The organism is Paraburkholderia sp. BR10923 (assembly GCF_040948765.1).
Classification (GTDB): Bacteria; Pseudomonadota; Gammaproteobacteria; order Burkholderiales; family Burkholderiaceae; genus Paraburkholderia; species Paraburkholderia youngii.
The window spans coordinates 56644-113948 of sequence record NZ_JBFPKO010000006.1; the positions used below are offsets into that span (position 1 = coordinate 56644).

Below are 57305 nucleotides of genomic sequence, written 5' to 3' on the forward strand. Positions count from 1 at the left end.
GGCGGGAGGCTGAAATGAACCTGAAAGAGAGTCCCGCCGACAAGGAATTTCGCGCCACGGTGCGCGAATTCGTAGCGACGCATTTGCCCGACGACATTCGTGAACGGGTGCTGAACTTCCGCCATGTGCCGCGCGAAGACTATGTGCGCTGGCAACGCATTCTGGCCGGGAACGGATGGGGCGCACCTGCATGGCCCGCGCAATTCGGCGGCGCCGCCTGGAATGCCGCGCAGCGCAACATTTTCGACGAGGAATGCTTTACCGCCGGCGCGCCGCGCCAGATGCCGTTTGGCCTTTCGATGGTCGGACCTGTGATCCAGAAGTTCGGCACCGACGCGCAGCGCGAAAGGTTTCTGCCGCGCATCGTTTCGATGGAGGACTGGTGGTGTCAGGGTTACTCCGAGCCGGGGGCGGGTTCCGATCTGGCGTCACTCAAGACGCGTGCGGACCGCGTCGAGCGCGACGGTCAGTCGTTCTACGTGGTCAACGGCCAAAAGATCTGGACTTCGTTTGCCCAGTGGGCGAACTGGATTTTCTGCCTGGTTCGCACGGATGGCAGCGGCCGTCCGCAGGAAGGCATCTCGTTCCTGCTGATCGATATGTCGACGCCCGGCATCACGGTCAGACCGATCCGCACGCTCGACGGCGGCCACGACGTCAACGAAGTGTTTTTCGATAACGTGGAAGTGCCGGTGAGCAATCTCGTCGGTGAAGAGCATCGCGGCTGGTCGATCGCGAAGTACCTGCTCGGCCACGAGCGGACCAACATCGCGGGGCTTGGCAACTGCAAGCGTTTCATGCGACGTCTGAAGGAGATCGCCAGCACCGAGCGTAAGCACGGCAAGCCGCTCATCGAGGACGTCCGCTTTCGCGATCGCATCGCCAGGGTGGAAATCGATCTGATCGCGCACGAATGGTCGCTGCTGCGCGTCGTCTCGGCCGAAACAGCGGGACGTCCGATCGGACCGGAGGCTTCGGTGCTGAAAATCCGCGGTTCGGAGATTCAGCAGGAGCTTACGGAGCTGATCATGGAGTGCGCAGGTCCCTATGCGGTGCCTTTTGTAAGCGAGGCGCTGGAGGCGGACTGGCAGGGCGAGACCGCGAACGGCGAGTTGCTCAACGCGCTGGCCGCGCACTACCTGGACTGGCGCAAGATTTCGATCTACGGCGGTTCGACTGAAGTGCAGAGAAACATCATCGCCAAGCAGGCGCTCGGCATCTGAGGACACGCCATGGACTTCACGCTGGTTGAAGAGGAACAGATGCTGGCCGACGTGGTCGGCCGTTTCGTCGAAAAGGAATACGACTTCGAGGCGCGACGCCGTCTCGCCGCTACGCCCGAGGGCTGGTCGGCTGCGCACTGGACTACGCTGGCCGAAATGGGCGTGCTGGCACTGAACGTGCCCCAGGATCACGGCGGCCTTGGCACGGGGCCGGTCGAGACCATGCTCGTGATGGAAGCCTTCGGCCGTGGACTCGTATTGGAGCCGTTTGTTTCGACCGCGGTGCTCGGCGCGAAGCTGATCGGGCGCGCAGGACACGAGGCGCGCAAGGCCGAGTTGCTGACCGGCATCGCCGACGGCAGCCTGAAGACCGCGCTGGCGACGCTCGAACCCGGTGCGCGTTTCGATTTGTGGAATGTTGCGACGAGGGCCGAGACCACGCGTGACGGGTTCGTCCTGAACGGACGGAAGGGCGTCGTATTGCACGGCGACAGTGCGGACATTCTGCTGGTTTCGGCGCGTACCGCGGGCGAGCAGACCGATCAGCACGGCATCACACTCTTCGCCGTCGATGCGCGAACCCAAGGCGTCCGCGTCAGAGGATTTCCCGCACTCGATGGCCAGCGAGTCGCCGAGGTGGTGCTGGAGGACGTGCGCGTCGATGCAAAGGCTGTCATCGGCGCGGTCGATCAGGGCTACCCACTGCTCGAGTGGGCGGTCGATCAAGGCATTTTTGCGCTGTGCGCGGAAGCGGTCGGCGCGATGTCGCGGTTGAGCGAACTGACCTTTGAATACCTGCGCACGCGAAAGCAGTTCGGTTCGCCGATTGGTAAATTCCAGGCGCTGCAGCATCGCGCCGCCGATATTTTGACCGCGGTAGAGCAGGCGAAATCGATCGTCTACTTTGCCGCCGCCAAGCTCGGCGAGGACGACGACCGCGAAGCCCATCGTGCAGTCACAGCCGCCAAGGCGCTGATCGGCCGTAGTGCGCGCTTCGTGGCACAGCAAGCGGTGCAACTGCACGGCGGGATGGGCATGACCGACGAACTGGCGGTGGGGTGGTACGTGAAACGGCTCACCTGCATCGATATGACCTGGGGAAACACCGAACACCATCTCGAACTGTACGGAGCGTTCCTGTAATCGCAGTTTGCCCGACGACCCAGAATGGTCCCGACCGCCGATACCGGTCGATTCGAAAAAGGAGACAACAGATGTCAGTAGCTGCTCATGGCGCGGCTCCGGAGCTCGCGCCAATTCCCGCGCACGTATTGCCCGAACGTGTGTTCGACATCGATATCTACAATCCGCCGGGTGCCGAGGACGACTATCATCTGTCGCTCAAGCAGTTGCACGCCGAAGGCATTCCCGACATTCTGTGGACACCGCGAAACGGCGGACACTGGATCGCGACGCGCGGCGATGACATCTATCACATCCTCAAGGACTACGAGAATTTCTCGTCGAAACAGCTGACGGTGCCGCTGGTCGAGCATCAACCGTTGCCGCCGATCTTCTTCGATCCTCCGCAGCACACCGCCTATCGCGCGCTGATCGCGCCTGCGTTCATGCCGCAGGCAATCGGCAAGCTCGAGGAGAAGGCGCGCGAAATGGCGATCGAACTGATCGAGGGTTTTTATCCCAAGGGCGAAGTGGAATTCGTATCGGGGTTTGCGCAGCATCTGCCAATCGGCATCTTCATGAACATGGTGGCGCTGCCCGCCGAAGATCGCGAGTACTTGCTCGGCCTCGCCGACAAGATGGTCCGCCCGGTCGATGCCAACGAGAAGCTCAAGGCGCTCGGCGCGATTTTTCAGTACCTGGGGGTGAAGATCGCGGAGCGCCGCGCGAATCCGGGTGACGACCTCATCAGCAAGATCGTCCATTCGAAGATCGACGGGCGTGCGCTCACCGACGATGAAGTGCGCGGGCTTTGCGGCCTCGTGCTGATTGGCGGCCTCGACACGGTTGCCTCGGCAATGGGTTTTATCGCGCGATTCCTCGCCGGCAGCCCGGCCCACCGCAAGCAGCTGATCGACAACCCCGAACTGACGCAGAAGGCCGTGGACGAGCTTCTGCGGCGCTTCCCGGTGGTGAATCAAGGGCGGCGGATCACACACGACTTCGAATACAAAGGCGTGCAGATGAAGGCGGGCGACATGATCGTCATGCCGACCACGCTGCACGGTCTGGACGAGCGAAAGTTCGACGATCCGCTGACGGTGGATTTCACGCGGCCCACGCCGATTCATTCGACGTTCGGCAATGGCGCGCATCGTTGTCCCGGCTCGTTCCTTGCGCGCGTGGAGTTGAAAGTTTTCCTTCAGGAATGGCTGAAGCGGATTCCCGATTTCCAGATCAAGCCTGGCGAGAAGGCGGGTGTCCACGGAGGTGTGAACGGCACGCTGTACCACTTGCCTCTTGTCTGGGACGTGGCCCGTTGAAGATCGGTCGCGATGGCCTGAGCAGGCCATGGTGACCATGTGGGTCTGTGGAAGACTATCTATGGCTCGGTACGCCCGCCATATGGCGCGCCCCTCGTTCTATGGAGATGCCTTGCTCAACGCGCGCCAGACAACCTTCATGGCGTGACGGAACGAGTCGACATCGAGTGTGTTCGTGTCGGCCCGGCGAAGATAGACGACGAGGCCCTGTAGATGTGAAAGGAGCAGGGCACCGCGCAGCGTACATTCTCCCGCCGCCACGGCGGGGTTTGTCTGTGCGATCAGTTCCGCCAGCAGAGCCTGGAAATCCGCAGTGGTTTTCGCCATCAAGGCATGCAAGGCGGGCTCGTGCTCCGCCAGACTCCAGGACTCCAGAACAAAGGCGCTAACGCGCTTGCCGTCGGGCGCCGTCAGTACGGAGAACGCCTCGTCGACGATGACTTCCAGCCGGGCCTCCGGTGGCCGACGTTTGTCTTCTGCGATCGTCCGATAGTGCTCGAAATAGCGACTTGTAAAAGCCTCGATCGTGGCCCGCAGTAGTTCTTCGCGAGTGCTGAAATAGTGCTGCAAAGTTCTCAGTCGGATTCCCGCGTCGCTGGCAATGCGGCGTTGAGTGAACCCAGCGTTACCTTCCGATGCAAAGACCTTGATCGCCGCTTCGATGATGGCGGGCACACGGGTGGTTCTATTTCCTCGCCGTTTGGGTCCGTCTTCCGCCGTGTTGTCGAGGTCTGCCGATGAGATGGTCAGGTCTTTCATCTGTTGTGCTCTCCTTGGCGTCTGCTGCCTGTCGCGCGCGCGTTGTCAGTCCCGGATGCGCAAATCTGCAGACCATTCCCCACCCTGATACGTGCATCGTTCGATCCTGATCGGCCAGCCGCGACTCTTGATCTGATGATAGTCAGCTGACGAATAAATATTCGTCCATCGACTAATTACTTCCAGATGGCGTCTCATCCATTTAATTGCTACGTCACACATCGTACTCCACTGAAGCGTGGTTTTGTCCATACCAGCATTTCCCCTGGTGCCATCTGGGCTTGATAATGGGTCGGCTGACTACTAGTATTTAGTCAAACGACACATTACGGTAGAACCAGATTTTTCTCGCAGTGCCGGAGCCGGAGCGGAGATGTGCAGGTGTCGGGCCGAGCCGGTCAAGGTCGCCAATCTTTGCGTTCGTGGCAGTGATTGCCAGCGGCGCACACGGGGCGGTTGAAGGAGCAGGACATGAAGCTTGGAGAAAGTTCTTTGCGTTCGCTCATCGAAAAGTGGCTCGCGCCAACTGCGACCACACCGGTGCATGTAACCCGATGTACTTTCGCAAATTCGAGTCAGACGAGGTGTGTGCTCGCGCGGTCGTCTGCCTCGGAGAGGTCCCTCGCGATATTCTTCTTTCGGCACGACGACGGAGCTTGGCGAGTGTTCCCACCGCCTCCCCGAAAACCAGAAATGCACTCCTGCCCAGGAGCGGGATAAGGGATTTGTCTTGTCGATTCATGGTCAGGATAAATACATGCACTGCCAAGGAAACTGACCCAATCGCACAAGCGTTTTCGGCTGCTTCCGCGATTCGTCCTCCTTTCGCGTTCGAAGTGAGAGACGAAAGACTACCTCGTCCCTGATCTGTACCGCGTACGGCCTGCAGATCGATTCATGATCCGCTCTCGCGGATTGCCAGGAAGCCACCCATGGTTTGCATCGCCATTCCTCGCAGGCGAGGCGGATGCCTTGTCAATGCAAGTGTCGCCGGCATCTCGATTGCGCGACGCGCTCGGCCACGCATCTGGCACCGATGCGTGCTCCGGTCATGCGCGCATCGCTTCGAATTCGTCACCAATCGCAAACCCACGTTTACCCCGAATTTCGAACGGCGTTCGAAAAAATGCATCACGTAGGGGTGGGCGAGCGTTGACAGTCGAGTTTCGAGCGTTTATCTTTGCGAACAGCATTCGTATTCTGGTGACGTGGTGGGAGGTATCTGAAACGCGATGCTGATGAGGTGGGGGAGGCCGGTTTCGCTTCATTGCTAAGTCTGCGGGAATCCAACGGCCTTGGCCTTTTCTGCGGCAGTTCGACAAAGACAAGAGGAGACGCATGAAACAGAAGAGTCTTAAGCCAAGGGCGATCAGCCTTGGCGTACACGCCGCCTGTATCGCCGCGGCATGCGGGTTGTGGAGCGCGAACGCCAATGCATTTCACTTCGATGTGCCGAACCCGGACATCGACATGCAATGGGACAACACGGTGCGAGCGGACTACGGCATCCGGCTGCAGAACCCGGACCAGTTCTACACCAGCAGTCCGACGTTCGATGAAGGCAATCTGTCGACGCCGAAGTTCAGCACGATCCAGGCGATGCTGAACCTCTACAGCGAGTTCGATTTCAAGTACAAGGAAACGTCCGGCTTCCGCATCAGCATGGACGCGTGGTACGACCCGACGTTCAAGAATCACAATACGAGCAATCCGGCGTTTCTGCCGAACTATCCGAACAACGAGTACACGAGCTACATCAAGAAGTACTATCAGGGGCCGAGCGCCGAACTGCGTGATGCGTTCGTGTTCAACACCTTCGACCTCGGTGGTCACTCTGTAAACGTCAAGCTCGGCCGGACGGCGATTACCTGGGGGCAGTCGGCGTTCGCTACGCTGGGTGGTGCGAACTCGGTGGCGATCGGTCAACAGCCGCTCGACCTGATGAAGCTGACGCAGAGCCCGAGCGCTTCGCTCAAGGAAATCGTGTTGCCGACGGCTCAGGCCGCCGTGACGGCGAACATTACCGACACGATTTCCCTCGGGGCACAGTACACGTTCGAATGGAATCACGACCGGCTGCCTGAAGGCGGCACCTATTTCGGCGGTGCGGATCCGATCCTCTACGGCCCTCCGATCGCGAGCTACGAAACCATTCCGGGGCTGGGCACGTTCGGGATTCCGCGCATCGCGCCGACCAAAGGTCAGATAGGCGACATCGGCCTGAACGGCAAGTGGCGAGTCGATTCGCTCGCAACGACCTATGAATTCACGTATCGCCACTTCGCCATGAAGATGCCATGGGCGGCGGTGCTGCTCCCGGGTGCCGGACCGGAACTCTTCCCTGGCTTCAACCTGCCCGGTGTTACGGCGAAGTACGGCAACAACGTGAACCTGATCGGCGCTGGCTTCAACAGCGCGATCGGCAACGCGGCAGTGGCGGGCGAACTGTCGTATCGTTGGAACATGCCGCTCACAGCCGTCAATACCACGACGGTCAACGACGCGCCGACGGGTCGCACGCTGCACGGTCTGCTGAACGTCACGCAGTCGTTCGGCAAGACGCCCTTGTGGGACAACATGTTCCTTCAGGCTGAATTCGCGTTCAACCAGCTGCTGAGCGTGACACACAACGCGGGCAACTTTGCGAATTCCAGCTATGACACGACCGGCCAATGCTCAGCATCGGGGAACAACCCCTTCAACAACTGCTCGACGCGCTTCTGGGCTGGAATCGGCATTGGTGCGAGCCCGCAGTGGTATCAGGTGTTCCCGGGGGTCGATCTGACGATGCCGCTGTTCGTCAATCTGAATCTGAAGGGCTACTCTTCGGTCATTACGCCAGCGGCCGAAGCACAAGGGCAGAACACGTTCGTGGTCGGGCTTGATTTCACGATTTACAACAAGCACCAGGTGAACGTGACCTACACCTATTACATGAACAAGAAGGGGTACTCTACGACGGGAGCCGCGACTGCACTCGGCGCACCGTATAGCGACAAGTCGTGGATCGGCATCACCTATCAGACAACGTTTTGATGATGGAGGCACCTGTGAAAAGACTCCCAAAGCTTCTTAAGGCGCTGGCGATACTCGCCGCCGTTTGGGCTTCACCCTATACGCTGGCAATCGAGAGCGGGATTACCCCGTTCGGAGCGGAAATTTCCGGCAACAAGGACGGCACGATTCCCGCCTACACGGGCGGCATCAAGGAATTCCCGGCCGGCTTCAAGCCCGACTCCGGGAAATGGGCGGACCCTTTTGCCGGTGAAAAGCCTGTTCTGCAAATCACGGCCCAGAACTATCAGCAATACGCCGACAAGCTGAGCGCCGCTTCGATCGAACTGTTCAAGCGCTATCCGACTTACCGGATGGACATCTACCCGACGCACCGCTCCGTTTCGTATCCGGATTGGTACCTCGAGAACTCGGAGAAGAACGCGCAAAGCGCCAAGCTCGAAAAGAATGGCCTTTATATTTCGGGCGCGTTCGGCGGTAAGCCGTTCCCGGTCCCGAAGAACGGTCAGGAAGCGTTGTGGGACTGGGAATTGCGTTATGTGGGCACGGCCCAGAAAAACAACGTGAAGACGTGGCTCGTCGATTCGAGAGGCACTCCGATTCTTGCTGCACAGTTCAAGAGTTCGCTGCTCTATCCGTATTTCGAGCCTAAGTATGAAGCGGAGTTTCGCAAGAAGGGTCCCCTTGCGATCTGGTATCAGGTCTATAACGACTACGCTGCACCGTCCCGTCTGATCGGCGAGACGTCGCTCTTCTGGTACTTCACGGATTCGGCCGATCACGATCAGCAATCGTGGGCATACAACCCGGGCCAACGCCGCGTGCGCGTGGCGCCCGATCTCGCCTATGACACCCCGAACCCCGGCTATTCCGGCGCGATCACGATGGATGACATCCAGCTGTTCTACGGGAAGATCGACCGCTGGGACGCAAAACTGGTCGGAAAGAAGGAAATGTACATCCCGTACAACGACTACAAGCAGCAGTACGATACGCCTGCAAGCAAGATCCTCACGTCGAATTTCGTGAATCCGGATCATGTGCGCTGGGAACTGCACCGCGTGTGGGTCGTGGACCTGACGCTCAAGCAGGGCGCGCGTCATATCTACAGCAAGAAGACGCTGTATTTCGACGAGGACGGCGGTGGCGGAATGATGGACGCGTATGACCAGTCGGGCAAGCTGTATCGCGGTGGCTTCGAAACCACGGTGCCCGCCTACGACTACAAGGTTCCGTATTCGCTCGGTAACTGGTTCTACGACTTCAACAGCGGCATCTATATTTTTGGCAGCCATCCGGCGGAGTCGCCGGGGATCATGTTCAACGTGAGCTTCCCGAACGACTACTTCACGCCGGAGCGTATGCAATCTGCGGGTGTGCGCTAATTGCGCGCTGAGTCGAGGATAAGGTATTGAGTGAGACGTCCCGCCCGGCTTGCCTGGCGGGACGTCTCACCAGCAGTGGCTGGATCGAGTCGCACGCATCGAAAGTAGTGTGGTTGCTTTTGGTATTGGATCAATCTGGAAAGTGATGGAGACAGTTTTGAAGAAGCACCGGCTGTTGATTAACGCGTTCGCGCTTGCTGCAGCAATTTGCGCCGCGCCGATGTCGAATGCGATCGAAAACGGGATCACGCCTTTCGGGGCCGAAGTCGCCGGGAACAAGGACGGGACGATTCCCGCCTACACAGGCGGTATCACACAGTTTCCGACCGGATTCAAGGCAGATTCTGGCAAGTGGGCAGACCCGTTCCCGGATGAGAAGGCAGTGCTGCAAATCACTAACCAGAACTCTCAGCAGTACGCGGACAAGCTGAGCGCGAGTTCGATCGAGCTGTTCAAGCGTTATCCGACCTATCGGATGGACGTCTATCCGACCCATCGCTCGGTGTCGTATCCGGACTGGTATCTCGAGAATTCGGAAAAGAACGCGCAGAACGCGAAGCTCGAAAAGAATGGCCTGTTCGTTTCCGATGCGTTCGGCGGCAAGCCGTTCCCGGTGCCGAAGAACGGTCAGGAAGCATTGTGGAACTGGGAACTGCGCTACGTGGGTACGGCCCAGCGCAACAACGTGAAGACGTGGCTGGTTGATTCGAGAGGCACGCCGATCCTCGCCGCGCAATTCAAGAGCTCACTGTACTACCCATATTTCGATCTGAAACAGGAAGGCGAATTCAGGAAGAAGGGCGGTCTCGCCATCTGGCAATACATCAACAACGATTTCGTTGCACCGGCGCGAATGATCGGCGACACCACGCTCTACTGGTTCTTCACCGATACGGCCGATCACAACCAGCAATCGTGGGAATACAACCCCGGTCAGCGCCGCGTGCGCGTGGCGCCTGACCTTGCCTACGACACGCCGAACCCTGGCTATTCGGGCGCGATCACGATGGACGACATCCAGTTGTTCTACGGACGCATCGATCGCTGGGACGCGAAGCTCGTCGGCAAGAAGGAGATGTACATCCCGTACAACGACTACCAGCAACAGTATGAAACGCCGGCGAGCAAGATCCTCACGCCGCATTTCGTCAGCCCGGATCATGTGCGCTGGGAATTGCACCGTGTGTGGGTCGTCGACCTGGCGCTCAAGCAGGGCTCGCGTCACGTGTATGGCAAGAAGACGCTCTATTTCGACGAAGACGGTGGCGGCGGAATGATGGATGCCTATGACCAGTCCGGCAAGCTGTATCGAGGTGGCTTCGAGACCACGGCGCCTGCATACGACTACAAGGTGCCGTATTCGCTGGGCAACTGGTTCTACGACTTCAACAGCGGCATCTATATTTTCGGCAGCCATCCGGCGGAGTCGCCTGGGATCATGTTCAACGCGAGCTTCACGAAGGACTTCTTTACACCTGAGCATATGCAGTCGACCGGCGTGCGATAGCCGATACAGGTGCAAGGAAAGGCGCAGTACGTGCGCCATGCCGGGTATCGCATGGCGCACAGAGAAGTTTTAAAAAAATCCAGGACTGTTCGCGTGACCGATCGCCAGTTACTGTGAAGGAGACACAATGCGCAATACCCTGTTTCGTTGGCTGGCACTCGTCGCGGCGGCATGCGCCGCCAGCGGGTCGGTCCATGCCGAATTCGCCGATCCGATGCGTTCGCCTGCCGTGATCAACCTGCAGGCCGCGCATGAACCGCTGATCGCGTTGGCCCAGGCCGGACAGCGTCTGGTCGCGGTAGGCCCGCGCGGGGCGATTCTGGTTTCGGACGACATGGCCATGCACTGGCGCCAGGTCCAGGTGCCGGTGAGTTCGGATCTGGTCGCTGTCACGTTCAAGTCGGCCGCGCTCGGCTGGGCGGTCGGACACGACGGCGAGGTGCTGCACACCACCGACGGCGGCAATACCTGGACGCGGCAGCTCGACGGCCAGCAGGCGGCGAAGCTGATGAGCGCCTACTACGCGAAGCAGCAGGGCGATTCCCCCGATCTGAAGGCGTCGCGCGAAGAGGCAGAGCGCTTCGAAGCAGACCAGGGGGGACGTCCTTTCCTCGACGTCTGGTTTGATGATGAGCGTTCGGGCTGGGTCATCGGCTCGTTCAACATCATTTTTCACACCGACGACGGCGGCAAGAACTGGGTGCCCTGGTTCGATCGCGTCGACAATCCCAACGCGTTGAACCTGCATGCAATGCGCCGTATCAACGGAACGCTTTATATCGTGGGCGAACAGGGGCTGCTGCTCAAGCTCGACCCCGGCAAGCAGCGTTTCGTCGCGGTTCCTACGCCCTCGAAGGGCAGCCTCTTCGGTCTCGCTTCCACGGGCAACGCGTTGATCGTCTACGGTCTGCTCGGCAACGCATATCGCTCCATCGACAGCGGCGCGACCTGGGACAAGATCACGCTGCCGACCGGCGCGAGCATCCTGGCGTCGGCTGAACTGCCGAACGGTAACCTTCTTCTCGCGACCCAGGCGGGTGAGCTGCTGGAGAGCGCCGATCAGGGGGCAACGTTTCAAAAACTTCGCGCGAGCCAGCCGGGCGGCATCTTCGCGATGGCGTTGCGCGGCGACACCGCGGTGCTGGCGGGCGCGGCCGGCCTGTCGCGGATCACATTGTCGAAGTCGAACTAAAAGGGAGCAGACATGGCTGGCGGCAACAATGCCCAATTCGACAAGATGCCCGTTGTGGCGGATCTTGCCCAGTTCGATTCACGTTCAGGCAACGCGCTTGAACGGTTGATCTTCAACCGCCGTCCCTGGCTCATCGTCATCTGCGCGATCATCACGGCGGTGCTAGGGTTTCAGGCGCTGCGTCTCGATGTGAATGCGAGCTTCGAGAAGATGATTCCGCTGTCGCATCCGTACATCAAGAACTATCTCGCCAACAAGGCGGACCTTAAAGGGCTCGGCAATTCGCTGCGGATCGTCGTCGAGAATCCCTCGGGCGACATCTACGATCCGAAGTATCTTGCCGCGCTGCGACGCGTCAATGATGCGTTGTTTCTGATTCCGGGCGTCGACCGTCCTGGCGTGAAGTCGATCTGGATGCCGATCGTGCGCTGGAACGTGGTCACGGAGAATGGCTTCGCGGGCGGCCCGGTGATGCCGGACGGCTTCGACGCGTCCGCACAGGCCATCGCACAGCTGCGCACGAACGTAGCGCGCGCAAACATCGTGGGCAGCATCGTGTCGAATGATCTGCATTCGAGCATGATCCAGTTGCCCCTGCTCGATCACTATGCCGATACCGGCAAGGCGCTCGACTACGCGAAGCTCTCGCACCAGATCGACGAGGTCATCAAGAAGGAGGGTCACGGCGAGGTGCACGTGCACGTGGTGGGCTTCGCGAAGCTGATCGGCGACCTGATCGACGGCCTCAAGCTGGTGGCGATGTACTTCGGCGTGGCCGCGGCGATTGCGCTCGGCGTGATCTTTCTGTACACGCGCTGCTATCGCAGCACGCTGCTGGTGGTGGCATGTTCGCTGATTGCCGTCGTCTGGCAGCTCGGCATCATTCGCTCGCTCGGCTATGTGCTCGATCCCTATTCGGTACTGGTCCCGTTCCTCGTTTTCGCCATCGGCGTATCGCATGGCGCACAGAAGATGAACGGGATCACGCAGGACATCGGGCGCGGCACCCATCGCTACGTGGCGGCACGCTACACGTTCCGGCGGCTTTTCCTCGCCGGTCTCACGGCGTTGCTCGCGGACGTGGTTGGCTTCGCGGTGCTGATGGTCATCGACATTCCGGTGATCAAGGATCTGGCGTTCACGGCGAGCGTTGGCGTGGGCGTGCTCGTGTTCACGAATCTGCTGCTGCTGCCGGTACTGCTTTCATACATTGGCGTCAGTCCGTCAGCGGCACGACGCAGCGTGCGCGGCGAGCAGAACGAGGCGCGCGGAACCTCGTCGGCAGGCGCGCTGTGGAACCTGCTCGACCGCTTCACCGAACGCCGCTGGGCCGTGGGTGCGATCGTTTGCGCGGCGGCACTCACGGCGTTCGGCTGGTCGATCAGTCAGCATCTGCAGATCGGCGACCTCGATTCGGGCGCGCCTGAGCTTCGTCCAGACTCGCGCTACAACCTCGACAACGCCTACGTCAATGCGCATTTCGGCCTGTCGAGCGATCTTTTCGTCGTGGTTGGCAAGTCGTCGCACGGCACTTGCGACGCCAACAATTTCCCGCTCGTTCTCGAGGCTGACCGACTCGAAGCCACACTGCGCAACGTGCCGGGCGTGCAGACGACGACTTCGGTCGGTGGCCTCGCGCGCTGGGTGACGGCGGGCTTCTACGAGGGCTACCCGAAGTGGTACACGGTCGACCGCGTGCCTTCGATCGTCAACAAGACGGTGTGGCAGATCCTGCTCGATCATCCGGACCTACTGAGCCAAACTTGCGGCACGGCGCCCGTGATCGCCTATCTGACCGATCACAAAGCCGCGACGCTCTCGCGTGTCATGGAGGCGGCGGAGGCATTCGCGAAAGAACATAGCGACGCCGACCACCAGTTCCTGATGGTTGCCGGCTCGGCTGGCATCGATGCAGTGACGAACGTGGTCGTCGCAAAAGCGAACCGCACCATGCTGTTCATGGTGTATGCGGCGGTGATCCTGCTGTGCTTCATCACGTTCCGCAGCTGGCGCGCGGTCGTGGTGGCCGTCGTGCCGCTCGGAATCACCTCGGTGCTGTGCGAGGCGCTGATGGTCAAGCTCGGCATCGGCGTGAAGGTGGCGACGCTGCCGGTGATCGCGCTGGGCGTGGGGATTGGCGTCGACTATGCGCTCTATCTGCTGAGCGTGCAGCTCGCGTATCAGCGTGCGGGGCAGCCGCTGCGCGTAGCTTATCGTCATGCGGTGCAGTTCACGGGCAAGGTCGTGGCGCTGGTCGGCGTGACGCTGGCTGCCGGCGTTGTGACATGGGCCTTTTCACCGATCAAGTTTCAGGCCGACATGGGCATCCTGCTAACGTTCATGTTCCTGTGGAACATGATCGGTGCGCTGATCTTGATCCCGGCGCTGTCGCATTTTCTTCTGCAGGGAATTTCGCGCAAGGCGGTGGCGAGGGGGGGAGCGGCTGGTTCGGCGAACGTCGAAGCTTGTAGCGGCGAGGTCACGCTGCGGTAGCGAGTATGTGGCGGTGCCGCGCGTTGCGCGCGGCACCGCCTCGCAGCACAAATAAGTTGGCCCGCTGGCCGCTCGGCCCTACACCACGGACATCGAAAAGCTCAGGATCTCCGAGACTCCGCCGTCGACCATCAGCATTTGGCCATTCATGTAAGAGCTGGCCTGCGACGCGAGAAACACGGCGACGCCGCCTAGTTCCTCGGGATTGCCCCAACGGCCAACCGAAATGTGCGAGCGCACGATCTCCTTCATTTGCGGATTCGATGTGACGGGCTCAGCCATATCCGTGAGGAAGTAGCCGGGGCAGATGCCGTTGCAACGAATGCCGTGTCGCCCCAGCTCCGCACCGAGCGATTTCGTGAGTCCGGCAACCGCGTGCTTACTGGCCACGTACGCTTGAAGCTTCTCGCGGCCGAGCACCGACACATAAGACCCGACGTTGATGATGCGTCCGTGTCCGCGTTCGATCATCGGGCGCGCCACTTCCTGCGCGAGCAGGTATGCGGCCGTGACGTTGGTATCCATCGTTCTTTGCCACATATCGACGCTCGACTGGAGAAAATCGCTCCACTCGCAAATGCCCGCGTTGTTGAGCAGTACGTCGATGCGGCCGTGACGAGCGAGAACGTTGCGCACGCCGTTTCTGATCGCATTGTGATCGGTGAGATCGAACGGTTCGATATCGACGGTGCCGCCCGTTTTGCGAATCGACTCCGCCGCGGTCTCGAGGCTCGCGCGCGATCGCGCACAAAGAATCACGCGCGCGCCCGCAGACGCCAAGGCGCTCGCCATCGCAAAGCCGAGACCGCGCGATGCGCCCGTGACGAGCGCGATTTGTCCTTCCAGTGAAAAGAGTTTCATTGTCTGACTCCCGTGAATGATGGGAAGGCTGATTACTGGTGGCGAATGACGATCTTGCCGAAATGTTTCTGGCTTTTGAGGTGCCGAAGCGCATCCGGTACATGCGCGAAGTCATAGACCGAGTCGATCACCGGCCGCAGTTTGTGCAATGCGATTGCGCGGTTCATCGATTCGAAGTCCTGGCGGGAGCCGACGCGGATCGGTGCGATCGTCAGTCCGCGCGCGAAGAATCCCTCGCTGGGGGAGGGGGCACCGGTCAGCAGCCCGACGACGCTGATCCGGCCGCCGTCCCGTGTGCAAGCAACCGACTTGCCGAACGTTTGAGCCCCGCCCACCTCGACGACGAGATCGACCCCAAGGCCATTGGTCAGGCGCAGCACGGCGTCTTCCCAATTGGGCGTGTCGCGGTAGTTGATGGTCGCGTCTGCGCCCAGTTCGGCCAGGCGTTTCAGTTTCGATTCGCTGGACGAAGTGGCGATCACCCGGGCGCCGAAAAGACGTGCTAGCTGCAGAGCGAAGATCGATACGCCGCCGGAACCTTGCACGAGGACGGTCTGGCCCGGCAGCTGGGGCGCATGCTGACACAGTGCGTTCCATGCGGTGACGGCGGCGCACGGCAGTGTCGCGGCTTCCTCGTCGGAAAGGTGCTCGGGAACACCAATCAGCTCTTCCTCACTCAGTACGACTTTGTCGCGGAGCATCCCTTCGACGATGGCGCCGCGGCCCAAAGTATCTGCGTGTTGCGGGCGCGCTCCGCCGTGCCAATTCTCCGCGAAATTGGCCATCACCCGGTCGCCCGGTTTGAAGCGCCGTACACTTGCGCCGACCGCGAGCACGACCCCCGCGCCGTCCGAGGCCGGAATGAAGTTCGGTGCCATCCAGTCGCGAAACGCTCCATTCATCAGCAGCAACTCGCGGAAATTTAGCGAACTCGCGTTGACCTGCACCGATACCTGATGAGCGCCAGGTGGCGCCGGATCGGGTTCCTCGCATAACGCCAGTCCCGCAATGCCTTCGAAACGCTCACATCGATAGAGCTTCATTTGTCGTCTCCTTGGTGTTGAACAAGGGCGTCGAATTGATCGCCGAGTGACGCTTTCCTCATTCTTCTCGTTGACAGCTACAAAAAAAACGGTTCAGAATATAGAACATTGTTCAACAAAGCGTTCGGAGCGTCAAATTGAAGATACTGGTCGCGGTGAAGCGCGTGATCGACTACAACGTGAAACCTCGGGTCAAGTCCGACGGCTCGGGCGTCGATCTGGCCAACGTAAAAATGGCCATGAACCCGTTCGACGAGATCGCGGTGGAGGAGGCGGTGCGCCTCAAGGAAGCAGGCGTTGCGACTGAAGTCGTCGTGGTATCGGCGGGCACCGCGCAATCGCAGGAGGTACTGCGTACGGCACTCGCCATGGGGGCGGATCGTGCGGTGCTAGTGGAGAGCGATGCGGATCTGCAGCCGCTCGCGGTCGCAAAGCTGCTGGCCGCCGTAGCCGCGCGGGAAAACCCGCAACTGTTCTTGCTCGGCAAGCAGGCCATCGACAACGACGCTGGTCAAACCGGGCAGAAGCTCGCCGCATTGCTCGGCTGGCCGCAAGCGACGTTTGCGTTCAAGACGGAAGTGGATGGTCAGCAACTGCTCGTCACGCGTGAAATCGATGGCGGTCTCGAACGCGTCGCTCTCGATCTGCCCGCGGTGATCACGACCGATCTGCGCCTGAACAGTCCACGCTATGTGACGCTGCCCAACATCATGAAAGCGAAGAAGAAGCCTCTCGATACGCTGAATCCTGAAGCGCTGGGCGTTGACGTCGCGCCTCGCCTGAAGGTTCTCGAAGTGACCGAGCCACCGGCGCGCAAGGGCGGTGTGATGGTTCCGGATGTTGCAGCGCTGATTGAAAAGCTTCGAAACGAAGCGAAGGTGATCTAATCATGACTATTCTCGTTATCGCCGAACACGACAATGCGACCCTGAAGCGCGCCACGCTCAACGCCATCACGGCGGCGGGCGCAGTGGGTGGCGACATTCATGTGCTGGTGGCGGGCCACGGCGCGTCGGCCGTCGTCGAGCAAGCCGCGAACGTAGCCGGTGTCGCCGAAGTGCTCGTCGCGGAAGCACCCGAATACGCGCACGGGTTACCGGAAAACCTCGCCGCACTCGTGGTCTCGTTGGCCCGCGCTTATACACACGTGATCGCAGCGTCCACGGCGGTGGGCAAAAACTTCATGCCCCGTGCGGCCGCGCTGCTCGATAGCGCGCAGATTTCCGATGTCGTTGCCTTCAAGGCTGCCGATGTTTTCGTGCGTCCGATCTATGCCGGCAATGCACTAGCAACAGTGCAATCGTCCGACCCGATCAAAGTCATCACCATTCGCCCGACCGCGTTTGATGCTGCAGCGACCGGTTCGACCGCCGCGCCGTCACGCGCTGTTGCATCGGCGCCGGCTTTCGATAAGGCCCGTTTTGTCGGGCAGGAACTCACGAAATCGAGCCGGCCAGAGCTTGCGGCGGCAAACATCGTGGTGTCGGGCGGCCGTGGCATGCAGAACGGTGACAACTTCAAGCTCCTCGACGCGCTTGCGGACAAGCTTGGTGCGGCCGTGGGCGCGTCGCGTGCGGCGGTCGACGCCGGCTTCGTGCCGAACGATTATCAGGTCGGTCAGACGGGCAAGATCGTCGCGCCTCAGTTGTATATCGCGGTGGGCATCTCGGGAGCGATTCAGCACCTCGCCGGCATGAAGGATTCGAAGGTCATCGTCGCGATTAATAAAGACGCAGAGGCACCGATCTTTCAGGTGGCCGACTACGGTCTCAGTGCGGACCTGTTCGAAGCTGTTCCGGCGCTGACCGCAGCGCTCGATTGACGTTCGCCCGGATTGACAGCAATCCGGGCGTCAGCCTAGCATCTGAACGCCGTTCACAACAATTGAACCGGTCGTTGCATATCGATTGCGAACCACCCGGCCACAACATAAAGAGTCGGAACCGGCGCCTACGCCGGCCACATCACGAAGGAGATAGCAATGGGTAACAGAGGTCCCGATTCGGGTGAACACACGGTCCGTCTCGATTTTGTGCCGAAGGACAGTTACCTGTCGAAGCAATTTCTCGAGCGGGAGAACGAGCGCCTGTGGCCGCACGTGTGGCAGGTTGCATGTCGGCTGGAAGAAATTCCCAACGTCGGCGACTACGTCACCTTCGACGTGGCCGGCGAATCGATCATCGTGGTGCGAACGGCGGCCGATCAGATCAAGGCCTTTTTCAACGTCTGTCAGCATCGTGGCCGTCGCTTGACCAACGGCAGCAGCAAGGCCTCGAAATTTCACTGTGCCTATCACGGATGGCAGTGGAATCTGGATGGCGGCGTCGCGCGCGTGCTCGATCGTGACGACTGGGCCGGCTGCGAGGAAATGACTGACGGTGATCTGCGTCTCACCGATGTTCTGGTGGACACGTGGGGCGGCTTCGTGTTCATCAACATGGACCCGAACGCGGAGCCGCTCGCTAAATTCCTCGATCCGGTACCGGAGATCACGAACTGCTTCGAGTTCGAGAAGATGCGCTACCGCTGGTACAAGTCGATTCGTCTTCCGTGCAACTGGAAGGTTGCACTCGAAGCGTTCACCGAGGGTTATCACGTCGCGGCAACACATCCTCAGTTGCTGGATGTCGCGGGAGATGACGTAACGCGAAGCTTTGCCTACGGCCGCCACGGCATGTTCGGCTACTCGACGGCCACGCGCATGATCGGCGCGCCGTCACCGCGAACCGGCAAGCCGATGCCGGAGGACGTGCGTCAGGGTCTCGTCAACTTCTTCCGTGTGATGGAAGAGACCCTGAAAGCAATCAATACCGCGCGCGACTACGAAGCGGCGAAGCGGCTGATGACGGAAATGTCGCCCTCGGGTAACCAGTTCGAAGTCCTCGCAAAGGCAATGGATTTCCAGCGCGAAGCGGCGATCGCCGAGGGCGCCGGCTGGCCGGAGATCACTTTCGAGCAACTCGGTCGCGCGGGAGCGGACTGGCATGTCTTCCCGAACCTCGTGTTTCTTCCGTACCCCGACGGCGCGCTCTTTTACCGCGCACGCCCGGACGGCGATAACCCCGATTCGTGCATCTACGACATCTGGTCGCTGCAGCGCTTCGCGCCGGGCGCGGAGCCGCCGCTCAAGCGCGAGTTCTACTACGGTGTTGATGACTGGAAAGAGAACGCTCAGGAAAACTTCGGCCTGATCCTGTGGCAGGACTTCCAGAACATGACCAACGTGCAGCAGGGGATGAAGTCGCGCGGCTTCAAGGGTTCGCGCACGAATCCGCTGCAGGAAACGTCGGTTTCGAACTTCCATCGCGCGCTGCGCGAATTCATCGCGCGGGAGGAGTGATGTCGACGAGCTGGGACGCAACGTACGACTTCGTGGTGGTCGGCAGCGGCGGTGGTTCGATGTGTGCGGCGCTTGCCTGCAAGTCGGTGGGCAAGGAAGCGCTGATCATCGAGAAGCAGGCGAAGGTCGGTGGCTCGACCGGCTATTCGGGCGGTGTCTGGTGGCTGCCGAACAATCACGTGATGAAGCGCCACGGCGTAAGCGATTCGTATGAGCGCGCACGGCAGTACTTCGACGCCGCGGTGACGTATCATGGTCCGGGCACCTCGCATGCGCGACGCGAGGCTTACCTGCGCACCGGGCCGAAGATGGCCGAGTTTCTCGAGCAGCAGGGGATGCAGTTCGTGTACGCGGACGGCTGGTCCGATTACTACGACACGCTGCCCGGCGGGGAGCCCCGTGGCCGCTCGCTATTGGCGAAGTTGTTCGACGTGAAGGAACTGGGCGAATGGGCGCCGCGCTTGTCGCGCTATAAAGGCCCGTCGATGCCAGCCAACTCGGACGAGTACCCGACACTGTTTCTGATGAAGCGGACGTGGGGCGGCAAGCGCAAGGCGATGCAGCTCGGCGGCCGCATGCTTTACCAGAAGATCACCGGCAAGGAGCTCGTGGCGAACGGTGCGGCGATTCAGGGGCGCATGCTTCAGATGGCGCTGCGCGCGAACGTGCCGATCTGGACGGACACGCCAGTGCGCGAGTTCATCGTCGAGGACGGACGTGTGGTCGGCATTGTCGCAGTGCGCAGCGGCCGCGAGTTGCGCGTGCGCGCTCGTCAGGGCGTGCTGCTCAATACGGGTGGCTTTTCACACAACGCTGAAATGCGCCGCAAGTACCAGCCGCAGCCGTCGTCCGCGGATTGGACCAATGCGAATCCAGGCGATACCGGTGAAATCCTGCAAGCTGCGATCGCGCTCGGCGGCGCGGTGGATTGCATGGAAGAAGCGTGGTGGGTCGTGACGTCGCTCGGCCCCAACGAGGAACTGCCGGAAGGTGCGCGCGCTCCGGATGGTTCGCCGTTGCCGTTCATGCATCACCTCGACCTCTCGCTGCCGTTTTCGATCATGGTCGATCAGGATGGCGAGCGCTTTTGCGACGAAGCGGGAGCGTACATGGAGATCGGTCAACGCATGTACGAGCGCCACAAGCAGACGGGAAAGGCGGTGCCCGCGTGGGTCGTGATGGACAGCCGCCAGCGCAAATATTACCCGTGGGGCACCGCGATGCCGGGCCAGATTCCGCAGAAGTGGCTCGACAGTGGATACATGATCAAGGCCGACACGCTCGAAGAGCTAGCCGCGAAATGCGGCATCGATCGCGCTGGCCTGCTCAAGACCGTCCAGCGCTTCAACGGCTTCTGCAAAACGGGCGTCGACGAAGATTACGGCCGCGGCTCGCGTGCATTCGATCGCTGCCATGGTGACCCGACCATCAAACCGAACCCGAATCTCGGGCCGATCGAGCAGGGCCCGTTCTACGCGGTGCGCATGTATCCAGGCGATGTCGGCACTGCAGGCGGTCTCGTGACTGACGAGTTCGGACGTGTGCTGAAGGACGACGGTTCGCAAATCCCTGGGCTGTACGCCACCGGCAACTGCACGGCATCCGTGGTTGGCCGGTGTTATCCGGGCGCCGGCAGCAGCATCGGCGCATCGTTCGTGTTCGGTTACATCGCGGCGCTGCATTCGAGCGGCGCGCAAAAGATCTGGTGACACAGGAGAGTGACGAATGAATGCCTATCAGCCGCCCAGCAGCGAAGTCCTGGTCGACATCTACAGGCGCATGACACTCATCAAGCAGAACGATGAGCGCTTTCGCGCCGTGATCAAGGCCGGCAAGCTGGTCATGCCGTACTACTCGCCGCGCGGGCAGGAAGTGATTCCGTCGGCGATGTCGGTGTGTCTCACCGATGACGACTACATCTGCACGATCTACCGCGGTGTTCACGACATGATCGCCAAAGGTGTGCCGCTCAAGGAACTCTGGGCCGAACTCGGTGGACGAGTGACCGGGACCTGCAAGGGCAAGGGCGGTCCGATGCACGTTACCCATCCCGCTTCCGGCGTGATGGTCACGACCGGCATCGTCGGCAGTTCGATGCCAATTGCGAATGGCCTGGCGCTTGCCGCGCAGATTCGCGGTGAACGGCGCGTGGCAGTCGCTTACTTCGGCGATGGCGCATCCAACATCGGCGCGTTCCACGAGTCACTGAACATGGCGTCCGTCTGGAAGCTGCCGGTGATTTTCGTCTGCCAGAACAACGGCTACGCCGAGCACACCAAATACGCTTACGGCACCTCCGTGTCCAATATCGCGCAACGCGCCGTCGCGTACCAGATGCCCGGCGTGACGGTGAACGGCAACGATCCGATCGCGATGCACAAGGCGGCGCGCGAGGCGGTCGAGCGTGCGCGCGACGGTGGCGGCCCGACGCTCATCGAAGCGAACACGTTCCGCTTTCAGGGCCATGTATTTGGCGATCCGGACGCGTACATGGACAAGCACGAAAAGGCGGCCTGGGTCGCCAAGGATCCCGTGCCGCTCTTCCGCCAGTGGCTCATCGATGCAAAGCATGCGACCGAACAGCAACTGGCTGCGATGGAAGCCGGGCACGAGGCGCAGATCGACGCTGCGGTCGAATTCACGTTGTCGAGCGAATATCCCGATGTCGCTGAGCTTCGTCGCGACATCTTCAAGGACGAGGTGCTTGCATGAGCCAGATGCCAACCAACATCAACACTATCCAGGCCGTCAACTTCGCGCTCGACGATGCAATGGCCGCCGACGTCAACGTGATCGTGCTGGGTGAAGACGTTGCCGACGGTCAGGAAGGCGGCATTGTCGGCGTAACGAAGGGACTGTCGTCGAAATACGGCACCTCGCGCGTGCGTTCGACGCCGATCTCGGAGCAGGCCATCATCGGTGCGGCAATCGGCGCTTCGATGGTCGGCATGCGCCCGGTGGCGGAAATCATGCTGATGAACTTCACGACCGTCGCGATGGACATGATCGTGAATCACGCGGCGAAACTGCGCTTCATGTCGGGCGGACAGACCAATGTGCCGATCGTGATCCGCACGATGACCGGTGCCGGCTTCGGCACGGGTGGTCAGCACGCGGACTACCTTGAAGCGTGGTTCGCGCACGTCGCCGGCATCAAGGTGGTCGCACCTTCGAATCCTGCCGATGCGTATGGCCTGATGCTGTCCTGCATCCGCGACGACGACCCTTGTCTGTTCATCGAGAACATGCCGACCTACTGGAACCCGGGCAATGCGCCGGAGCGCGGCGTGGCGATTCCACTTGGAAAGGCCAACGTCGTGCGCGCAGGCACGGACGTCACGTTGATCAGTTACAGCCGCCGCGTGCAAGAGGTCATGGTCGCCGCGGAGGCGCTCGCCAAGGATGGGATCGCCTGCGAAGTGATCGATTTGCGCACGGTCTCGCCTCTGGATACCGAAACCATCCTGACTTCGGTTGCCAAGACAGGGCGCGCCGTCGTGGTGCACGAGGCCGTCAAGCCGTTCGGCGTGGGTGCTGAAATCGCATCTCGCATCTACGAGGCCCTCTTTCGCGAACTCAAGGCGCCGGTGCAGCGCGTGGGCGCGCAATTCTGCCCCGTGCCGTTCTCCAAGCCGCTCGAAGACGCGTTCGCGCCGGGCGTGGCAGACATCGAAGCGGCGGTTCGCGCGACGCTGAAATGACAAGCACGCGCTCCCGGAATTTCCATCATCAATAGAGCAAGCTCATGACCACACAAGTTCTGCTGCCCAAACTGGGCTTTTCCATGAATGAAGGCACGCTGGCCGAATGGCTGGCGGAAGACGGCGCGACCGTGAGCGAAGGGCAGATTCTCTACGCGCTCGAGAGCGACAAATCGGTTCAGGAGGTCGAGTCGCCGGCGTCGGGCACGCTGCGCATCGTCGCCCAGGTTGGCGAAGTGTATCCCGTCGGCACGGTGCTGGCGGAAATCGTCTGATTGGCCGCAGGCCGGTCACCTTATTCAAGAGTCGTTTGAAGAGGCATCCGCGATGAGTGTCGAATCCGTAGCTGCCCGAGCGCAGTCCAACGTGAATACTGGTTCGGGCGAGGCCGCAGTCCCAGCATTTGGTGCGCATTTGCCGCCATGGCCGCAGGTCGATTTCGCCGAATTCGGCGAGGTAGAGGTCAAGCCGGTGTCGCGCATCCAGAAGCTCACAGGAGCCTTCCTGTCGCGCAACTGGCTGACGATTCCGCATGTGACCCATCATGACGATGCCGATATTACGTCGCTCGAAAGCTATCGCAAGGCGCGTAACGACGCGAATCCGGCGGTCAAGCTGACGCCGCTCGTCTTCCTGATCAAAGCCGTGGTGCGGGCTTTGCAAGAGTTCCCGCAATTCAACGCGTCGCTCGACGGTGACGGCAAAAACATCGTTCTGAAGAAGTACTTCCACATCGGGGTCGCCGTGGACACGCGCTTTGGATTGCTCGTGCCGGTGCTGCGCGATTGCGACAGGAAGAGTGTCGAAGAACTCTCGGTGGAACTTGCAGCAATTTCGCAGAAGGCCCGCGAAAAGGGACTATCGATGGCAGAGATGTCGGGGGGCTGCTTCTCGATCAGCTCGCTGGGCGGCTTCGGCGGGACTGGGTTTACGCCTATCGTCAATGCGCCTGAAGTGGCGATTCTCGGTGTGACTAAAACCCGGCTGGCGGCCGCGCCGGCGGATGACGGCGGCGTCAGCTGGCGCAAGATGCTGCCCTTGTCGCTCAGCTACGACCATCGCGTGATCAACGGAGCCGACGCGGCGCGCTTCGCTGCATTCATCGGCACCGTGCTGGCCGATCCACAGACGCTCGCAGGTTAACAGACGATCTGACACAACAACGACGGGATTGAGATGAGAACCCTTGGCGAGATGATCGAGCGAAACGCTCGCTTGCATGCCGACCACACGGCGCTCGTATATGCGGAACGGCGTCTGACGCACGCTCAGTTGGCGGAGCGTGCAAGACGCTTTTCGGGCGCGCTATATCAGCGCGGCCTGCGGCGTCAGGATCGGGTTGCAATCCTCGCAATGAACTGCGCGGAGTACTACGAGACCTACCGTGCATGCGAGTGGGCCGGCTTTATTCTCGCGACCGTCAATTTTCGGCTGGCGCCCGCGGAGATTCTCTACATTCTGAAGGATGCGGCGCCCAAAGCGCTCGTCTTCGAGGCTCAGTATGCCGATGTCGTGGACGGACTGCGTTCGCAACTGCCCGGAATCGAGCAGTACATCTGCATCGGCGACGCGCCTGATTGGGCCGTTTCATTCGAGGCGGTGATGGAAGCCGGCCCAGTGGAAGGGCCGCCGATCCGCTCGAATCCCGAGGATTACGCGTATCTGATGTACACGAGCGGCACCACAGGGCGTCCCAAGGGTGTCGTGCGCACGCACCATGCGATGTGCGTCACCGCGGAAAGCTGCGCGCTCGTGACGGAGTTTGCTGGCAAGACGCGTGTGCTGCAGACGACGCCGGCGTTTCATGTCGGCGGGATCGGCTTCGTCAATGCAGTCGCGTGGATGGGCGGCACGACGGTCATCCATCGCGCCTTCGATCCGAAGCAAATGCTCGAGACGATCGCGCAAGAACGCATCACCTTCACGTTCATGGTTGCCGCCATGCTTCAGGCGGTCCTCGACGTGCCGGAGCTGGCGAGCTATGACGTGTCGAGCATCGAAAACATCGTCACCGCGGCTGCACCGGTGCCGCCGCCACTGCTTGCGCGTGGCATTCAGGTGCTCGGCCCCGTGTTTTCGGTTCAGTACGGTATGACCGAGAGCAATGCCTGCTGGCTGCCTGCGCACGAGGTGAAGCCTCAAGGGTCGCCGGAACAGGTACGGCGCCTCGCATCGGTGGGACGTCCGTGTCCCGGCATCGACCTGCGCATCGTCGACGATCACGGCAACGATCTGCCGCAAGGTCAGACCGGCGAGGTCTGGCTGCGCTCGCAGACGCAGTTGAGCGGCTACTGGAACAACAGCGTGGCGACGGTGGAAGCACTGCGCGACGGCTGGTACCGCTCGGGCGACATGGGCTACCAGGACAAGGACGGCTACATCTTCCTCGTCGACCGCAAGAAGGACATGATCATTTCCGGCGGCGAAAACATTTATAGCCGTGAAGTCGAAGATGCACTGGGGCAGCATCCGGCGGTCATCGACGTGGCGGTGATCGGCGTGCCGCACGAGAAGTGGGGAGAAAGCGTGAAAGCGATCGTCGTGTTGCGGCGGGGCGAGCAAGCGGGCGAAGCCGAGCTGATCGAGTTCTGCCGCGGCCTGATCGCGAGCTACAAATGTCCGAAGGCCATCGCCTTCGTCGAGGAGCTGCCGAGACTGCCGACCGGCAAGATCAGCAAGGTGAGCTTGCGCCAGCAGTTTGCCCAGTGAACGGCAATCGCCTCATTTGGAGAGAATCGACCATGGCCAAATGGCTAAAGAGTTCGGAATGCGTGAAGTTCGAAGTAGCGGAACGGGTTGCGCGTATCACGCTGAATCGTCCGGACAAGCGCAACGCCATCAACAATCCGCTACTGCAGGAACTCAAAGCGGCGTTGCTCGAAGCCGACGACCGCAAATCGGTGAACGTGATCGTGCTGTCGGGAGCCGGCCGCGATTTCTGCGCGGGCTACGATCTCGTGACGACGTATTCGGACCGTGCCGCGGACGCCGTTGATCCGGGTGACTATCGCGGCACGATTCGCAGTTTCGACGACGACTGCTGGTCGATGGAGCGGCAGTCGGAGACGGTCAATCTGATGGCCGAAATCCACAAGCCGATCATCGCGCAGGTGCATGGCAACTGTCTTGCGGGCGGCACGGACCTGGCGCTCGCGTGCGACATGGTGATCGCCGCCGACGATGCGAGGATCGGTTTTCCCGCCACGCGAGCGAACGGCTCGCCGCCTGCGCATATGTGGTTCTATCACGTGGGCCCGCAGTGGGCGAAACGTCTGCTGCTATCTGGCGACTCGCTGACGGGCCGCGACGCCGCGAAGATTGGGCTGGTCATGGACGCGGTGCCGGCAGAACAGCTCGACGCGGAGGTGAACGAGCTGGCGCGCCGTCTGTCGTTCGTCGATGCCGATCTGTTGGCTGCGAATAAGCGCATCGTCAACCTCGGCCTGGAGTTGGCCGGCTCGCGCACGCTTCAACGCATTGCGGTCGAGAACGACGCCCGCGCTCACCAGAGCCAGGGGCCGCGGCGCGCGCAATTCAAGGCAGACATGGAAACGGTTGGCCTCAAGGAGGCGCTCAAGCGCCGCGACGAGCCATTCGGCGACGGGATGATCCGGCTGCACGCTCGCGGCAGTTGACCCGTCGTTCGAAGCGACCACTGCAACCCAAACGAAGATCCGAACATCATGGATGTTGAACTCACATTGAACGGCGCGGTTGCGACGCTGTGTCTGAACCGCCCCGAGAAGCTCAACGCGCTCACGCCGGAGATGCTCCACCTGATTCTCGGCCATCTCGATCGCATCGAACAGGACCCGGAGATTCGCGCGGTGATCCTCACCGGCGCAGGCCGCGCTTTTTGCGCCGGCGCCGACATCAAGGGCAGCGGCGCCGCGCCGCCGCAGATGAGCGTGGCGCACGCACGTGCATCGATGGCGGTGTACCAGAAGATCGCGCTGCGGTTGTACAACCTCAACAAGCCGATGGTCGCGGCGGTACGGGGTGTGGCGGTGGGAATTGCATGGAGCTTTGCGCTGTGCGCGGACCAGCTCGTCGTTTCCGACACCGCGCAGTTCATTCCCGCATTCCTGATGCGCGCCACCTTGCCTGAAGGTGGCATGGTGCATCTGCTCGCCCGTCATTGCGGCGAGTTTCGCGCGAAGGAAATCATGTATCTGAATCGCCGGCTGAGCGGCAAGGAAGCGCTCGATATGGGTCTGGCGAGTCATCTCGTCGAAGACGGCGACCTCGATGCGGCTGCCGAAAAGCTGGCTGGCGAGCTTGCGGCCGGCCCGACTTTTTCGCTCGGGCTGACCAAGCAGTTGTTCAGGTTGAACACGGGCAGCATGGAAGAGTTTCTTGCTCAGGAACTCAACGCGGTGGCGCTCGCGGTGAACTCGGAGGATGCGGCGGAGGGCCGGCTCGCGGCGAGAGAAAAGCGCGCACCCGCGTTCAGGGGCCGCTAGGCACAGATGCCGCACGAGCGCGGCACAGCGGCACAGCGGCGCGGCAGAGCAGACAAACGAAGGCGAAAGAGATTCAGGAGTCAGGCATGCATTTCGGCTACAGCGAGGAAGACGAATCATTTCGTCAGGAAGTCAGGAAGTTTTTCAACGAGCATGCACCGGCCGACATCTCGCGCCGCTGGCGTGATGGCGTGCATCCGCCCACGCGCGATGACATCCGCAGATGGCAGCGCATTTTGTACGAGCGCGGCTGGGGCGCGCCCCATTGGCCGGCCGAGCATGGCGGCACTGACTGGAGCGCGTTGCGCAAGCACATCTTCATGGAAGAGCTGTACAACGCCGATGCGATGGACTACGGTTGGCAGTCCACTCAGATGGTTGCGCCCGTCATCATCGCGTTTGGCTCGGACTGGCAGAAGGAGCGGTTTCTCGGGCCTATCCTGCGTGGCGACGAGTTCTGGTGTCAAGGCTTCTCGGAACCGAACGCGGGCTCGGATCTGGCCGGACTGAAGACCACGGCCGTGCTCGACGGTGACGAGTACGTCATCAACGGCCAGAAGATCTGGACCAGCGACGCGACGATTGCCGATTGGGGATTCTTCCTCGTCAAGACCGATACGACCGTGAAGCCGCAACGCGGTATCTCCTTCCTGCTGGTCAGAATGGACACACCGGGCATCACGGTGCGTCCGATCGTCTCGATCGAGGGCGGCAAGGGGCTGAATGAAGTGTTCCTCGAGAACGTGCGCGTGCCGAAGGCGCATCTCGTGGGCGAGGCTGGCATGGGCTGGACCTATGCGAAGTACCTGCTCGAAAAGGAGCGCACGGCGAGCGCGTTCCTGTACTTCAACAAACGTGAGCTGCAACGCGCGAAAGACATCGCCGGACAGGAGACGGTGGACGGCGTGCGCCTGATCGATACGCCCGGGTTCGCGCGCAAGGTCGCGGAGGTCGAAGCGGACCTGATGGCACTCGAATGGTCCGTGCTGCGCATCCTCGCTGAAGAGAAGAGCGAGCGCAATCTCGACGCTGTCGTCTCTGCGCTGAAGATCAGCGGCTCGGAGATGCAGCAGCGTGTGACGCAGCTGCAAATGGACGCACTTGGTCCTCGCGCGATACGTTTCGACGACCACAGCGAGCCAGATGGTGATCCGGTAGTCGACGAAAACTGGCCGGACTACATGGGTGGCCGCACGTCGGGCTATCTGATCGCTCGCGCATCCACCATCTATGGCGGCGCGCGCGAAGTGCAGAAGAACATCATTGCCAAGCTGGCATTTGGACTGTAGCCATGGACTTCAACTTCTCCGAAGAACAATTGATGCTGAAGGATGGCGCTGAGCGCTATGTCCAGCAGGAGTATGGATTCGAGGCGCGCACGCGCATCGCGGCGGGACAAGAAGGCTTCAGCCGCGATCATTGGCGCTCCTATGCGGAGCTTGGCTGGCTCGGCCTGACCATGCCGGAAGACGTCGGCGGTCTCGGTTGCTCGTTCGTCGAGACGGCGATCCTGATGGAGGCGCTGGGCCGCGGCATGGCGCTCGAGCCGGTCGTACAGACGGCGCTGCTTTGCGCGACGATCATCGAACGAGGCGATGCGCCGGGTCAGCGCGAGACGCTGCTTCCCGCCGTCATCGAGGGCAGGCTGCTGCTTTCGCTCGCGGATAGCGAAGCGGGCAGCCGGTACAAAGTGGGATGCCACGCACGAACGCACGCGCTCAAGACAGCCTCGGGTTATCTGATCAGCGGGGCGAAGATGCTGGTGATCGCAGGCGCGTCGGCAGATCAGTTGCTCGTGACCGCGCGAGTCGAAGGTGCATCGCAGCGCGTGGGCGTTTTTCTCGTCGATCGACGCGCTGCGGGCGTGACGTGCCGTTCGTACCGCTTGCTCGATGGATCGCGTGCCGCGGATATCGACCTGCACAACGTGGAGCTCGGTGAGGATGCGCTGATCGTCGGCCCGGAACGCGCGCTGGAGGTGCTCACGCAAGCAACGGAACTCGCGGTTCTCGCGAGCGTGGCCGAGAGCCTCGGCATGATGGAAGCGGTGATGGCGATCACCTCGGAGTACATCAAGGGACGCTCGCAGTTCGGCCAGCCTATCGGCAAGTTCCAGGCGTTGCAGCACCGCATGGCGGAGATGTTCGTCGCCACCCAGGAGGCGCGCTCGATGCTGTACTGCGGGATCGCACACCTGAACAGCCCGGCGGCCGAACGCAGCCGCGTGATCTCGGCGGCCAAGGCCGTCGCCGCGCGCGCCAATCGCTTCGTTTGCGCGCAGGGCATCCAGTTGCACGGTGGCATGGGGCTCACCGAGGAATATCCGGTGGGGCACTACTTCCGCAAGATGACGATGATGGAGAAGATGTTTGGCGATATCGACTTTCATCTCGACCGCGTTGCGGCCGGCTGATCGAGTCGCCGCTATGTCGCAGCTATCGTTCGATGGACAAGTCGCCATAGTGACGGGTGCGTTCGGTCGCGTGGACGGCTTTTCCTGGCCTCCGAGGCATGCAATTTTGTCAATGGCGCCGTGATCTACGGTGATGGTGGTCAGCACACAGCGGGCCCGGTCCTCAATCCCGGCAAGCTTTCACTGACCACTCAATAACGATCGCTTACCGAGGAGGATGAGGATGCAGCGTGTCAAGGACAAGATAGCTATTGTGACCGGGGCCGCGTCGGGCATCGGCGCGGCCTGTGCTGCGAGACTCGCGGATGAGGGCGCGCTGCTCGTCGTGGCGGACCTCAATCTCGAAGGCGCACAGGAGCAGGTTCGTCGCATCGAGGAGTCCGGCGGCCGGGCGGTTGCGACGCGTGTCGATATTGGCGACGAAGGTTCGATCGATGCGATGTTCGAGTTGACGCTCAAGACCTGGGGCGGCCTCGATATTCTGCACAACAACGCCGCGGCCACGTCGCTTTCCAGTACCGTCGATGCGGCAGTCGAGACAGTCGACGTGGCTGTCTGGGACGACACGATGCGCATCAATCTTCGCGGCACCATGCTGGCTTCCCGGCGTGCGCTGCCGCTGATGCGGGCACGTGGTGGCGGTTCGATCATCAATACCTCGTCGGGTTCCGCTCAAGCGGGTGCTCTGGGGTACAGCGCATATGGTGTCTGCAAGGCCGGTATCGAGAACCTGACGCGCTACATCGCCGCGCAGCACGGTAAGGAGGGAATACGCTGCAACGCGATTGCTCCCGGCCTGATCGTCACGCCGGTGACCCAGGCATACTACGCGGGCGTGCTCGGGGAGATGATGTTGAGCCACCATCTGACGCCGCGGCTCGGGCAGCCCGAAGACATTGCGCACGCGGTGGTATATCTCGCTTCGGATGAAGCAGCGTTCGTCACCGGCCAGGTGTTTAACGTCGATGGCGGGCTTCTTTCGCACCAGCCTTACTATGCGGACGAAATCCGTGCGCGCTCGGCGGCGACGACCAACGTTGCGAAGGGGGCGGCATGACGACGGATTCCAGTCTTCCTGCGCGTATCGAGCGCATCGAGGCGCAGCTTGCTATACAACAGTTGCCGGTGCGATACGCGCTTGCGGTCGATTCGCGCGATCTGGACAGTCTGGTGCAGCTGTTCGCCGAAGACGTCAACTGTGGCCGATGGGGCGTGGGGCGCGCGGCGCTGAAGACCTTCTATGGGTCCGAGCATATTTTGCGCGGCTTTTACCGCAGCATTCACCAGATCTGCGGCCACACAGTCGATTTCATCGACGCCGACCATGCAACGGGAAGCGTCTATTGTCGCGCGGAGCATGAGGACAACGGTGCGTGGGTGGTGATGGCCATCTGCTACTTCGACCACTACGTGGGGCGCGATGGGCAATGGTACTTCGAGCGTCGCGACGAACAGCACTGGTATTCGACGGATTGGCTCGAGCGCCCCGGTGCGCCGCGCTTCCAGAACTGGCCCGGCAAGTATGAAGGCGACCGGTATCAGCCGCGCCTTCCGCAGAGTTTTCCTACGTGGGCAACCTTCTGGAGCGCGAGCGAACAGCACGCCATCGACGCTTTGACGAAGGCGCCGTAAGCACGGCAGCGTCCGCGGCTCTTGCGCGTTACAGCGCGGCTTCTCCACGCAAGAGCACGTCGGCACCGCCGTCGGCGAAGGGGACTTGGCCCACCATGTAGCCATTGGCTGGACTCGCAAGGAATGCGAGGAGCGGCACGATCTGCTCGGCGGTGGCGTAATTGGGTACGACGGTGGGCACGCCGGCGGCAAGCGCCTCGCGACCTTCGGCGGTTTCCAGCAGCGGCGCGACCATCGGCGTCTTCACGATGCCCGGCGCGACACCATTGAGCAACACGCCCTTGTCGGCCCAACCGGGCAGCACTGCCGTGCGCCGTATCCACTGCGTCAGCGCGCGCTTGGATGACGCATAGCCTTGTGCGCCGATCTTTGCAGCTTGCTCGCGTGCCGCGGCTTCGTTGCCGTCGAGGCATAACTCGACGAGGCGTGCATCGACCGGATGAAGCGATGCGAGCGATGAGATCACCACGGCGCGTGGCTCCCTTGCGCGATGCAGCAGCGGCAACAGGCGTGGCAACAGATCAGTAACGCCGAAGTAATTCACCGACACCAGCGTGTCGCCGGGCACCGGCGGCGACACGCCGGCGCAGGCGACCACCGCATCGATCGACGGTGTGATCTGCTGTACGCGCGCGACCAGCGCTGCGCGCTGCGCCGGGACAGTGAGGTCCGCGCAAACTTCCGCATCGCGGAGATCGACGCCGATCACCCGTTCGCCGAGCGCGGTCAAATGCCGGGCCAGCGCCGCGCCCATGCCCGATGCGGCGCCGGTGATCAGCGTCGTGCGCGGAACCTTCATGTCCGTCACGCTTACGCAGCCACGCCGGGCAGATGGACGACCAATCCGTCCAGCTCCGGCGTCACGAAGATCTGGCATGTCAGACGGCTGTTTTCGCGCACGTCCATCGCACAGGTGAGCATGTCGACTTCATAGGATTCGGCCGCTGGCATGTGGCTGCTCCAGGCCTCGTCGACGTACGCATGGCAGGTTGCGCAGCTGCAGCTGCCGCCACAGTCGCCGAGAATGCCGGGGATCTGGTTGTTGACTGCCGTTTGCATCACGGAATCGCCAACGGTGGCGCTCACGGCGGCTTCGCTGCCGTCCGGCTGAATGAATCGAATGAGCGGCATGGCTTCTGAACCTCTGAAAAATTAGTTGGACTGGGGAAGCAGACTCTTCAACGGGATCGATTCGTCGGCGAGATCGGCCGCGCGGACTGGAATCTTCTCGGCAACGAATCGCTTGGCCAGCACGAATTCGGGCACGCGACTGACCGTATCGGCTGCGAGTATGACGCCGTCTTTCAGATAAAACGCTGAGAACGAGCGGGTATCGGGATTGCCGCGCAAAACGAACTCGTCGTAGCCGTGGGACAAGCCGACCATCTTGAGCTTCAGATCGTATTGATCGGACCAGAACCACGGCACGCTGTTGTAGACGCGCTCCTTGCCACACAACGAGGCAGCCGCGGTGCGGGCCTGCTCCAGCGCGTTGGGCACCGACTCGAGCCGCAGGCGCCGGCCGAGCGAAGGGTTGGGGTGGTTGGTGCAATCCCCGACCGCGAAAATATCCGGATCGGACGTGCGGGTGTATTCGTCGACCACGATGCCGTTGTCGACGGCCAGCCCGGCTGCTTCTGCAAGTTCGGTGGCGGGCTCCAGTCCCACGCCGACGATGACGAGATCCGCGGCGACGCGCGTGCCGTCCGCGCAGCACACGGCCGCGACCGCGTCGCCCGACGCGTCGAGTTCGAACTCACTGACGATCGCGTTGGTGCGGATGTCGACGCCGGCCTCGCGGTGCACTTTCTCGTAGAACGCAGAAAGCTCGGGCGCCGTGACGCGCGCGAGGACGCGTGGCAATGCTTCGAGCACGGTGACGTGCAAGCCGCGCTTCACGGCTACGGCAGCCACCTCCAGTCCGACATATCCGCCGCCGATGATCACGAGGCGCGAGCCGGCATGAAACTGGTTTCGAATGCGCGCGACGTGATCGAGCGTGCGAAGGTAGTGAAAGTTCTGCAGCTTCTCGATCGTTTCGATACCGGGCAACGCCAGGCGCCGCGCGCGCCCGCCGGTAGCCAGAACGAGTTTCGTATAGCCGATTTCGCTGCCGTTGGAGAGCGTGACCCGTTTCGCGTCACGGTCGATGCGTTGCGCGCGCACATTCGGAATGAATTCGACACGCGCTTTGTCGTACGTCGACAGCGGTTTCAGGTAGAGCTGCTCGGCGGTCGATTCGCCCGACAGAAATGCCTTGGAGAGCGGTGGCCGTTGATACGGCAAGTGGGATTCTTCCCCAACCATCACGATGCGCCCCGTCCATCCCTGTTCGCGGATCGCGGTCGCGCATTCCCCCGCTGCGTGACCCGCCCCGACGATCAGTGCGGTGTTCTCTGCGTCTCCAGCTGTCATGAAGCCAACTCCATCTCATACGGCCACAAGTTCGCTGCGGCCAGATTCTGCGAATAGTGTTCTAAATTGTGAACGACCGTCGTTGCTGCTGTCAATGCTCATGAACCCCGCTGAGCCGCCGTGGAGCTGACCATCCCCTCGATGCCGCCAACCGCGAAACGGATCAGGTAGGTGCGCATGCGCTCGATATGCGCCGTCGCGAGTGCCCGTGTTCTGGATCGCGCTTCCTGCGCGTAAAGCTCGTTGAGCACGAGATGAAACACGGACTCGACGAAATGCTGCACCAGTTCGACGGTCTCCCGCGTGGCATGAGGAAGCGCGTTGGCGAAGGCGTCACGATAGCGCGCGGCCGCGGGCGCGTATTGGTCATAAAACGGCGCCGTGAGGTCGGGGCGCTCCAGAAGGCAGCCAATCTGGGTCAGCAGGCGCAGGTAGTTTCGCCACCCCGGATCGCCGCTCGTCAGATGCGCGAAAGCCGGTGCGGAAAGTGCGGTCACGATCGTCTCGACATCGGGACGCTTGCCTCGCAGCGGCACGAGTCCGGCCTCGAGCGATTCGATGACCTGCCGGCTGATCACGGCCGCCCGACGGCCGATCGCCTGTTGAAACAGGGCGTCTTTGCTGCCGAAGTGGTAGCGCGCGAGGCTCAGCTCCATGCCACAGCTCTGCATGATGTCGCGAATCGATGTGCCGAAGTAGCCGTGCATCGCGAACAGCCGCTCGGCCGTATCGAGAATGCGCTCTGGCGTCGTGCTGCGCGCCGTGGCGCGCGGCTCATTGATGGCAGTCGCCGGGCTGCTAGCGGCGCGAGTGGTTCTGGACGGCATGGTTTCCCTTTCGTGGCGGGTGCGGATCGAACAGTGCGCGATCCCTTTCAGCGAATGATAAAACGATCTTGCACATTCGTGCAAAATCGAACATAGTTCAGCTATCGGCACGTCGCTACCAGGCAGAGGTGCCTTTAAATGAACGATTAATGGAGACAGGAACCATGGCGGGCGCGCTGCAACTCGAGGACTTCGACGATCCCAAGTTCAACCCCTTTTTCGAGGATTCGCTCGCTTTCGGCGCCGATCCTAACCCGTATCCGCGGATTGCCGAACTCCGCGAGAAAGGCTCGGTTCAGAAGGGCGACTACCGTGTGCTGATGGGCGCGGCAGCGGATCTGACGATGTCCGATGTCGCGCATTACTGCGTATTCGGATACGACGAGGTAGCGCAGGTGCTCGGAGATCCGGTCACCTTCTCGAACAAGTCTTACGAGCGCAATATCGGCATCAGCTTCGGACGCAGCATCTCGACGATGGACGCGCCCGAGCACCCGCGCTACCGCCGCATCTTCCAGAAGGCCTTTTTGCCGCACACGGTGGCAGCATGGGGCGATACGCTGGTCGATCCGGTCGTGAACGAACTGATGTCGAAGTTCATGGAGCGCGGACATGCGGATCTCGTCAACGAGTTCACGCTTCACTATCCGTTCAATATCATCTACCGCCAACTGGCATTGCCGCCGGAAGACGTCAAGATCTTCCACAAGCTGGCGATCGCGCAGACGCTGGTTTCGATCGATGTGGCGCACGGTGTGGAGGCGTCGACGAAGCTGGGTGCTTATTTCGCTCGACTCGTCGAGGAGCGCCGCAGCAATCCGGGCGATGATCTCGTCAGTTCGCTGGCCATCGCGGAAGTCGATGGCGAGTTGCTGCCGGACGAGGTCGTCATTTCGTTTCTGCGTCAATTGGTGAATGCGGGCGGTGACACCACGTATCGCGCAACCAGCGTGCTGCTGCTCGCGCTGTTGCGCGATCCCGCGCAGCTTGAAGCGGTGCGCGAGGATCGCACGCTGGTCGCGCAGGCGATCGAGGAGGCTCTGCGCTGGGATGGCCCCGTGTTGATGCAATCGCGTATGGCCTCGCGTGACGTCACGCTCGGCGGTGTGGAGATTCCGGCGGGCGCATTTCTCGACGTGTTGGCGGGAAGCGCCAATCGCGACCCCAATCGCTTCCCCGATCCGGACAGGTTCGACATCTATCGAAAGCCTGCGCACCGGCACTTCGCATTCGCGTATGGCCCGCACGTATGCATCGGCCAGCACCTTGCGCGCGTGGAAATGACGCGCGCGCTCAACGCGATTCTCGATCGCCTGCCCAATCTTCGCCTCGATCCGGCCGCGGCAGCTCCACAGATCAATGGAATCATGATGCGCGTTCCGCATTCGATTCCCGTCGTCTTCGGCTAACCAGAACAGCGCCAGCCTCGCGTGTCGTGGACGAGGCTGGCCGACAAGGCACGTGTGGCGGCCCAGCTCACGAGGTAGCGCTGGTCCGCACGCACGGACGGTGGAGAACGCATAGATGATCGAGTTTGACTTTATCGTGATTGGCGCCGGTGCCGCAGGTTGCGTGCTGGCCAATCGTCTTTCGGAAAGCGGGCGCCATTCAGTGCTGCTGATCGAGGCAGGTCCGGAAGATCGCAATCCGTTGATCCGAATGCCTAAAGGCTTCGGAAAGCTGCTGGGCGATCCAGCTCATGCCTGGTTCATTCCGGTGCAGCCCGATGACGGGAACGGGCATCGCAACGAAATCTGGCTGCGCGGCAAGATGCTCGGTGGTTCCAGCAGCATCAACGGCATGGTCTATATGCGGGGTCATCCAGAAGACTACGACGGATGGGCCGAGCTGGGCGTCGAGGGATGGAGCTGGCAGAATCTGGCGCCGTGCTTCCGGCGCATTGAGGATCACGCGCTCGGCGCCGATGAGCTACGAGGCGAGGGTGGACCGCTGAAAGTGTCGCAGTACGCGCAGCGCAATCGTATCGGCGACGCCGTGCTCGAAGCGTGCCGGTCGCTCGGCGTGAGGCGCGTTGAAGATATCAACAGGCTCGATCATGAGGGCGTGGCCTATCTGATCTATACGATACGCAACGGTCGCCGGCAAAGCTCGGCCGAAGCCTTTCTGAAACCTGCGAGGACGCGCAAGAATCTGACCGTCGTTACCGGCACGCAAGCCGCGCGAATCGTGTTCGACGGCACGCGCGCCGTCGGCGTCCAGTGCGAAAGCGCGGGGCAGCAGATCGCTTACCGGGCGCGCCGCGAGGTCGTGCTGTCGGCGGGCGCGCTCGAGTCGCCGCGGCTTTTGCAGCTTTCGGGCATTGGCGATCCAGTCCATTTGCAGTCGCTCGGCATTCCTGTCGTGGCGGCGAATCCGGGTGTCGGACGGAACATGCGCGAGCACTATCTGTATATGGTGCAGGCGCGTCTACAGCATTGGCGCGATTCGCAGAACCGGCAGTTCAGCGGCATGCGGCTATGGCGTAACGCGATCCAGTATTTTCTGTTCCGCCGTGGCGTGATGTCGCTCGGCTCGTATCAGGTGGGTGGTTTCGTCAAGACCGCGCCCGATGCGAAGCGTCCGGACGTTCAATTGATGATGGCGCCGTACTCGATGGATTTCGGCGCGGTGGGTTACGCGTTCGAGTCGTTCCCGGGCATGCAGCTCTTCAGCTATCCACTGCGTCCACGCAGCGAGGGACACGTCAGGCTCCAGTCGTCGGACCCGCGCGTGCCGCCTGAAGTCGTCGCGAACTACCTTGCCGATCCGTACGACCAGCAGATGGCCGTCAATGCGTTCCGGCTCATGCGCAACGTGCTGGCCGCCGAGCCGCTCAGGAGTCTGCTGGTGGGGGAGACACGCCCCGGCCTCGCTGTCCAGACCGATGACGAAATTCTTGACCTCTACCGGCGCGACGGCCAATCCGGTTTTCACGCATGCGGCACTTGCAGGATGGGCTCGGACCCGCTTGCCGTGCTCGATTCGCGGCTGCGCGTGCGCGGTGTCGAAGGCCTGCGCGTGATGGATCTGTCCGTCACACCCACGATGATCTCCGGCAACACGAACGGCCCGATGATGGCGATGGCATGGCGCGCCGCCGGGCTGATCCTGGAGGACGCGCGATGAGTTGCCTTGAGGACTATAAGGGGCACTTTTCGAATATCGAATTCGAGCGACGCGACGGTGTTTTGCAAGTGCGCCTGCATACGGATGGCGGCCCGCTGAAGTGGGGCGCACTCGATCGCAGCATTCACAGCCAGCTAGGCGAGGCGTTCTATCAGATCGCACGCGACCTCGACAATCGCGTGGTCATCCTGACCGGAACCGGCGATTCTTTCTGCGACGCGATGAATTACGCCGAGTTGCCGGCGGAGCCGCTTTCGCAAGTCTGGCCGCGCTTGCAACGCGAGGGGCAAGACTTGCTGATGCAACTGCTGGACATTCCGGTTCCGGTTATCGGCGCGATCAACGGGCCTGCGAATATCCATGCCGAGCTGCTGGCGCTGTCCGACATCGTGCTCGCCTCCAACCACGCAGAAATCTCGGATCAGGCGCACTTCATTCACGGCGTCGTGCCCGCGGACGGCGTGCAGATCGTCTGGCCGATGCTGATCGGCCACAACCGCGCCCGCCACTTTCTGCTCACCGGCGAGCGCATCAGTGCGCAACGTGCGTGGGAGCTTGGTGTAGTCGGCGAAGTCGTCGCGCCCGACACGTTGCTCGAACGCGCCTGGCAAATCGCGCGCGAACTCGCGGCGAAGCCGGTCGAGACGTTGCGATACACGCGCGCGGTCTTTACGCAGCCGTTCAAGCGTCGCATGGTCGTCGAACTGGGCTATGGGCTCGCGCTCGAAGGGCTTGCCGGTATCGCCGCGCAGTCCGGCAGAACGTAGCCCGTCAACGCGACATGTTCACAAATGGGAGACCCGATATGACATTGGCAGTGCAAGCATCAACGCAGCGCAGCGCGATCGTTCAGCAGGCGCTCGACCGCGCGACGCGCGAAGGCGGTGAGATCGGCGTGCAGGTGGCGGCTTATCTGAACGGCAAACTCGTGATCGACGCATGGAGCGGCGTGGCCGATCCGTCCACCGGCCGTCCTGTCGATGGCGACACGCTCTTCAATGTCTATTCGGTAACGAAGGCCGTTGCGGCAACCGCGTTGCACATCCTGGCCGACCGCGGCCTGATCGAGTACGACGCGCCAGTGACGCGCTACTGGCCGGAGTACGGCGCGCACGGCAAGGAGAAAACCACGGTGCGCGATGTGCTGACTCATCGCGCGTGCGTGCCGCAAATGCCTGAAGACGTCACGCCGGAGCTGATGTGCGACTGGCACTGGATGACCCGCGCGATCGCAAACCTGGAGCCGCTTGCCGAGCCGGGGACGAAGACGCTTTACCTTTCGATGACGTTCGGTTGGATCGTTGGCGAGCTGGTGCGACGTGCCGATCCGAAGAAGCGCTCGCTGGGCCGTTTCGTCCGCGAAGAGATCGCGATGCCGCTAGGCATCGAAGATCTATGGATTGGCATCCCTGACGAAGTCGAACCGCGCATCGCACGTCTCACCGATGCGATGGTGCCGGTTCCCGCGGAGTACCTGCCGCCGCTATTCCTGCGCTCGATGCCCGAACAGGTTGCATTGACGCCGCAAGTGTTCGAGCGTCCGGACGTGCGGCGCGCGGAAGTGGCGGGTGTTGGCGGGATCTTCAATGCGCGCAGCGAGGCGCGCTTCTGGGCGATGCTCGCATGTGGCGGTGAGTTGGACGGCGTGAGGATACTGTCGAAGGAACTCGTCGCCACGCTGAATACGCCACGTGCCAATAGCGAAGAGCCCGACCCGGTGATGTTCGGCTTTCCGATTCCGATCACGATCGGTGGCTTCTGGTTCGGCGGCAACCATCCGCCGGTGACGGCGGCGCGTTCGCCGCGCGCGTTGTGCCATCCGGGCCAGGGCAATTCGATCGGCTGGGCGGACCCGGACACCGGGCTCGCCGTCGCGATTTGCCATAACAAGCTGTTCAACCCGACCACGCCGGAAGAAGATCCACTGCTTCCGATCGCTGCGGCGATTCGCAACGCGCTGGACCTGGAGTGAGCGGCACCATGGTCATGGATATCGCGTATTTGCAGCAATGGACCGGGCGCACGGAGGAAGTGAAGGACCAGCTCACCCTCACGCCGATGACAGCGCTCGGCGCCGTGCTAGACCGGGACGACCTGCCCGCGGCAGCTGGCGATGAGTTGCCGCCGTTGTGGCACTGGCTCTATTTTCTGCCGGTTCATCGTCAGTCGGTGGTCGGGCTCGACGGGCATCCGAAGCGTGGCGGTTTCCTGCCGCCGGTCGACTTACCTCGCCGCATGTGGGCGGGCAGTCAACTCGAGTTTCTACGGCCGCTGAGAGCGGGCAGCGCGATCACCCGACTTTCTTCGATCGAGAGCGTAGCTCACAAGCAGGGGCGCACCGGCGATCTGGTGTTCGTCAAGGTCAAGCACGAAGTCAGTGATGCGAATGGCGTTGCGCTCGTAGAACGCCAGGATATCGTGTATCGCGATCATCCGGTTGCTGGCGAGAAGCCGGCGGCGTCACAGGCCGCGCCCGCAGGCGCCCATTGGGCCCGCGAGATCAATCCCGATTCCGTGCTGCTGTTCCGCTATTCGGCACTGACGTTGAATGGTCATCGCATTCACTACGATCGGCCTTACGCAACCGGAGAAGAGGGCTACGAGGGTCTCGTCGTGCACGGCCCGCTGCTCGCCACGCTACTCATGGACTCGCTGAGATCGGAACTGCCGGGCGCGCGCGTCGGAGCGTTTTCGTTCCGCGCAATCAAACCGGTGGTGGACACTTCGCCTTTCTATGTTTGCGGAAAGCGAGACGAATCCGACCCTGGCAAAGTGAGCTTGTGGATCGCTGGTAGTGACGGGTCATTGCGGATGGATGCCACGGCTGTTCTCAGCTGATCGTTGAGTCCGGTCCGCCGGCGGGTACGCCGTAGCCGGACCGGGCGCTGAATTGGAGACTTATGCGTTCGTTTCTTTTTGTGCCGGGAAGCAAGCCCGAAAGATTCGCCAAGGCGCTCGCGGCAGGCGCCGATGCGGTGATCGTTGACCTGGAGGACGCCGTTGCAGACGCGGACAAAGCGTCGGCGCGAGCCCATGTTGCCGATGCGGTACGAACATTTTCGGCATCGCCAGTTTGCGTGCTGTTGCGCATCAATGGCGCTGGAACGCAGTGGTTCGACGAGGACCTGTCACTTGCCGCGTTCGATGAGATCGATGGCGTCGTGTTGCCCAAGGCGGAGACGCCGGCCGCGTTGACCGCCGTAGCTGCGGCAACGACGAAGCCAATCTGGCCGATCATCGAATCCGCCGCGGGCGTCTGGAATGCGTTGGAGGTGGCACGCATGCCGGGCGTCGAGCGGCTGGTCTTCGGCTCGGTCGACTTCGAGCTCGATCTGGATTGCGACGGTTCATGGGACGCGTTGCTGCACGCGCGTTCGCGTATCGTGCTGGCTTCGCGCGTCGCTGGAATTGAAAGTCCGGTCGATGGCGTCACCGTGGCGATCGACGACGAGCGGCAACTCGCCGAGGACTCGTCGAAGGCGCGATCGCTGGGTTTTGGCGGCAAGCTGTGCATTCATCCGCGCCAGGTCAAGGCGGTCAACGCCGCTTTCAGCCCGAGCGCGGATCAGATTGCCAAGGCGCGGCGGATCGTCGAAGCGTATGAGCGGGCGGAAGGCGGGGCAGTGTCCGTCGATGGACGGATGGTGGACTTGCCCGTGTTGCTCAAGGCAAGACGTATCGTCAGCGCGTCCGAAAAGGTGCGCGATTCGGCAGAGGGGTGAGAGATGCGGCGGAGTGAGCGCTGCATCGCCCGCGCCGCCACTTCAAGGGGTGACGCGGGAGTGTTGCGATTTGGCTTACACCGGGTCCCACGGCGTGAGCGCCATGGAAGGCACGTTCGGGAAGAAACTCGCTTCGAACGCCGGCATGACCTGCTCGGCAATCGCTTCGGGCGTCCAGCCGCCGTCGCGATGCAGCGAGCGGATCATCCGGATCTGGTTGAAGAAGTAGATCTCGTTGGCGCGCACGCCGAAGATCTGTCCCGACACCTTCGCGGCCTGGTCGGAAGCGAGGTAGACCGCGAGCGGCGCGATCTTGCGCGATTCCATGCGCTTGAGAACTTCGACGCGTGCCTTTTGCTCAGGCGTCTCCGAGGGGATCGAGGCCGTCATCGCGGTCCATGCCCACGGTGCGATGCAGTTCGAGCGCACGTTGAATTTGGCCATGTCGAGGGCAATCGACTTCGACAGACCGACGACACCCATCTTGGCGGCCGAGTAGTTGGCCTGTCCGATGTTGCCGATCAGACCCGACGTGGAGGTCATATGAACGAAGCTGCCGCCGTTTTGCGCCTTGAAATGCGGAGCCGCGGCGCGTGCCACGAAAAACGACCCGTTCAGATGAACGTCGACGACGGCTTTCCACTCATCGAGGCTCATGTTGAAAAACATACGGTCGCGCACGATGCCGGCGTTGTTGACCACACAGTCGATGCGGCCGAACGTGTCCAGCGCGGCCTGCACGATCTTCTGCGCGGAGTCCCATTCGGCCACGCTGTCCGTGGAAGCAACCGCTTGGCCGCCGGCCTCCTTGATTTCCGCGACGACGCGCTGTGCGGCGAATTCGCCGGTTTCGGCGTTGCGACCGAGGTCGTTGACGACGACCTTGGCGCCGTTCGCCGCGAATTGCAGCGCGAAATCGCGCCCGATGCCGGCACCCGCACCCGTTACCACTACCACCTTGTCCTTGACGAAATCGCTCACTCTTGTCTCCGTTCGATACAGGCGTTGATGTTGAAAAGCTCGCCCACGTATAATAACAAAAACTGAACGCCGTTGCAGAATATGAACGATACTGCTTTGACAACGCGTGTGTAGCGATTCATCCATTCGAAGACGACAAAATGAAAGGAGACGCGCAATGAACGACATGAAAGGCAGGACCGTGCCGGACCATGTTCCGCGAGAACTCGTGGTCGATTTCGACTATATGAATCCACCCGGTGCCGAAGACGACGTCCATCGGGCGTGGAAGACGCTGCATACGGGTCCCGATATCGTCTGGTCTCCGTACTATGGCGGCCACTGGATCGCCACCCGCGGCGAAGACATCGAGGCGATGCAGAAGGACCATACCCGTTTTTCGCATCGCAGCGTCAACATCCCGCCGCTCAATGAAACGCAGCTCGTGCCGTTGGAACTCGACCCGCCCGAACATACCCAGTATCGCAACCTGATCACGCCCGCTTTTCTGCCCCAAGCTATCGCGTCGCTGGAAAGCGACGTGCGCAGCCTCGCAATCGAGCTGATCGAAAAAATCGCTCCACGAGGCGAATGCGAGTTCGTGTCGGAGTTCTCGAAGATCCTGCCGATCGTGATTTTCCTGCGTCTGGCCGATCTCCCGTTGAGCGATCGCGGACAATTGCTCGAATGGGCGGAATGGGCCGTGCGCGGCAATGTCGAGCAGCGCAACGAATCCCAGCACCGGCTGATTGGCTATATTTCCACCTGGGTGGAAAAGCGCAAGGCAGAGGCGGGCGGCGATCTCGTCAGCCTGATCGCGAACGCGCAGATCGACGGCAAACCGATCAGCCCTGAGCGGATGTTCGGCATGTTCATCGTCGTGCTGTTCGGCGGCCTCGATACCGTCGCATCGATGATGGGTTTCATCGCGCGTTTCCTCGCGGAGAACCCCGCTCATCGGCGCCAGCTAATCGAAAATCCAGAACTGATGGTTTCGTCAGTCGATGAGATGATTCGTCGCTTTGGCGTGGCGAACACCGCGCGGCTCATCACGCAGGACATGGAATACAAGGGCATCCAGTTCAGGAAGGGTGACCAGATTCAATTGCCGAATTCGCTCTTTGGCCTCGACGACCGCAAGTTCAGCGATCCGCTCGCCGTCGACCTGACGCGCAAGCCAGTGCTTCACGCGGCGTTCGGCAACGGCCCGCATCGCTGCCCGGGGTCGTTCCTTGCGCGTACGGAGATCAAGGTTTTCCTGCAGGAGTGGCTCAAACGCATTCCCGATTTTCGTATTCGCGAGGGCGACAAGCCGCGATGCGGTTCGGGCTCCGTCAACGGCATGCTTTATCTGCCGCTCGTCTGGGACGTAGCACCCTGAAGTATCCCCACCCTCAACGACTCATCGACGATCATGAAAAAGTGGCAATGCATCTTTTGCGGTTTCTACTACGACGAAGCAGCGGGACTTCCGGCGGAGGGCATCGCGCCAGGCACTCGTTGGGAAGACATTCCGGATGACTGGGCATGTCCTGAATGCGGGGCGACCAAGGCTGACTTCGTGATGATCGAGGTCGAGGCCTAAGCGTTCGGACATGCGCACGGCGTCGAGCCGTGCGCTTCATAGCCCCGGGTCAGGCGCGCTCGAATACGGCGGCAATACCCTGGCCGCCGCCGATGCACATGGTCTCGAGCGCATAGCGCCCCTTTCGGCGCGTCAACTCGTGCAACAGGGTGGTCATGATCCGCACGCCCGTTGCGCCGATCGGGTGACCGAGCGATATGCCCGAGCCATTTACGTTGAGCCGGTCTATGTCGTGCCAGTTCCAGCCTTTGAGGACAGCCAGTACCTGGCATGCGAACGCTTCATTCACCTCGACGAGATCCATCTGATCGAGCGTAAGACCGGTGCGCATCATCAGCTTCTGCACTGCGGGCACGGGACCGATGCCCATCCGTGACGGCTCGCAGCCCGCCGCGGCCCATCCCGTCAGCCATGCCATAGGCTCGAGTCCGAGCTCTTCGAGGCGGTCTTCCGCAACAACGAGGCAGGCTGCGGCCGCATCGTTCTGCTGGCTGGAGTTACCTGCGGTGACCGTTCCGCCGGGCATCAACGCGCGAAGCTTGCCGAGGCTTTCCATACTGGCGTCCGCACGGAATCCTTCATCTTTGGAAAACAGCAGCGGCTCGCCTTTTTTTTGCGGAACGCTGACCGCAACGACCTCTTCGGCCATATGGCCCGACTCCCACGCTGCCGCGGCGCGCTGATGGCTGCGCAGCGCGAACTCGTCGGCGGCCTCGCGACTGATGCCATAGTCGATGGCGAGATTTTCTGCGGTCTCGATCATGCCGGAGATATAGCCGAAACGTGATTCCGGCTGCGAGCGCTCGCGGCCGCGCGCGAGCCGGTCGTGAAACTGCACGGAGCCGGAGCGGGCGCCCCAGCGCATGTCCGTGCTGTAGTACTCGATGTTGCTCATGCTCTCCACGCCGCCAGCCAGCACGACGTCCGCAGCACCGGTCTGCACCATCATCGCGGCGGTGGCGAGCGCCTGCAGGCCGCCGCCGCAGCGGCGGTCCAGTTGCATGCCGGGCACGTCGACGGGCAGGCCGGCCTGCAGCGCGATCCAGCGGCCTACGCACGGCGTTTCGCTGTTTGCATACGATTGTGCGAAGACGACATCGTCGATGCGAGCGGGGTCGAGCCCTGCACGCCGGATCGTTTCGTTCGAGACGAGTGCACCGAGCTCTTCGACGCTAACGCCGCGCAGGCTACCACCAAAGGTGCCCACGGGCGTTCGTACAGGGGAGACAATTGCCGCGCGTTTCATGGGACGTTTCCTTGCAAAGTTCGAGGTTGCGGATGCGGGTGTGCTTGCGATCAGGCAACGAGCATCGCGCTTCCGGTGCGATGAGGGGGCAGGGCGCTCGCCATCTGATCGAGAGCGCCGCGATGATCCGGATGAGCGATCGCCAGCATGCGTTCGCGCCGTTGCCGCAGCGTCAGGCCGCGCAGATCGGCTACGCCGTATTCGGTCACCACGATGGCGGCGTCGCTGCGTGGCGTGCTGACCGGTCCATTCAACGACGCGACGATGCGGCTGGCGCCCTTGCTTGCGGTAGACGGCAATGCGATGACTGGAACGCCGCCACGCGAGCGCCGCGCGCCGCGCAGAAAATCCAGTGCGCCGCCCACCGCGCCCACATACACGCCACCGGCAACCTCGGCGTTGATCTGGCCGCTCAGATCGACTTCCACAGCCGAGTTGATGGCGACGAAGCGCTCGATGCTTGCGAGCACGTTCGCGTCGTGCGTGTAGCGGGTCGAACGGAACTCGACGGCGTCGTTGCGATGCGCGAACTCGTGAATGCGACGGCCGCCCATCATCACGCCTGCAATGGTCTTGCCCGCGTCGATGGTCTTGCGCGCATTGTTGATCACGCCGATTTCCATCAGATCGGCGACTTTGTCCCCGATCGTGCCGGAATGAATGCCGAGGTCGCGCCGATCGCCGAGGCAAGCGAGGATCGCTTCGGGAATCGCGCCGAGGCCGAGTTGAATCGTGGCGCCGTCTTCGATCAAAGCGGCCGTGTGTTGTGCAATCGCCTGATCCGTCGCGCTTGCCGCGCTTGGCGAACTCTCGGGCAGAGCGCGTGATGTCGGGAGAATGAAGTCGATCTCGTCGTCGCGAAGATATCGTTCGCCGTAAGTCCAGGGTGCCTGTTCATTGACCTCCGCAACGATGACGCGCGCGCGCTCGAGCGCAGGGATCAGATACTCATGCGCGACCGACAGGCTATAGCGGCCTTGCGAATCGGGGGGCGCCAACTGCAGCAGCAGCACGTCGATCGCAAGCTGACCCGAGTCCATCATCTCCGGGAACTGCGAATAGTGGCACGGAAGAATGTCGAGCGCGCCAGCCTTGGCCAGTGCGCGGTTGGAGCCGCTGCCGCAGTACGAAACGAAATCGATGCAGTCGGCGTGCTCGGGGCGGCACGTGTCGTAGTTGCTGGCACCGAGAAAAACCCGGAACGCGCCGACAGCATGCCGTTGCTCGAGCAGCTTGCGGGTGAGCGCAAGAGGCTCCGCGTTCGATTGGCCCCATGTGACAGTGTCGCCGCGACGGATGATGGACGCAAAGTCGATGGCGTCCGCCTCTAGCAGAATGGGCATGATGTTGTTCGCGTCAATTGGCGGCTTGCGCAAAGTCATGCGCTTCGTTGTGCTGCCCCCGCACGGCGCCCGAGGCAACGAGTTCCGCGATCCGCTCTTCGCTGTAGCCGATGCTGTGCAGGACGAGCTCCGCGTGCTCGCCCAGTCCCGGAACCGCGAGCGGTGGCGACGCGGGCTCCATGCGGAAATGAATCGGGCTCGCTATGTGGGCGCGTCCGGACGGATCGGTCTGGACCATTCTTCGCTCATGAGCATGTGGATGGTTTAGCGCCTCCGCGGTCGAGAGCACCGGCGCGACGCTGACGTTCCGGCCTTTGAACCAATCGAGCCATTCATCGAGCGTGCGCGTGATGAATGTTTGCGTCAGGAATGCTCGAACGCGTATCTGGCCTTCACCGGCCGGCCCGGTCGCGTCGGCGACAAGATCGGGGCGGCCGAGCGGCGTAAGAAGGTTGCTGGCAAAACTGTATTCCCGGCCGCCGAGGCAGAGCCATTTCGAATCGGCGGTCTCGTAGGTGCTGAGCATCGCGAGTCCGCTATCGCCCTCGGTCGCTTCCGAGGATTGCCCGGCCGGCATGTTGAGCAAACGGCCGCTCAGGTACGGCTGTGCCGTGAGCGCCGCATCGAACAGCGACACGTCGATGTAGTCGCCGCGTCCCGTTTCCCGGGCGCGCAGCAGCGCCATCAACACAGCGGACAATGCCGTCAGCGAACCGGCCAGCGCGGCGAGCGACGGTCCGGTGGCAATCGGCATTCCCCGCTCATCGCGCGGCAGCGTACCTGCAAGCGATTGAACTACCGGATCGTGTGCGGGCAATTGACAGAGCGGGCCGGTCTGGCCGAATGCGGTAATCGCGCAATAAACGACCTTCGGGTTCGCGCGGCTCACCGTGTCGTAGTCGATACCAAGGCGAGCAGCGACGCCCGGCCTCGACGATTCAATGACGACGTCGGCCTCGTTCAGCAGCTTTAGCGCGACCTCGCGTCCGTCTGGATGCTTCAGGTCGAGGCCGATGCTGAGCTTGCCGCGGTTGATAGCCGCGAAGAAAGCGCCGTCCGTGCCGGGTGCGCCGCGCGTCGGGTCGCCGGTGACCGGTTCGACCTTGATGACTTGCGCCCCGTGATCGGCGAGATTGGCAGCGAGGAACGGACCCGGCATGAACTGCGACAGGTCCACGACGCGAAGGCCGGTCAGTTTCATGCCAGAGCAGCGCTGAAGCCTAGCTGGCGTTGGGCAATAGCGGCGGCTTCCTTGACGATGCGGCCGATCAATTCCGCGCAGGTCGGCAAATCGTGAATGAGGCCTGTGACGATACCGGCGGGGAAAGCGCCGCCTTCGACTTCTCCCGTAGCGAACGCATCCATCCAGCGCTGTGCTCCGGTCAGTGCGGACAGGTCCGAGTGCGTCACGTTTTTGCTGCGCTCAAGTTCGAGCGCGGCGAGGCTCACGCTATTCTTGACCACGCGGCTCGGGTCCCCGATCGAGCGGCCCAACAGGACGGTATCGCGCTCGGTCGCTTCCAGCAGACGTTGCTTGATCGCTGGGTGGACCGGCGATTCTTGCGTGAGCATGAAACGCGTACCCATGTTGATGCCATCCGCGCCGAGCGCGAGAGCCGCCATCAGGCCGCGCCCATCGGCGAAGCCCCCGGACGCGAGAATCGGCACCTTGAGCTTTTCGGCTGCGGCGGGAATCAGGATTAGTCCGGGGATATCGTCTTCGCCAGGGTGCCCCGCGCATTCGAACCCGTTGATGCTGACGACGTCTGCGCCGAGCGATTCGGCCTTCACCGCGTGGCGAACCGTGACGCACTTATGCACGACCTTAACGCCATGTGCCTTGAACTCGGCGATGTATTTCGCGGGGTTGCTGCCAGCCGTTTCAACGACCTGGACGCCCTGGGACACGATCGTGCGAACATACGCGTCATAGTCGAGACCGGCATTCGCGCCGAGAACGGTCAGGTTGACGCCAAAGGGCTTATCCGTGAGCGAACGCACCTTGTCGATTTCGCGCGCGAGTGCATCGGCGCTTGCATGGGTGTGCGCGGAGATGAACCCGAGCCCTCCCGCGTTCCCCACGGCCGCCGCCAGTTCGGCTCGCGCCACCCAGCGCATACCGCCCTGAATGATGGGATATTGAATGCCGAGTAATTCAGTAATGCGGTTGACATACGGTTTCATCGCGCGCCTGTAATCTTGGATAGGGAGTGTGGGTGCCAGAGAAATGCGCCTGACGCGCGTGACCTGGCGTGCTCGGTTTGCCACGATGCGCGTGGCGTTCTTGGCGATTCAACAATCGCGAAACTGGGGTTTGCGCTTTTCGGCGAAGGCTGCCATGCCTTCCTTTCGATCTGCGGTGGCGAAGGTCGAATAGGCCATGCGCCGCTCGAACAGGATGCCTTCCGCGAGGCTGGATTCGTAGGCGCGGTTCACACACTCTTTCGCCATCGCCACGACGGGTTGCGAATATCGCGCTATTTCATCGGCCGTTTTCAGTGCTTCTTCGACGAGCGTGCCGACCGGCAGGATGCGGCTTACGAGGCCGCATCGTTCGGCCTCGACAGCGTCCATCTTGCGGCCGGTGAGGATCATCTCCATCGCCTTCGATTTGCCGAGCACGCGCGTGAGGCGTTGGGTGCCGCCAGCGCCGGGAATGGTCGCCAGCGTGATTTCGGGCAGGGCGAAGCGGGCGTTGTCGGCGGCGAGAATGAAGTCGCACATCATGGCAAGTTCGCAGCCTCCGCCCAACGCAAGACCCGCGACCGCCGCGATGACCGGCTTGCGGCAACGCGAGGTGCGTTCCCAGTTCGATGTGATGAACTGATTCTTGTAGACGTCCATGTACGTCCATTCGTTCATCATCTTGATGTCGGCTCCAGCGGCGAACGCCTTTTCGCTGCCGGTCAGCACGATCGAGCCGATGGCGGGATCGGCTTCAAAGTCGTCGAGTGCTGCCGTCAGCTCGTCCATCAGCTGGTTGTTCAGCGCGTTGTAGGCTTGCGGACGGTTCAGCCTGAGCAAGCCGGCTTTTCCGTGCGTTTCGACGATGATCGTCTCGTAGGCCATGCTTCTTCCTTGAGGGAATGAGGGGCAACGCTGCTCGCGCGTGGTTCGTGGGCCGCGGCGCGCCGTTCGGGTTACGTCAAAGCGTACCGCACGTTGCCAATTATTTGAACGACGTTTATGATTCTGAATGTGAGGCCCGGCTTTGTCAATTGAGCGCGAGGGCAGATTCACTAACGGGAAACACCGCGAGGAGACACTGCATGACTACTCGTCACGAGGACGGACAGATTCGCGTTGAGCAGCGCGGGAACCTGCTTTTGATGGGCATCGACCGGCCGGAAAAGCGCAACGGATTTACCCCGAAGATGTTCCGCGAACTGGCCATGGCTTACACGCAGCTCGAACAGAGCAGCGATATTTTTTGCGGGCTGGTCTACGCCGAAGGGGATCACTTTACGGCAGGGCTCGACATGCCGAAGATCGCGCCATTGCGCCGGGAAGGGAAATCCCTGCTTCCTGAAGGCGAGGTAGATCCGTTCAACTTGCGCGCGCCGCTGCGCACCAAGCCGGTCGTCATTGCGCTCAAGGGAATCTGTTTCACGGTTGCGGTCGAATTGATGCTCGCTTCGGAAGTGGCTGTGGCGGCCGATAACTGCCGTTTCTCCCAGCTTGAAGTCAAGCGGGGGATCATGGCAGGTTGTGGTGCGACGTTCCGCATGGTCCAGCGTGCCGGCTGGGGCAACGCGATGAAGGTACTACTTACTGGCGACGAATTCACCGCGGAAGAGGCGCGGCACATGAACTTCGTGCAGGATGTCGTGCCCGCGGGGCAGGAGTTCGACCGGGCGCTCGCGATCGCAGAGCGAATTGCGGCGCAGGCACCGCTAGCCGTGCAGGCCACGATGCAGAACGCGCGGGTTTCGCTGGGACAAGGCTGGCAGGATGCTTACGCGACCATTCAGTCGACCCAGCAGTTTCTCTACAACACTGAAGATGCCAAGGAAGGTGTTCAGTCCTTCATCGAAAAACGTGCGGCGAAATTCGTCGGCCGCTGATGCATGGCTTCCGGCGCAGCCGGTGCGAATTCAAGGGGACAGTTTGTTATGACAAAAGGCGCGTTGGCGGGTGTTCGCGTACTCGACCTGAGCCGTATTCTCGCGGGGCCGTGGGGGGCTCAAATGCTGGCGGATCTCGGCGCCGAGGTCATCAAGGTCGAGCGTCCGGGAAAGGGCGACGATTCGCGGCAATTCGGCCCACCGTTCCTGATGGATCGGGTCGGCAAGGTCACGCGCGAGTCGACGTTTTTTATCAGCGCGAACCGCGGCAAGAAGTCGATCACCTGCGATATCTCTACGCCTGAAGGCCAGGCGCTGATCCGCTCGCTGGCTGCGCAATGCGACGTGTTGCTCGAGAACTACAAGGTGGGCGACCTCAAGCGTTACGGGCTCGACTACGAGAGCCTCAAGCTGGTCAATCCGCGCCTGATCTACTGTTCGATAACCGGGTTCGGCCAGACCGGACCGTATAGCCCACGGCCGGGCTATGACTCGATTTTCCAGGCGATGGGTGGCTTGATGAGCGTGACCGGAAACGGTGACGACGTGCCCGGCGGCGGCCCTATGAAAACCGGGCCCAGTCTTGCCGACATCCTCTGTGGTCAGTACGCCGCTTCGGCGATCATCGCGGCCCTCTATCACCGCGACGCGGCGCAAGGCGGTACTGGCGAAGGGCAATACATCGACCTGGCATTGCTGGACGCGATGATCGCTGCCACATCGCACTATGCAAGCCAGTACCTCGTTTCTGGCCAGATTCCGATCCGGCGCGGTACCGAGGGCAATGGTGGCATGCCGTCCCGCATGTTCCGTTGCGCCGATCGCGACATCATGATCGTTGCCGGCAACAACGAGCAGTACACGCGAATGTGCAATGTTCTCGGGCATCCCGAACTTGCTACTGATCCGCGATTCAGCGAGATCGCTCTGCGCGTGAAGAATCGTCGTGCACTGGGCGAAGTGTTCGAGCCGCTGATCGTCGAATGGCAGAGCGATGAACTGCTCGCGGCACTCGACGCCGCCGGAGTGCCGGCTGGACCGATCAACAATCTGGAACAGGTGTTCGCAGATCCGCATGTGCAAGCACGCGCGATGTGCGTGGAAGTCGCGCACCCGCTCACAGATCAGGCCGTTCGTATGGTGGCGAATCCGGTCAAGATGTCGGGCACGCCTATCGATTCATACGGCGCGCCGCCGACGCTCGGCCAACATACGGACGACGTGCTGCGTGACGTGCTCGGTATGTCGCAGCCCGATATCGATGCTCTGCGCGAAAAGAAAGTTCTATAGAGCGCGGAAAAGCCTGTGAAGCGCATTCTTCGAGGGTGCGCTTTTTTTTATGGATTACCCATCAGTTCCTTGAGGGGTGCGTTGCGCCCGAAGGTCGAATGGTTGCTGCCTCCCGCAGCAGGCCTCGTGGGTACGTTCATACCACCCATATGCAATCAGGAGTACTTTGATGCACATTGGAATCCCCGCGGAAACGCGGGCGAACGAAAGCCGTGTGGCCGCGACACCCGAAACAGTCAGGAAATACGTCGCCCAGGGACACACGGTGACGATCCAGACCGGGGCGGGAATTGGCGCGAGCTATCCTGACGAGGCGTACATCGCCGTGGGCGCGCGGGTAGCCGACGCGGCTGCCGCCTTCGGCGCGGACCTCGTGCTCAAGGTTCAGTCGCCAACGCAGAGCGAATTGCCGTTGATGAAGCGTGGTTCGGTGCTCGTCGGCATGCTCGACCCCTTCAACGCCGACAATGCGACCACACTCGCCGCGGCTGGCGTCACCGCGTTCGCGCTCGAAGCCGCACCGCGCACGACGCGCGCACAGAGCCTCGATGTGCTGTCCTCGCAGGCCAATATCGCCGGGTACAAGGCGGTGCTCCTGGCTGCGAACCTTTATCCGCGCTTCATGCCGATGCTCATGACCGCCGCAGGCACCGTGAAGGCGGCGCGCGTGCTGATTCTTGGTGCGGGCGTGGCGGGTCTGCAGGCCATTGCCACGGCGCGGCGCCTTGGCGCGGTGATCGAAGCTTCCGATGTGCGCCCGGCGGTCAAGGAGCAGATCGAGTCTCTCGGCGGAAAGTTTCTCGACGTGCCGTTCGAAACCGATGAGGAACGCGAGGCCGCGCAGGGTGTCGGCGGCTATGCGAGGCCGATGCCGCCGTCGTGGCTCGCGCGCCAGTCGGCGCTGGTGCATGAGCGCGCAAAGCAGGCCGACATTGTCATCTCGACCGCACTGATTCCGGGCCGCGACGCGCCGACGCTGCTGCCTTCGGAAACCGTGCAGGCGATGAAGCCGGGCTCGGTCGTGATCGACCTCGCGGCGGGACGCGGTCCGGTCGCCGAGCAGGCCACGGGACGGCGCGGCGGCAATTGCCCCCTCACCGAGGCCGACAAGGTCGTGACGCACCATGGGGTGCAGATCTGCGGCTACACGAACCTCGCTTCGATGGTCGCCGCCGATGCCTCCGCGCTCTACGCGCGCAATCTGCTCGACTTCCTGAAGCTGATCGTCACGAAGGAGGGCATCCTCAACATCGATCCCGCGGACGACATCGTCGCGGCTACGCTGCTGGCCCGTGACGGCCAGGTCACGCGCAAGGCATGACGAGAAGGAGAACAGGAATGGAAGTGATCAATCATACGGTCATCAATCTGATCATCTTCGTGCTAGCCGTCTACGTCGGCTATCACGTGGTCTGGAACGTCACGCCTGCTCTGCATACGCCGCTGATGGCCGTGACCAATGCGATTTCGGCGATCGTCATCGTCGGCGCGATGCTGGCAACGGGACTGACCGTGGGCGGGGCGGGCAAGTTCTTCGGCACGTTCGCCGTGCTGCTCGCGGCCGTCAACGTGTTCGGCGGATTCCTCGTCACGCGGCGCATGCTGGAGATGTTCCGCAAGAAAGAGCCGAAGAAGCTCACCGGCAAGGAGGGTGCGTAAATGAGCATGAACCTCGTTACGCTGCTTTATTTGGTGGCGTCGGTCTGTTTCATTCAGGCGCTCAAAGGGCTTTCCAACCCGAGGAGCGCGCGCGCTGGCAATACCTTCGGCATGGTCGGCATGGCGATCGCCATTCTCACCACCCTTGCGCTCATCGTGAAGGAGTCCGCGCAGTTCGGCTCGAATCTCGGGCTCGGGCTTGCGTTGCTTTTCACGGCGCTCGTGGTGGGCGGCGGTCTTGGCGCGTATATCGCCGCACGCGTCGAGATGACGAAGATGCCCGAGCTGGTCGCGGCGATGCATTCGCTGATCGGTCTTGCTGCTGTCTGCATTGCGTACGCGGTAGTTTCCGATCCCGCCGCATTCGGGCTCGTTGCAGAAGATGCGCCGTATCCCGGCTTCCTGCCATACGGCAACCGTATCGAGCTGTTCATCGGCACCTTCGTCGGCGCGATTACGTTTAGCGGCTCGGTGATCGCCTTCGGCAAGCTGTCGGGCAAGTACAAGTTCCGGCTGTTTCAGGGCGCGCCCGTGGTCTACTCCGGCCAGCATCTGATCAACCTGATGCTCGCGCTCGCGATGCTCGGCTTCGGTGTCCTGTTCTTCCTTACGCAATCGTGGCTACCGTTCATCATCATGACGATCATCGCGTTCGTGCTCGGCGTGCTGATCATCATTCCGATCGGCGGTGCGGACATGCCGGTGGTCGTGTCGATGCTGAACTCCTACTCGGGCTGGGCCGCGGCGGGTATCGGCTTCTCGCTGAACAACGCGATGCTGATCATCGCGGGTTCGCTCGTGGGCTCTTCCGGCGCGATTCTGTCGTACATCATGTGCCACGCGATGAACCGCTCGTTCTTCAGCGTGCTGCTTGGCGGCTTCGGCGGCGAGGCTGGCTCAGCGGCAGCGGCTGGCGCGCAGGAGCAGCGTCCGGTGAAGTCGGGCTCCGCCGATGATGCGGCGTTCATGCTGGGCAACGCCGAGAGTGTCGTGATCGTGCCGGGCTACGGTCTCGCGGTGGCGCGCGCGCAGCATGCGCTGAAGGAACTGACCGACAAGCTCGTCGAAAAGGGCGTGGACGTGCGCTATGCGATTCACCCCGTGGCGGGCCGCATGCCCGGTCACATGAACGTGCTGCTCGCGGAAGCCGAGGTGCCCTACGACCTCGTGTTCGAAATGGAGGACATCAACAACGAATTCGGCCAGACCGACGTAGTGCTGGTGCTCGGCGCGAACGACGTGGTGAATCCAGCGGCGAAGAACGATCCGAAGTCGCCGATCGCGGGCATGCCGATCATCGAAGCGTACAAGGCGCGCACGATCATCGTGAACAAGCGCTCGATGGCCGCGGGTTATGCGGGCCTCGACAACGAGCTCTTCTACATGGACAAGACGATGATGGTGTTCGGCGATGCGAAGAAGGTAATCGAAGAAATGGTAAAAAATTGCAGCTAGGGGGCGAGTCATGACGACCGGGACAGGCAATAGTCGCATCGCAAGTACAGACCAGTCAGCAGTAGGAAAAATCGACTCGGACAGGGAGGGCCGGGACATCTCGCGCCCGCATCAAGGTTCGGACGCTGCCGGACGAGGCGGGAAGTCACCGCCGTGGGCCTGGGGGAACTGCCGCAGCGAATTCGACTGGATGGACGTGCACTTGCCGTCCTTCACGTCGGAATGGTTTTAAGAACCTTCTTAACAGACGGTTCGAAACCGCACTCTCCGCGATCGGCCTCCAACTTCTAGCGCGACGCGGGGCAGCCGGCCCTGCATTGCTCTGGAGGGCCGGCTCGGTGGTCTTCTCGCGCGTCGCTCTCTCGCGATGCGCATCCAACTCGACGTTTCCCCACAAGCCGTTGATTGTTTTTGCGGGCGACGGTGAGCCTTGGAGGCTGCACGTGCAAACGCTCCTGCGTCGACGAACACATCAAAAACCAGCGATGAAAAAAACGCCTTGGCTCGGTGTCCCGCAGCCAAGGCCAAACTCCACACGCTCTCGCGAAGTGTGTGAGAGGAGAAGTCGTCCCTGATCACTCTTCGATCTTGGTGTTACGCGCCGGGCGCAAAATCATTTCTCGGATCGAAGTTCGCGATAATGCAACGATCTGTTTAGTTAGATCATTTCTTAATCTATCGAAATGCAACTGTTCGTTTCATATATTGCACTACGTTCAAAAAGACGCACTAAAGCATTGACTGCCCGCCGTCCACACTGATAGTCTGCCCTGTTATAAAATTAGCGTCGTCACTGCACAGAAATGCAACTGTTCGTCCAATATCGCGCTGAGGATCGCCGAAGCGCCCAACTGCAATTTCAGAGAGATAGCGGGTGCGTTCCTGGGGGTTGGCCTCGAGGTAGGCTTCGGCAGCAGGCGTTAGCGCTGCCGGGCAAATTACATTGACGGTAATGCCATAGGCGCCCCATTCGCGCGCCGCGACGCGCGAGAGACCACGAATGCCCTCCTTGGTTGCGGCGTACGCGCCGAACCCCTTGAGACCTTCGATGCCGGTGCGTGAACCGAAGTTGATGATGGCGCCGCGGCCTCGCGACTTCATCTGCGGCAATACGGCTTGCATGAAATACAGCGTACCGTATAGGCCCGACTCGAGCGTATTACTCCAGTCATCGTCGGTAACAGACTCAACTGGTACACCCGGGCTGCTGCTTTGCGCATTGTTGATAAGCGCGTCTACACGTCCGAACCGCTCGACGGCAAGCTCGACTGTCCGAACGGCGTCGGCGCGATTGCGCGTATCACCGGGCACCACGAGCACTTGTGAACCGAGGGCGGTCAATTCTTCGGCGGCCTGCGTGAGTTTGGCCTCCGTACGACCAGTCAGGACCAGGCTCGCTCCCTCGGCAGCGAGAGCGCGAGCAATACCGAGTCCGAGGCCTTGCCCGCCTCCGGTCACGATGGCGACCTTTTCTGCCAGTTTTTTCGGGTGCATGTGTGAGTCCAGAAGTGATGGTGAATCTTGTTGTTCGACGTGCATGCGCACCTTAAGGATGTTCCGGAAGGTGATGCCCTGCATTCCAATTTTATGAACGTCGTTCAACTATAGCGCAAGCAGAGAGAGGGGGCGCCCTGGCGTATTCCCGAATTCGGATGGCGCAAAAGTGTGCCACATTGCGATCGTTGTAAAACTATGTGAATAGTTCCCGTATAATCGATACAGTCAATTCATGGGGAAAATCATGTTGAAAGAGACCTCAGCGCCGGCGGACCGGGACGTCAGCGGGCCGCGCTCGCTGACCCGACTCCTCGGAATTTTCGATGTTCTGGCGAAGTCTCCGGACGGTATGTCGCTGGCAGAACTGAACGTCGCCCTCGAGTCACCCAAGAGCAGCCTGCTCAATCTGCTGAGGCCTCTAGTGGCGGAAGGGTTCTTGATGCACGACGCAGGCCGCTATCGTTTAGGGCCGTCGATCTTCCGGTTGTCCGCGGGTGTGATGGCCGCGTGGAACTTCTCGAAGATGCTGCGCCCGTTTCTGGTGGATCTCTCGAAGAGCACCAATGAAACCGTGTATATCGGTGTCCTTGACGCCGAGCACAAAGAGATCACCTATGTCGACGTGATCGAAAGCGAGCAATCGGT

General features: G+C 61.7%; 51 protein-coding genes (1 of these 51 running past the window's edge). 37 read left to right on the top strand and 14 right to left on the bottom strand.

The window, feature by feature from the left end; all coding sequences use genetic code 11:
• The first annotated feature begins 14 nt into the window (after window positions 1-14).
• From AB3X94_RS13005 to AB3X94_RS13015, 3 genes are all read left to right on the top strand, one after another.
• Window positions 15-1223: an acyl-CoA dehydrogenase family protein gene (locus tag AB3X94_RS13005; protein WP_368611741.1), complete on the top strand. Its 1209-nt coding sequence runs from the start codon at window positions 15-17 to the stop codon at window positions 1221-1223.
• Between the two features lie 39 nt (window positions 1224-1262).
• Window positions 1263-2366, top strand: a complete 1104-nt coding sequence (locus tag AB3X94_RS13010; protein ID WP_368611904.1) for an acyl-CoA dehydrogenase family protein — start codon at window positions 1263-1265, stop codon at window positions 2364-2366.
• A gap of 71 nt (window positions 2367-2437) precedes the next feature.
• Window positions 2438-3667: a cytochrome P450 gene (locus tag AB3X94_RS13015; RefSeq protein ID WP_176111367.1), complete on the top strand. Its 1230-nt coding sequence runs from the start codon at window positions 2438-2440 to the stop codon at window positions 3665-3667.
• Window positions 3668-3766: 99 nt separating this feature from the next.
• On the opposite strand, the gene AB3X94_RS13020 is transcribed toward AB3X94_RS13015, so the two are convergent.
• The gene (locus AB3X94_RS13020) at window positions 3767-4426 is read right to left on the bottom strand and encodes a TetR/AcrR family transcriptional regulator (RefSeq protein ID WP_176111366.1); all 660 of its coding nucleotides are present in this window, start codon (window positions 4424-4426) and stop codon (window positions 3767-3769) included.
• A 1338-nt stretch (window positions 4427-5764) separates the two neighbouring features.
• Between AB3X94_RS13020 and AB3X94_RS13025 the strand changes: the two genes are divergently transcribed.
• From AB3X94_RS13025 to AB3X94_RS13045, 5 genes are all read left to right on the top strand, one after another.
• Complete coding sequence (locus AB3X94_RS13025; RefSeq protein WP_246392297.1) at window positions 5765-7462, top strand: DUF1302 domain-containing protein; 1698 nt, start codon at window positions 5765-5767, stop codon at window positions 7460-7462.
• Window positions 7463-7476: 14 nt separating this feature from the next.
• Complete coding sequence (locus tag AB3X94_RS13030) at window positions 7477-8826, top strand: DUF1329 domain-containing protein (RefSeq protein WP_312883684.1); 1350 nt, start codon at window positions 7477-7479, stop codon at window positions 8824-8826.
• Between the two features lie 157 nt (window positions 8827-8983).
• Window positions 8984-10333, top strand: coding sequence for a DUF1329 domain-containing protein (locus AB3X94_RS13035; protein ID WP_368611742.1), 1350 nt, complete (start codon window positions 8984-8986; stop codon window positions 10331-10333).
• 127 nt (window positions 10334-10460) lie between these two features.
• Window positions 10461-11525 carry a YCF48-related protein gene (locus tag AB3X94_RS13040; RefSeq protein ID WP_176111364.1) on the top strand — a complete coding sequence of 355 codons (1065 nt, stop codon included), beginning with the start codon at window positions 10461-10463 and terminating at the stop codon, window positions 11523-11525.
• 12 nt (window positions 11526-11537) lie between these two features.
• Complete coding sequence (locus tag AB3X94_RS13045; RefSeq protein ID WP_368611743.1) at window positions 11538-14018, top strand: RND family transporter; 2481 nt, start codon at window positions 11538-11540, stop codon at window positions 14016-14018.
• A gap of 78 nt (window positions 14019-14096) precedes the next feature.
• Here AB3X94_RS13045 and AB3X94_RS13050 read toward each other — a convergent pair whose 3' ends face one another.
• Both AB3X94_RS13050 and AB3X94_RS13055 read right to left on the bottom strand, forming a co-directional pair.
• Window positions 14097-14879, bottom strand: a complete 783-nt coding sequence (locus tag AB3X94_RS13050; RefSeq protein ID WP_176111362.1) for an SDR family oxidoreductase — start codon at window positions 14877-14879, stop codon at window positions 14097-14099.
• Between the two features lie 32 nt (window positions 14880-14911).
• The gene (locus AB3X94_RS13055; RefSeq protein WP_368611744.1) at window positions 14912-15922 is read right to left on the bottom strand and encodes an NAD(P)-dependent alcohol dehydrogenase; all 1011 of its coding nucleotides are present in this window, start codon (window positions 15920-15922) and stop codon (window positions 14912-14914) included.
• 137 nt (window positions 15923-16059) lie between these two features.
• Between AB3X94_RS13055 and AB3X94_RS13060 the strand changes: the two genes are divergently transcribed.
• From AB3X94_RS13060 to AB3X94_RS13130, 15 genes are all read left to right on the top strand, one after another.
• The gene (locus AB3X94_RS13060; protein WP_176111360.1) at window positions 16060-16809 is read left to right on the top strand and encodes an electron transfer flavoprotein subunit beta/FixA family protein; all 750 of its coding nucleotides are present in this window, start codon (window positions 16060-16062) and stop codon (window positions 16807-16809) included.
• A gap of 2 nt (window positions 16810-16811) precedes the next feature.
• On the top strand, window positions 16812-17744 hold the full coding sequence (locus AB3X94_RS13065; protein WP_368611745.1) for an electron transfer flavoprotein subunit alpha/FixB family protein: 933 nt from the start codon (window positions 16812-16814) through the stop codon (window positions 17742-17744).
• Between the two features lie 159 nt (window positions 17745-17903).
• The gene (locus AB3X94_RS13070; protein WP_368611746.1) at window positions 17904-19262 is read left to right on the top strand and encodes an SRPBCC family protein; all 1359 of its coding nucleotides are present in this window, start codon (window positions 17904-17906) and stop codon (window positions 19260-19262) included.
• Window positions 19262-20971, top strand: a complete 1710-nt coding sequence (locus AB3X94_RS13075) for an FAD-binding protein (protein ID WP_368611748.1) — start codon at window positions 19262-19264, stop codon at window positions 20969-20971. The genes AB3X94_RS13070 and AB3X94_RS13075 overlap by 1 nt, the downstream gene beginning before the upstream one ends.
• Before the next feature lie 16 nt (window positions 20972-20987).
• Entirely contained in the window at window positions 20988-21974 is a 987-nt protein-coding gene (locus tag AB3X94_RS13080) for a thiamine pyrophosphate-dependent dehydrogenase E1 component subunit alpha (protein WP_176111356.1), read from the top strand.
• On the top strand, window positions 21971-22963 hold the full coding sequence (locus tag AB3X94_RS13085; RefSeq protein WP_176122696.1) for an alpha-ketoacid dehydrogenase subunit beta: 993 nt from the start codon (window positions 21971-21973) through the stop codon (window positions 22961-22963). The genes AB3X94_RS13080 and AB3X94_RS13085 overlap by 4 nt, the downstream gene beginning before the upstream one ends.
• 44 nt (window positions 22964-23007) lie before the next feature.
• Window positions 23008-23238 (top strand): biotin/lipoyl-containing protein, encoded by a 231-nt coding sequence (locus tag AB3X94_RS13090; protein WP_152851317.1) that lies wholly within the window; start codon window positions 23008-23010, stop codon window positions 23236-23238.
• Window positions 23192-24106, top strand: coding sequence for a 2-oxo acid dehydrogenase subunit E2 (locus AB3X94_RS13095; protein WP_246392293.1), 915 nt, complete (start codon window positions 23192-23194; stop codon window positions 24104-24106). The genes AB3X94_RS13090 and AB3X94_RS13095 overlap by 47 nt, the downstream gene beginning before the upstream one ends.
• A 33-nt stretch (window positions 24107-24139) precedes the next feature.
• A complete protein-coding gene (locus AB3X94_RS13100) occupies window positions 24140-25672 on the top strand; it encodes a class I adenylate-forming enzyme family protein (protein ID WP_368611749.1) in 1533 nt (510 codons plus the stop codon).
• Between the two features lie 32 nt (window positions 25673-25704).
• Window positions 25705-26598: a crotonase/enoyl-CoA hydratase family protein gene (locus AB3X94_RS13105; protein ID WP_368611750.1), complete on the top strand. Its 894-nt coding sequence runs from the start codon at window positions 25705-25707 to the stop codon at window positions 26596-26598.
• A gap of 48 nt (window positions 26599-26646) precedes the next feature.
• Window positions 26647-27426, top strand: a complete 780-nt coding sequence (locus AB3X94_RS13110) for an enoyl-CoA hydratase/isomerase family protein (protein ID WP_368611751.1) — start codon at window positions 26647-26649, stop codon at window positions 27424-27426.
• 86 nt (window positions 27427-27512) lie between these two features.
• Complete coding sequence (locus AB3X94_RS13115) at window positions 27513-28715, top strand: acyl-CoA dehydrogenase family protein (protein WP_176111351.1); 1203 nt, start codon at window positions 27513-27515, stop codon at window positions 28713-28715.
• Between the two features lie 2 nt (window positions 28716-28717).
• Entirely contained in the window at window positions 28718-29839 is a 1122-nt protein-coding gene (locus AB3X94_RS13120; RefSeq protein WP_368611752.1) for an acyl-CoA dehydrogenase family protein, read from the top strand.
• A gap of 223 nt (window positions 29840-30062) precedes the next feature.
• On the top strand, window positions 30063-30896 hold the full coding sequence (locus AB3X94_RS13125; protein ID WP_368611753.1) for an SDR family oxidoreductase: 834 nt from the start codon (window positions 30063-30065) through the stop codon (window positions 30894-30896).
• Window positions 30893-31471, top strand: a complete 579-nt coding sequence (locus AB3X94_RS13130) for a nuclear transport factor 2 family protein (RefSeq protein WP_368611754.1) — start codon at window positions 30893-30895, stop codon at window positions 31469-31471. Before AB3X94_RS13125 ends, AB3X94_RS13130 begins: the two co-directional genes overlap by 4 nt.
• Window positions 31472-31499: 28 nt before the next feature.
• On the opposite strand, the gene AB3X94_RS13135 is transcribed toward AB3X94_RS13130, so the two are convergent.
• From AB3X94_RS13135 to AB3X94_RS13150, 4 genes are all read right to left on the bottom strand, one after another.
• The gene (locus tag AB3X94_RS13135) at window positions 31500-32270 is read right to left on the bottom strand and encodes an SDR family oxidoreductase (RefSeq protein WP_176111347.1); all 771 of its coding nucleotides are present in this window, start codon (window positions 32268-32270) and stop codon (window positions 31500-31502) included.
• An 11-nt stretch (window positions 32271-32281) separates the two neighbouring features.
• Entirely contained in the window at window positions 32282-32602 is a 321-nt protein-coding gene (locus AB3X94_RS13140; RefSeq protein WP_018436097.1) for a 2Fe-2S iron-sulfur cluster-binding protein, read from the bottom strand.
• 21 nt (window positions 32603-32623) lie between these two features.
• The gene (locus AB3X94_RS13145; RefSeq protein WP_368611755.1) at window positions 32624-33886 is read right to left on the bottom strand and encodes an NAD(P)/FAD-dependent oxidoreductase; all 1263 of its coding nucleotides are present in this window, start codon (window positions 33884-33886) and stop codon (window positions 32624-32626) included.
• 98 nt (window positions 33887-33984) lie between these two features.
• Window positions 33985-34713 (bottom strand): TetR/AcrR family transcriptional regulator, encoded by a 729-nt coding sequence (locus AB3X94_RS13150; protein ID WP_368611756.1) that lies wholly within the window; start codon window positions 34711-34713, stop codon window positions 33985-33987.
• A 164-nt stretch (window positions 34714-34877) separates the two neighbouring features.
• Here AB3X94_RS13150 and AB3X94_RS13155 point away from each other — a divergent pair, with 164 nt between their 5' ends.
• The 6 genes from AB3X94_RS13155 to AB3X94_RS13180 all read left to right on the top strand — a co-directional run bounded on the left by AB3X94_RS13155 (window position 34878) and on the right by AB3X94_RS13180 (window position 41561).
• Complete coding sequence (locus AB3X94_RS13155; protein WP_176111980.1) at window positions 34878-36122, top strand: cytochrome P450; 1245 nt, start codon at window positions 34878-34880, stop codon at window positions 36120-36122.
• 115 nt (window positions 36123-36237) lie between these two features.
• The gene (locus AB3X94_RS13160) at window positions 36238-37839 is read left to right on the top strand and encodes a GMC family oxidoreductase (RefSeq protein ID WP_368611757.1); all 1602 of its coding nucleotides are present in this window, start codon (window positions 36238-36240) and stop codon (window positions 37837-37839) included.
• The gene (locus tag AB3X94_RS13165; RefSeq protein WP_368611758.1) at window positions 37836-38606 is read left to right on the top strand and encodes an enoyl-CoA hydratase/isomerase family protein; all 771 of its coding nucleotides are present in this window, start codon (window positions 37836-37838) and stop codon (window positions 38604-38606) included. The genes AB3X94_RS13160 and AB3X94_RS13165 overlap by 4 nt, the downstream gene beginning before the upstream one ends.
• A gap of 38 nt (window positions 38607-38644) precedes the next feature.
• Window positions 38645-39811, top strand: a complete 1167-nt coding sequence (locus AB3X94_RS13170; RefSeq protein WP_368591479.1) for a serine hydrolase domain-containing protein — start codon at window positions 38645-38647, stop codon at window positions 39809-39811.
• An 8-nt stretch (window positions 39812-39819) separates the two neighbouring features.
• Window positions 39820-40677 (top strand): MaoC family dehydratase N-terminal domain-containing protein, encoded by an 858-nt coding sequence (locus AB3X94_RS13175; RefSeq protein ID WP_368611905.1) that lies wholly within the window; start codon window positions 39820-39822, stop codon window positions 40675-40677.
• Between the two features lie 62 nt (window positions 40678-40739).
• Window positions 40740-41561: a CoA ester lyase gene (locus tag AB3X94_RS13180; protein WP_368611759.1), complete on the top strand. Its 822-nt coding sequence runs from the start codon at window positions 40740-40742 to the stop codon at window positions 41559-41561.
• 75 nt (window positions 41562-41636) lie between these two features.
• Here AB3X94_RS13180 and AB3X94_RS13185 read toward each other — a convergent pair whose 3' ends face one another.
• Window positions 41637-42542: an SDR family NAD(P)-dependent oxidoreductase gene (locus AB3X94_RS13185; RefSeq protein WP_176111340.1), complete on the bottom strand. Its 906-nt coding sequence runs from the start codon at window positions 42540-42542 to the stop codon at window positions 41637-41639.
• A 157-nt stretch (window positions 42543-42699) separates the two neighbouring features.
• Here AB3X94_RS13185 and AB3X94_RS13190 point away from each other — a divergent pair, with 157 nt between their 5' ends.
• Together AB3X94_RS13190 and AB3X94_RS13195 are read left to right on the top strand one after the other, a co-directional pair.
• The gene (locus AB3X94_RS13190) at window positions 42700-43902 is read left to right on the top strand and encodes a cytochrome P450 (RefSeq protein ID WP_368611760.1); all 1203 of its coding nucleotides are present in this window, start codon (window positions 42700-42702) and stop codon (window positions 43900-43902) included.
• Between the two features lie 33 nt (window positions 43903-43935).
• Window positions 43936-44106 carry a rubredoxin gene (locus AB3X94_RS13195; protein WP_018436109.1) on the top strand — a complete coding sequence of 57 codons (171 nt, stop codon included), beginning with the start codon at window positions 43936-43938 and terminating at the stop codon, window positions 44104-44106.
• Window positions 44107-44155: 49 nt separating this feature from the next.
• Here the strand turns inward: AB3X94_RS13195 and AB3X94_RS13200 are convergent, their stop codons facing one another.
• From AB3X94_RS13200 to AB3X94_RS13220, 5 genes are all read right to left on the bottom strand, one after another.
• Window positions 44156-45352: an acetyl-CoA C-acetyltransferase gene (locus AB3X94_RS13200; RefSeq protein ID WP_368611761.1), complete on the bottom strand. Its 1197-nt coding sequence runs from the start codon at window positions 45350-45352 to the stop codon at window positions 44156-44158.
• Window positions 45353-45402: 50 nt separating this feature from the next.
• Window positions 45403-46695: an acetyl-CoA hydrolase/transferase family protein gene (locus tag AB3X94_RS13205; protein ID WP_368611762.1), complete on the bottom strand. Its 1293-nt coding sequence runs from the start codon at window positions 46693-46695 to the stop codon at window positions 45403-45405.
• Window positions 46696-46708: 13 nt separating this feature from the next.
• Window positions 46709-47896, bottom strand: coding sequence for a CaiB/BaiF CoA transferase family protein (locus tag AB3X94_RS13210; RefSeq protein WP_368611763.1), 1188 nt, complete (start codon window positions 47894-47896; stop codon window positions 46709-46711).
• A complete protein-coding gene (locus AB3X94_RS13215) occupies window positions 47893-48879 on the bottom strand; it encodes a nitronate monooxygenase family protein (RefSeq protein WP_176111334.1) in 987 nt (328 codons plus the stop codon). The genes AB3X94_RS13210 and AB3X94_RS13215 overlap by 4 nt, the downstream gene beginning before the upstream one ends.
• A gap of 108 nt (window positions 48880-48987) precedes the next feature.
• On the bottom strand, window positions 48988-49764 hold the full coding sequence (locus tag AB3X94_RS13220; protein ID WP_176365545.1) for an enoyl-CoA hydratase: 777 nt from the start codon (window positions 49762-49764) through the stop codon (window positions 48988-48990).
• Window positions 49765-49964: 200 nt separating this feature from the next.
• On the opposite strand from AB3X94_RS13220, the gene AB3X94_RS13225 reads away from it, so the two are divergent.
• The 5 genes from AB3X94_RS13225 (at window position 49965) to AB3X94_RS13245 (ending at window position 55163) form a co-directional block, all read left to right on the top strand.
• Window positions 49965-50759 carry a crotonase/enoyl-CoA hydratase family protein gene (locus AB3X94_RS13225; RefSeq protein ID WP_176111333.1) on the top strand — a complete coding sequence of 265 codons (795 nt, stop codon included), beginning with the start codon at window positions 49965-49967 and terminating at the stop codon, window positions 50757-50759.
• Window positions 50760-50807: 48 nt separating this feature from the next.
• Window positions 50808-52049 (top strand): CaiB/BaiF CoA transferase family protein, encoded by a 1242-nt coding sequence (locus tag AB3X94_RS13230; protein WP_368611764.1) that lies wholly within the window; start codon window positions 50808-50810, stop codon window positions 52047-52049.
• Between the two features lie 169 nt (window positions 52050-52218).
• Window positions 52219-53370 (top strand): Re/Si-specific NAD(P)(+) transhydrogenase subunit alpha, encoded by a 1152-nt coding sequence (locus tag AB3X94_RS13235; RefSeq protein WP_176111331.1) that lies wholly within the window; start codon window positions 52219-52221, stop codon window positions 53368-53370.
• A gap of 17 nt (window positions 53371-53387) precedes the next feature.
• On the top strand, window positions 53388-53708 hold the full coding sequence (locus AB3X94_RS13240; RefSeq protein ID WP_018436118.1) for an NAD(P) transhydrogenase subunit alpha: 321 nt from the start codon (window positions 53388-53390) through the stop codon (window positions 53706-53708).
• Window positions 53709-55163, top strand: coding sequence for an NAD(P)(+) transhydrogenase (Re/Si-specific) subunit beta (locus tag AB3X94_RS13245; RefSeq protein WP_368611765.1), 1455 nt, complete (start codon window positions 53709-53711; stop codon window positions 55161-55163).
• A gap of 729 nt (window positions 55164-55892) precedes the next feature.
• On the opposite strand, the gene AB3X94_RS13250 is transcribed toward AB3X94_RS13245, so the two are convergent.
• Window positions 55893-56765 (bottom strand): SDR family NAD(P)-dependent oxidoreductase, encoded by an 873-nt coding sequence (locus AB3X94_RS13250; RefSeq protein WP_368611766.1) that lies wholly within the window; start codon window positions 56763-56765, stop codon window positions 55893-55895.
• A gap of 139 nt (window positions 56766-56904) precedes the next feature.
• On the opposite strand from AB3X94_RS13250, the gene AB3X94_RS13255 reads away from it, so the two are divergent.
• On the top strand, window positions 56905-57305 hold the 5' portion of the coding sequence (locus AB3X94_RS13255) for an IclR family transcriptional regulator (RefSeq protein WP_176111329.1). Its footprint extends 394 nt past the window's final position; only the first 401 of its 795 coding nucleotides appear in the window; its start codon is at window positions 56905-56907; the stop codon falls past the right edge of the window.

Excerpts from the sequence above, each read along its gene's own strand:
- AB3X94_RS13005 (WP_368611741.1), top strand. The coding sequence starts at position 15 with ATGAACCTGAAAGAGAGTCCCGCCGACAAGGAATTTCGCGCCACGGTG.
- AB3X94_RS13010 (WP_368611904.1), top strand. The coding sequence starts at position 1,263 with ATGCTGGCCGACGTGGTCGGCCGTTTCGTCGAAAAGGAATACGACTTC.
- AB3X94_RS13015 (WP_176111367.1), top strand. The coding sequence starts at position 2,438 with ATGTCAGTAGCTGCTCATGGCGCGGCTCCGGAGCTCGCGCCAATTCCC.
- AB3X94_RS13020 (WP_176111366.1), bottom strand. The coding sequence starts at position 4,426 with ATGAAAGACCTGACCATCTCATCGGCAGACCTCGACAACACGGCGGAA.
- AB3X94_RS13025 (WP_246392297.1), top strand. The coding sequence starts at position 5,765 with ATGAAACAGAAGAGTCTTAAGCCAAGGGCGATCAGCCTTGGCGTACAC.
- AB3X94_RS13040 (WP_176111364.1), top strand. The coding sequence starts at position 10,461 with ATGCGCAATACCCTGTTTCGTTGGCTGGCACTCGTCGCGGCGGCATGC.
- AB3X94_RS13045 (WP_368611743.1), top strand. The coding sequence starts at position 11,538 with ATGGCTGGCGGCAACAATGCCCAATTCGACAAGATGCCCGTTGTGGCG.
- AB3X94_RS13050 (WP_176111362.1), bottom strand. The coding sequence starts at position 14,879 with ATGAAACTCTTTTCACTGGAAGGACAAATCGCGCTCGTCACGGGCGCA.
- AB3X94_RS13055 (WP_368611744.1), bottom strand. The coding sequence starts at position 15,922 with ATGAAGCTCTATCGATGTGAGCGTTTCGAAGGCATTGCGGGACTGGCG.
- AB3X94_RS13065 (WP_368611745.1), top strand. The coding sequence starts at position 16,812 with ATGACTATTCTCGTTATCGCCGAACACGACAATGCGACCCTGAAGCGC.
- AB3X94_RS13070 (WP_368611746.1), top strand. The coding sequence starts at position 17,904 with ATGGGTAACAGAGGTCCCGATTCGGGTGAACACACGGTCCGTCTCGAT.
- AB3X94_RS13075 (WP_368611748.1), top strand. The coding sequence starts at position 19,262 with ATGTCGACGAGCTGGGACGCAACGTACGACTTCGTGGTGGTCGGCAGC.
- AB3X94_RS13080 (WP_176111356.1), top strand. The coding sequence starts at position 20,988 with ATGAATGCCTATCAGCCGCCCAGCAGCGAAGTCCTGGTCGACATCTAC.
- AB3X94_RS13085 (WP_176122696.1), top strand. The coding sequence starts at position 21,971 with ATGAGCCAGATGCCAACCAACATCAACACTATCCAGGCCGTCAACTTC.
- AB3X94_RS13090 (WP_152851317.1), top strand. The coding sequence starts at position 23,008 with ATGACCACACAAGTTCTGCTGCCCAAACTGGGCTTTTCCATGAATGAA.
- AB3X94_RS13100 (WP_368611749.1), top strand. The coding sequence starts at position 24,140 with ATGAGAACCCTTGGCGAGATGATCGAGCGAAACGCTCGCTTGCATGCC.
- AB3X94_RS13105 (WP_368611750.1), top strand. The coding sequence starts at position 25,705 with ATGGCCAAATGGCTAAAGAGTTCGGAATGCGTGAAGTTCGAAGTAGCG.
- AB3X94_RS13110 (WP_368611751.1), top strand. The coding sequence starts at position 26,647 with ATGGATGTTGAACTCACATTGAACGGCGCGGTTGCGACGCTGTGTCTG.
- AB3X94_RS13115 (WP_176111351.1), top strand. The coding sequence starts at position 27,513 with ATGCATTTCGGCTACAGCGAGGAAGACGAATCATTTCGTCAGGAAGTC.
- AB3X94_RS13120 (WP_368611752.1), top strand. The coding sequence starts at position 28,718 with ATGGACTTCAACTTCTCCGAAGAACAATTGATGCTGAAGGATGGCGCT.
- AB3X94_RS13125 (WP_368611753.1), top strand. The coding sequence starts at position 30,063 with ATGCAGCGTGTCAAGGACAAGATAGCTATTGTGACCGGGGCCGCGTCG.
- AB3X94_RS13130 (WP_368611754.1), top strand. The coding sequence starts at position 30,893 with ATGACGACGGATTCCAGTCTTCCTGCGCGTATCGAGCGCATCGAGGCG.
- AB3X94_RS13135 (WP_176111347.1), bottom strand. The coding sequence starts at position 32,270 with ATGAAGGTTCCGCGCACGACGCTGATCACCGGCGCCGCATCGGGCATG.
- AB3X94_RS13140 (WP_018436097.1), bottom strand. The coding sequence starts at position 32,602 with ATGCCGCTCATTCGATTCATTCAGCCGGACGGCAGCGAAGCCGCCGTG.
- AB3X94_RS13145 (WP_368611755.1), bottom strand. The coding sequence starts at position 33,886 with ATGACAGCTGGAGACGCAGAGAACACCGCACTGATCGTCGGGGCGGGT.
- AB3X94_RS13150 (WP_368611756.1), bottom strand. The coding sequence starts at position 34,713 with ATGCCGTCCAGAACCACTCGCGCCGCTAGCAGCCCGGCGACTGCCATC.
- AB3X94_RS13155 (WP_176111980.1), top strand. The coding sequence starts at position 34,878 with ATGGCGGGCGCGCTGCAACTCGAGGACTTCGACGATCCCAAGTTCAAC.
- AB3X94_RS13160 (WP_368611757.1), top strand. The coding sequence starts at position 36,238 with ATGATCGAGTTTGACTTTATCGTGATTGGCGCCGGTGCCGCAGGTTGC.
- AB3X94_RS13165 (WP_368611758.1), top strand. The coding sequence starts at position 37,836 with ATGAGTTGCCTTGAGGACTATAAGGGGCACTTTTCGAATATCGAATTC.
- AB3X94_RS13170 (WP_368591479.1), top strand. The coding sequence starts at position 38,645 with ATGACATTGGCAGTGCAAGCATCAACGCAGCGCAGCGCGATCGTTCAG.
- AB3X94_RS13175 (WP_368611905.1), top strand. The coding sequence starts at position 39,820 with ATGGTCATGGATATCGCGTATTTGCAGCAATGGACCGGGCGCACGGAG.
- AB3X94_RS13180 (WP_368611759.1), top strand. The coding sequence starts at position 40,740 with ATGCGTTCGTTTCTTTTTGTGCCGGGAAGCAAGCCCGAAAGATTCGCC.
- AB3X94_RS13190 (WP_368611760.1), top strand. The coding sequence starts at position 42,700 with ATGAACGACATGAAAGGCAGGACCGTGCCGGACCATGTTCCGCGAGAA.
- AB3X94_RS13195 (WP_018436109.1), top strand. The coding sequence starts at position 43,936 with ATGAAAAAGTGGCAATGCATCTTTTGCGGTTTCTACTACGACGAAGCA.
- AB3X94_RS13200 (WP_368611761.1), bottom strand. The coding sequence starts at position 45,352 with ATGAAACGCGCGGCAATTGTCTCCCCTGTACGAACGCCCGTGGGCACC.
- AB3X94_RS13205 (WP_368611762.1), bottom strand. The coding sequence starts at position 46,695 with ATGCCCATTCTGCTAGAGGCGGACGCCATCGACTTTGCGTCCATCATC.
- AB3X94_RS13210 (WP_368611763.1), bottom strand. The coding sequence starts at position 47,896 with ATGAAACTGACCGGCCTTCGCGTCGTGGACCTGTCGCAGTTCATGCCG.
- AB3X94_RS13215 (WP_176111334.1), bottom strand. The coding sequence starts at position 48,879 with ATGAAACCGTATGTCAACCGCATTACTGAATTACTCGGCATTCAATAT.
- AB3X94_RS13220 (WP_176365545.1), bottom strand. The coding sequence starts at position 49,764 with ATGGCCTACGAGACGATCATCGTCGAAACGCACGGAAAAGCCGGCTTG.
- AB3X94_RS13225 (WP_176111333.1), top strand. The coding sequence starts at position 49,965 with ATGACTACTCGTCACGAGGACGGACAGATTCGCGTTGAGCAGCGCGGG.
- AB3X94_RS13230 (WP_368611764.1), top strand. The coding sequence starts at position 50,808 with ATGACAAAAGGCGCGTTGGCGGGTGTTCGCGTACTCGACCTGAGCCGT.
- AB3X94_RS13235 (WP_176111331.1), top strand. The coding sequence starts at position 52,219 with ATGCACATTGGAATCCCCGCGGAAACGCGGGCGAACGAAAGCCGTGTG.
- AB3X94_RS13240 (WP_018436118.1), top strand. The coding sequence starts at position 53,388 with ATGGAAGTGATCAATCATACGGTCATCAATCTGATCATCTTCGTGCTA.
- AB3X94_RS13245 (WP_368611765.1), top strand. The coding sequence starts at position 53,709 with ATGAGCATGAACCTCGTTACGCTGCTTTATTTGGTGGCGTCGGTCTGT.